The sequence below is a fragment of the Providencia sp. NPDC089933 genome, assembly GCF_049545585.1.
Classification (GTDB): Bacteria; Pseudomonadota; Gammaproteobacteria; order Enterobacterales; family Enterobacteriaceae; genus Providencia; species Providencia huashanensis.
In genome coordinates, this window is sequence record NZ_JBMWDT010000009.1 from 173,015 (window position 1) to 226,693 (window position 53,679).

The 53,679-nt window shown below is 37.0% G+C and carries 55 protein-coding genes (1 of these 55 running past the window's edge); 20 read left to right on the forward strand and 35 right to left on the reverse strand.

Translation table 11 applies throughout. From position 1 onward, the window contains the following. From rsxC to ACPEH5_RS14265, 4 genes are all read right to left on the reverse strand, one after another. Window positions 1–1,190: the 5' portion of an electron transport complex subunit RsxC gene (rsxC, locus tag ACPEH5_RS14250; protein ID WP_423727050.1), read on the reverse strand. It extends 1,156 nt beyond the left edge of the window; 1,190 of the gene's 2,346 nt are visible here — the first part of the coding sequence; its start codon is at window positions 1,188–1,190; its stop codon lies off the left edge, out of view. Further along, a complete protein-coding gene (gene rsxB / locus ACPEH5_RS14255) occupies window positions 1,183–1,797 on the reverse strand; it encodes an electron transport complex subunit RsxB (protein WP_071548120.1) in 615 nt (204 codons plus the stop codon). The genes rsxC and rsxB overlap by 8 nt, the downstream gene beginning before the upstream one ends. After that, entirely contained in the window at window positions 1,797–2,378 is a 582-nt protein-coding gene (rsxA, locus tag ACPEH5_RS14260; RefSeq protein WP_042843698.1) for an electron transport complex subunit RsxA, read from the reverse strand. The genes rsxB and rsxA overlap by 1 nt, the downstream gene beginning before the upstream one ends. Before the next feature lie 84 nt (window positions 2,379–2,462). Beyond that, window positions 2,463–2,903 (reverse strand): DUF2569 domain-containing protein, encoded by a 441-nt coding sequence (locus ACPEH5_RS14265; protein ID WP_042843700.1) that lies wholly within the window; start codon window positions 2,901–2,903, stop codon window positions 2,463–2,465. A gap of 139 nt (window positions 2,904–3,042) precedes the next feature. On the opposite strand from ACPEH5_RS14265, the gene ACPEH5_RS14270 reads away from it, so the two are divergent. Together ACPEH5_RS14270 and ACPEH5_RS14275 are read left to right on the forward strand one after the other, a co-directional pair. Next, on the forward strand, window positions 3,043–4,086 hold the full coding sequence (locus tag ACPEH5_RS14270) for an oxidoreductase (protein ID WP_198860647.1): 1,044 nt from the start codon (window positions 3,043–3,045) through the stop codon (window positions 4,084–4,086). Between the two features lie 57 nt (window positions 4,087–4,143). Then, entirely contained in the window at window positions 4,144–5,121 is a 978-nt protein-coding gene (locus ACPEH5_RS14275; RefSeq protein WP_042843702.1) for a bile acid:sodium symporter family protein, read from the forward strand. 205 nt (window positions 5,122–5,326) lie between these two features. Here the strand turns inward: ACPEH5_RS14275 and add are convergent, their stop codons facing one another. The 3 genes from add to manA all read right to left on the reverse strand — a co-directional run bounded on the left by add (window position 5,327) and on the right by manA (window position 9,447). Further along, the gene (gene add / locus ACPEH5_RS14280; protein WP_129465942.1) at window positions 5,327–6,328 is read right to left on the reverse strand and encodes an adenosine deaminase; all 1,002 of its coding nucleotides are present in this window, start codon (window positions 6,326–6,328) and stop codon (window positions 5,327–5,329) included. A 190-nt stretch (window positions 6,329–6,518) separates the two neighbouring features. Beyond that, complete coding sequence (locus ACPEH5_RS14285; RefSeq protein WP_042843704.1) at window positions 6,519–8,165, reverse strand: YdgA family protein; 1,647 nt, start codon at window positions 8,163–8,165, stop codon at window positions 6,519–6,521. 106 nt (window positions 8,166–8,271) lie between these two features. Continuing rightward, window positions 8,272–9,447 carry a mannose-6-phosphate isomerase gene (gene manA, locus ACPEH5_RS14290; protein WP_042843705.1) on the reverse strand — a complete coding sequence of 392 codons (1,176 nt, stop codon included), beginning with the start codon at window positions 9,445–9,447 and terminating at the stop codon, window positions 8,272–8,274. A gap of 179 nt (window positions 9,448–9,626) precedes the next feature. On the opposite strand from manA, the gene fumC reads away from it, so the two are divergent. After that, window positions 9,627–11,024, forward strand: coding sequence for a class II fumarate hydratase (gene fumC, locus ACPEH5_RS14295; protein ID WP_042843706.1), 1,398 nt, complete (start codon window positions 9,627–9,629; stop codon window positions 11,022–11,024). A 69-nt stretch (window positions 11,025–11,093) separates the two neighbouring features. On the opposite strand, the gene tus is transcribed toward fumC, so the two are convergent. Next, on the reverse strand, window positions 11,094–12,011 hold the full coding sequence (gene tus, locus ACPEH5_RS14300) for a DNA replication terminus site-binding protein (RefSeq protein WP_071548117.1): 918 nt from the start codon (window positions 12,009–12,011) through the stop codon (window positions 11,094–11,096). A gap of 332 nt (window positions 12,012–12,343) precedes the next feature. Here tus and ACPEH5_RS14305 point away from each other — a divergent pair, with 332 nt between their 5' ends. Next, window positions 12,344–13,132, forward strand: coding sequence for a hypothetical protein (locus ACPEH5_RS14305; protein ID WP_166685985.1), 789 nt, complete (start codon window positions 12,344–12,346; stop codon window positions 13,130–13,132). A gap of 68 nt (window positions 13,133–13,200) precedes the next feature. On the opposite strand, the gene ACPEH5_RS14310 is transcribed toward ACPEH5_RS14305, so the two are convergent. Further along, a complete protein-coding gene (locus ACPEH5_RS14310; RefSeq protein ID WP_048607228.1) occupies window positions 13,201–13,767 on the reverse strand; it encodes a lytic polysaccharide monooxygenase in 567 nt (188 codons plus the stop codon). An 86-nt stretch (window positions 13,768–13,853) separates the two neighbouring features. Further along, window positions 13,854–15,122, reverse strand: coding sequence for an MFS transporter (locus tag ACPEH5_RS14315; RefSeq protein WP_129465940.1), 1,269 nt, complete (start codon window positions 15,120–15,122; stop codon window positions 13,854–13,856). Between the two features lie 115 nt (window positions 15,123–15,237). Between ACPEH5_RS14315 and ACPEH5_RS14320 the strand changes: the two genes are divergently transcribed. The 3 genes from ACPEH5_RS14320 (at window position 15,238) to bioD (ending at window position 18,269) form a co-directional block, all read left to right on the forward strand. Further along, complete coding sequence (locus ACPEH5_RS14320; protein ID WP_042843713.1) at window positions 15,238–16,143, forward strand: LysR family transcriptional regulator; 906 nt, start codon at window positions 15,238–15,240, stop codon at window positions 16,141–16,143. Between the two features lie 97 nt (window positions 16,144–16,240). Further along, on the forward strand, window positions 16,241–17,452 hold the full coding sequence (locus ACPEH5_RS14325) for an ROK family protein (RefSeq protein WP_129465939.1): 1,212 nt from the start codon (window positions 16,241–16,243) through the stop codon (window positions 17,450–17,452). Between the two features lie 142 nt (window positions 17,453–17,594). Further along, on the forward strand, window positions 17,595–18,269 hold the full coding sequence (bioD, locus tag ACPEH5_RS14330) for a dethiobiotin synthase (RefSeq protein ID WP_048607224.1): 675 nt from the start codon (window positions 17,595–17,597) through the stop codon (window positions 18,267–18,269). Between the two features lie 64 nt (window positions 18,270–18,333). Here bioD and ACPEH5_RS14335 read toward each other — a convergent pair whose 3' ends face one another. From ACPEH5_RS14335 to ACPEH5_RS14350, 4 genes are all read right to left on the reverse strand, one after another. Next, complete coding sequence (locus tag ACPEH5_RS14335) at window positions 18,334–18,567, reverse strand: DUF1161 domain-containing protein (protein WP_042843716.1); 234 nt, start codon at window positions 18,565–18,567, stop codon at window positions 18,334–18,336. Window positions 18,568–18,610: 43 nt separating this feature from the next. Next, window positions 18,611–18,979, reverse strand: a complete 369-nt coding sequence (locus ACPEH5_RS14340; RefSeq protein ID WP_042843717.1) for a DUF1283 family protein — start codon at window positions 18,977–18,979, stop codon at window positions 18,611–18,613. An 85-nt stretch (window positions 18,980–19,064) separates the two neighbouring features. Then, the gene (gene ydfG / locus ACPEH5_RS14345; RefSeq protein WP_042843718.1) at window positions 19,065–19,814 is read right to left on the reverse strand and encodes a bifunctional NADP-dependent 3-hydroxy acid dehydrogenase/3-hydroxypropionate dehydrogenase YdfG; all 750 of its coding nucleotides are present in this window, start codon (window positions 19,812–19,814) and stop codon (window positions 19,065–19,067) included. Window positions 19,815–19,888: 74 nt separating this feature from the next. Continuing rightward, window positions 19,889–21,517 carry a DUF4139 domain-containing protein gene (locus ACPEH5_RS14350; RefSeq protein ID WP_206227131.1) on the reverse strand — a complete coding sequence of 543 codons (1,629 nt, stop codon included), beginning with the start codon at window positions 21,515–21,517 and terminating at the stop codon, window positions 19,889–19,891. A gap of 254 nt (window positions 21,518–21,771) precedes the next feature. Between ACPEH5_RS14350 and ACPEH5_RS14355 the strand changes: the two genes are divergently transcribed. From ACPEH5_RS14355 to ACPEH5_RS14385, 7 genes are all read left to right on the forward strand, one after another. Further along, the gene (locus tag ACPEH5_RS14355; RefSeq protein ID WP_129465936.1) at window positions 21,772–22,569 is read left to right on the forward strand and encodes a hypothetical protein; all 798 of its coding nucleotides are present in this window, start codon (window positions 21,772–21,774) and stop codon (window positions 22,567–22,569) included. 20 nt (window positions 22,570–22,589) lie between these two features. After that, window positions 22,590–23,522, forward strand: coding sequence for a ChuX/HutX family heme-like substrate-binding protein (locus ACPEH5_RS14360; RefSeq protein WP_166686545.1), 933 nt, complete (start codon window positions 22,590–22,592; stop codon window positions 23,520–23,522). A 53-nt stretch (window positions 23,523–23,575) separates the two neighbouring features. Beyond that, complete coding sequence (locus tag ACPEH5_RS14365) at window positions 23,576–23,926, forward strand: hypothetical protein (RefSeq protein ID WP_166686544.1); 351 nt, start codon at window positions 23,576–23,578, stop codon at window positions 23,924–23,926. A 113-nt stretch (window positions 23,927–24,039) separates the two neighbouring features. Further along, window positions 24,040–24,687 carry a glutathione S-transferase family protein gene (locus ACPEH5_RS14370; protein ID WP_042843723.1) on the forward strand — a complete coding sequence of 216 codons (648 nt, stop codon included), beginning with the start codon at window positions 24,040–24,042 and terminating at the stop codon, window positions 24,685–24,687. 243 nt (window positions 24,688–24,930) lie between these two features. Next, window positions 24,931–25,224 (forward strand): glutathione binding-like protein, encoded by a 294-nt coding sequence (locus ACPEH5_RS14375; protein ID WP_423727052.1) that lies wholly within the window; start codon window positions 24,931–24,933, stop codon window positions 25,222–25,224. Further along, a complete protein-coding gene (locus ACPEH5_RS14380; RefSeq protein WP_048607213.1) occupies window positions 25,190–25,534 on the forward strand; it encodes an ASCH domain-containing protein in 345 nt (114 codons plus the stop codon). The genes ACPEH5_RS14375 and ACPEH5_RS14380 overlap by 35 nt, the downstream gene beginning before the upstream one ends. A gap of 244 nt (window positions 25,535–25,778) precedes the next feature. Further along, a complete protein-coding gene (locus ACPEH5_RS14385) occupies window positions 25,779–26,057 on the forward strand; it encodes a VF530 family DNA-binding protein (protein ID WP_042843736.1) in 279 nt (92 codons plus the stop codon). A 31-nt stretch (window positions 26,058–26,088) separates the two neighbouring features. Here ACPEH5_RS14385 and ACPEH5_RS14390 read toward each other — a convergent pair whose 3' ends face one another. Further along, entirely contained in the window at window positions 26,089–26,496 is a 408-nt protein-coding gene (locus ACPEH5_RS14390) for a DUF1801 domain-containing protein (RefSeq protein WP_105881029.1), read from the reverse strand. A gap of 85 nt (window positions 26,497–26,581) precedes the next feature. Beyond that, the gene (locus ACPEH5_RS14395; protein ID WP_281111246.1) at window positions 26,582–27,184 is read right to left on the reverse strand and encodes a DJ-1/PfpI family protein; all 603 of its coding nucleotides are present in this window, start codon (window positions 27,182–27,184) and stop codon (window positions 26,582–26,584) included. 81 nt (window positions 27,185–27,265) lie between these two features. Between ACPEH5_RS14395 and ACPEH5_RS14400 the strand changes: the two genes are divergently transcribed. Then, window positions 27,266–27,805: a TetR/AcrR family transcriptional regulator gene (locus ACPEH5_RS14400; protein WP_071548109.1), complete on the forward strand. Its 540-nt coding sequence runs from the start codon at window positions 27,266–27,268 to the stop codon at window positions 27,803–27,805. Window positions 27,806–28,125: 320 nt separating this feature from the next. Next, window positions 28,126–29,001 (forward strand): DMT family transporter, encoded by an 876-nt coding sequence (locus tag ACPEH5_RS14405; RefSeq protein ID WP_131680021.1) that lies wholly within the window; start codon window positions 28,126–28,128, stop codon window positions 28,999–29,001. 70 nt (window positions 29,002–29,071) lie between these two features. Here ACPEH5_RS14405 and ACPEH5_RS14410 read toward each other — a convergent pair whose 3' ends face one another. Then, window positions 29,072–29,935 (reverse strand): LysR family transcriptional regulator, encoded by an 864-nt coding sequence (locus ACPEH5_RS14410; protein WP_042843741.1) that lies wholly within the window; start codon window positions 29,933–29,935, stop codon window positions 29,072–29,074. Window positions 29,936–30,046: 111 nt separating this feature from the next. On the opposite strand from ACPEH5_RS14410, the gene ACPEH5_RS14415 reads away from it, so the two are divergent. Together ACPEH5_RS14415 and ACPEH5_RS14420 are read left to right on the forward strand one after the other, a co-directional pair. Further along, window positions 30,047–30,658, forward strand: coding sequence for a GrpB family protein (locus ACPEH5_RS14415; RefSeq protein ID WP_042843742.1), 612 nt, complete (start codon window positions 30,047–30,049; stop codon window positions 30,656–30,658). Window positions 30,659–30,671: 13 nt separating this feature from the next. Beyond that, a complete protein-coding gene (locus tag ACPEH5_RS14420) occupies window positions 30,672–31,283 on the forward strand; it encodes an FMN-dependent NADH-azoreductase (protein ID WP_129465932.1) in 612 nt (203 codons plus the stop codon). A gap of 196 nt (window positions 31,284–31,479) precedes the next feature. Here the strand turns inward: ACPEH5_RS14420 and ACPEH5_RS14425 are convergent, their stop codons facing one another. The 5 genes from ACPEH5_RS14425 to ACPEH5_RS14445 form a co-directional block, all read right to left on the reverse strand. Next, window positions 31,480–31,959 carry a hypothetical protein gene (locus ACPEH5_RS14425; RefSeq protein ID WP_131680020.1) on the reverse strand — a complete coding sequence of 160 codons (480 nt, stop codon included), beginning with the start codon at window positions 31,957–31,959 and terminating at the stop codon, window positions 31,480–31,482. Further along, window positions 31,956–32,729, reverse strand: coding sequence for a winged helix-turn-helix domain-containing protein (locus tag ACPEH5_RS14430; RefSeq protein ID WP_131680019.1), 774 nt, complete (start codon window positions 32,727–32,729; stop codon window positions 31,956–31,958). Before ACPEH5_RS14430 ends, ACPEH5_RS14425 begins: the two co-directional genes overlap by 4 nt. Window positions 32,730–33,225: 496 nt before the next feature. Beyond that, window positions 33,226–33,549 carry a cupin domain-containing protein gene (locus ACPEH5_RS14435; RefSeq protein ID WP_071548106.1) on the reverse strand — a complete coding sequence of 108 codons (324 nt, stop codon included), beginning with the start codon at window positions 33,547–33,549 and terminating at the stop codon, window positions 33,226–33,228. Between the two features lie 35 nt (window positions 33,550–33,584). Then, window positions 33,585–34,883 carry an MFS transporter gene (locus ACPEH5_RS14440; protein ID WP_281111248.1) on the reverse strand — a complete coding sequence of 433 codons (1,299 nt, stop codon included), beginning with the start codon at window positions 34,881–34,883 and terminating at the stop codon, window positions 33,585–33,587. Between the two features lie 69 nt (window positions 34,884–34,952). Beyond that, on the reverse strand, window positions 34,953–36,113 hold the full coding sequence (locus tag ACPEH5_RS14445) for a mandelate racemase/muconate lactonizing enzyme family protein (RefSeq protein WP_042843745.1): 1,161 nt from the start codon (window positions 36,111–36,113) through the stop codon (window positions 34,953–34,955). 240 nt (window positions 36,114–36,353) lie between these two features. On the opposite strand from ACPEH5_RS14445, the gene ACPEH5_RS14450 reads away from it, so the two are divergent. Then, the gene (locus tag ACPEH5_RS14450; protein WP_052219276.1) at window positions 36,354–37,082 is read left to right on the forward strand and encodes a GntR family transcriptional regulator; all 729 of its coding nucleotides are present in this window, start codon (window positions 36,354–36,356) and stop codon (window positions 37,080–37,082) included. 167 nt (window positions 37,083–37,249) lie between these two features. Here ACPEH5_RS14450 and ACPEH5_RS14455 read toward each other — a convergent pair whose 3' ends face one another. The 11 genes from ACPEH5_RS14455 to ACPEH5_RS14505 all read right to left on the reverse strand — a co-directional run bounded on the left by ACPEH5_RS14455 (window position 37,250) and on the right by ACPEH5_RS14505 (window position 48,886). After that, window positions 37,250–37,987, reverse strand: coding sequence for an SDR family oxidoreductase (locus tag ACPEH5_RS14455; protein WP_042843747.1), 738 nt, complete (start codon window positions 37,985–37,987; stop codon window positions 37,250–37,252). A gap of 1 nt (window position 37,988) precedes the next feature. Then, window positions 37,989–38,237 (reverse strand): acyl carrier protein, encoded by a 249-nt coding sequence (locus ACPEH5_RS14460; protein ID WP_042843749.1) that lies wholly within the window; start codon window positions 38,235–38,237, stop codon window positions 37,989–37,991. After that, window positions 38,230–39,045: a protein dehydratase gene (locus ACPEH5_RS14465; RefSeq protein WP_166686541.1), complete on the reverse strand. Its 816-nt coding sequence runs from the start codon at window positions 39,043–39,045 to the stop codon at window positions 38,230–38,232. Before ACPEH5_RS14465 ends, ACPEH5_RS14460 begins: the two co-directional genes overlap by 8 nt. A gap of 1 nt (window position 39,046) precedes the next feature. Then, window positions 39,047–40,285 carry a beta-ketoacyl-[acyl-carrier-protein] synthase family protein gene (locus tag ACPEH5_RS14470; RefSeq protein ID WP_042843751.1) on the reverse strand — a complete coding sequence of 413 codons (1,239 nt, stop codon included), beginning with the start codon at window positions 40,283–40,285 and terminating at the stop codon, window positions 39,047–39,049. Between the two features lie 20 nt (window positions 40,286–40,305). After that, window positions 40,306–41,679 carry a TolC family protein gene (locus tag ACPEH5_RS14475; protein ID WP_042843752.1) on the reverse strand — a complete coding sequence of 458 codons (1,374 nt, stop codon included), beginning with the start codon at window positions 41,677–41,679 and terminating at the stop codon, window positions 40,306–40,308. Continuing rightward, window positions 41,676–43,619 carry an ATP-binding cassette domain-containing protein gene (locus ACPEH5_RS14480; RefSeq protein WP_281111249.1) on the reverse strand — a complete coding sequence of 648 codons (1,944 nt, stop codon included), beginning with the start codon at window positions 43,617–43,619 and terminating at the stop codon, window positions 41,676–41,678. Before ACPEH5_RS14480 ends, ACPEH5_RS14475 begins: the two co-directional genes overlap by 4 nt. Further along, a complete protein-coding gene (locus ACPEH5_RS14485; protein ID WP_129465927.1) occupies window positions 43,619–44,791 on the reverse strand; it encodes an efflux RND transporter periplasmic adaptor subunit in 1,173 nt (390 codons plus the stop codon). The genes ACPEH5_RS14480 and ACPEH5_RS14485 overlap by 1 nt, the downstream gene beginning before the upstream one ends. Beyond that, window positions 44,788–46,968 (reverse strand): peptidase domain-containing ABC transporter, encoded by a 2,181-nt coding sequence (locus ACPEH5_RS14490; RefSeq protein WP_281111250.1) that lies wholly within the window; start codon window positions 46,966–46,968, stop codon window positions 44,788–44,790. The genes ACPEH5_RS14485 and ACPEH5_RS14490 overlap by 4 nt, the downstream gene beginning before the upstream one ends. 6 nt (window positions 46,969–46,974) lie before the next feature. Further along, complete coding sequence (locus ACPEH5_RS14495; RefSeq protein ID WP_042843755.1) at window positions 46,975–47,931, reverse strand: ABC transporter; 957 nt, start codon at window positions 47,929–47,931, stop codon at window positions 46,975–46,977. Window positions 47,932–47,933: 2 nt separating this feature from the next. Continuing rightward, the gene (locus ACPEH5_RS14500) at window positions 47,934–48,614 is read right to left on the reverse strand and encodes a DsbA family protein (protein WP_042844330.1); all 681 of its coding nucleotides are present in this window, start codon (window positions 48,612–48,614) and stop codon (window positions 47,934–47,936) included. Between the two features lie 83 nt (window positions 48,615–48,697). Then, a complete protein-coding gene (locus ACPEH5_RS14505) occupies window positions 48,698–48,886 on the reverse strand; it encodes a DUF4762 family protein (protein ID WP_042843756.1) in 189 nt (62 codons plus the stop codon). A gap of 995 nt (window positions 48,887–49,881) precedes the next feature. On the opposite strand from ACPEH5_RS14505, the gene ACPEH5_RS14510 reads away from it, so the two are divergent. Then, the gene (locus tag ACPEH5_RS14510; protein ID WP_281111251.1) at window positions 49,882–52,266 is read left to right on the forward strand and encodes a M66 family metalloprotease; all 2,385 of its coding nucleotides are present in this window, start codon (window positions 49,882–49,884) and stop codon (window positions 52,264–52,266) included. A 45-nt stretch (window positions 52,267–52,311) separates the two neighbouring features. Here the strand turns inward: ACPEH5_RS14510 and ACPEH5_RS14515 are convergent, their stop codons facing one another. Both ACPEH5_RS14515 and ACPEH5_RS14520 read right to left on the reverse strand, forming a co-directional pair. Beyond that, window positions 52,312–53,145 carry a prepilin peptidase gene (locus tag ACPEH5_RS14515; protein ID WP_210788974.1) on the reverse strand — a complete coding sequence of 278 codons (834 nt, stop codon included), beginning with the start codon at window positions 53,143–53,145 and terminating at the stop codon, window positions 52,312–52,314. Between the two features lies 1 nt (window position 53,146). After that, the gene (locus ACPEH5_RS14520) at window positions 53,147–53,491 is read right to left on the reverse strand and encodes a hypothetical protein (protein ID WP_423727051.1); all 345 of its coding nucleotides are present in this window, start codon (window positions 53,489–53,491) and stop codon (window positions 53,147–53,149) included. Between the last annotated feature and the right edge of the window lie 188 nt (window positions 53,492–53,679).

Here is a 53,679-nt window from a genome sequence, read left to right on the forward strand (position 1 = left end):
AGCTGTTGGGGTAACAAAGCAGCTGGGCATGCTTCTACACACAGCCCACAGCGGATACAAGCTTCTTCGGGAGATTCAGCCCCCATTTCTTCAGATGTTGGAACCAACAGGCAATTACAAATTTTAACAACAGGTACATTTAGGTCCGGTAGGGTAAAGCCCATTAATGGCCCGCCCATGATTACCATTTGTTCCAGCTCTGGATTAAAACCTGCTTGTTGTAATAGGTGTTTAACAGGAGTGCCTAAACGAGTCCAAAAATTCCCCGGTTTGCTAATAGCATCACCAGTAACGGTCACTACACGTTCAATCAATGGTTGCCCATCAATAACCGCGCGTTTTATCGCCACTACGGTGCCTACATTTTGCATTAATACGCCAATTTGTGATGAACGGGCACCAGAAGGGACTTCCTTACCGGTTAATATTTTTGTGAGCTGCTTAGCACCACCTGATGGGTATTTGGTTGGTATAACCCGTATGAATATCTGTTGATCTTGTTTGCTCAGCGCGTGTTTTAAAGCGCGGATCGCTTCTGGTTTATTATCTTCAATCCCAATTAAGACTTGGTCTGGGTTTAATAAGTGCTGTAATACTCGGCAACCTTCGATAACTTCCTGAGCATGTTCTTGCATTAACCTATCATCTGCAGTGATATACGGTTCACACTCGGCAGCATTAATAATTAAGGTTTTAATTGCTTCTTTTCCACCTGCTAATTTTGAGGCAGTAGGGAAGCCAGCACCACCAAGACCCGCAATACCCGCTTGCTCTATTTTTTGCAGTAATTCAGCTTGAGACAATTGTGTGTAATCTGCTTCAGGACTCAATGTGCACCAGGTATCATTGCCATCCGATTGAATACGAACACATAGCTCTTTCAAACCTGATGGGTGCGCTGTTACCATCGGTTCAATGGCTGTTATTACGCCAGATGTAGAGGCATGAACAGGTACTGTACGACCCAATCCTTTAGTGAGGGGCTGGCCTTTTAGGACATATTCACCCACTTGCACAATTAATTCACCTTCAGGGCCTAGATGCTGCTGTAATGGTATAATTAACTCATTAGGCACTGAAGCAATACGCATGGGGGTTTGACTTGATTGCAATTTCATTTCAGGCGGATGAATACCGCCGTTAAAATCCCAAATATTCTCTTTTTTTAACCAACTAAACAGCTTAAGCATGAGTATTACCTCTCGCTTGCGTTAATGGCTGTTCATTGGGTTCAACATTAATATTTTTAACGGGAATGGCGTTTAAATCCCATTTCCAGTTAGCGGTAGTCGTTTTCACAGGAACAAGTTCAATACAATCAGTAGGGCACGGGGCAACACACAGGTCACAGCCCGTACATAAATCTTCAATCACAGTGTGCATAGCGCGGGTCGCGCCAACAATAGCATCAACAGGGCAAGCTTGAATGCACTTGGTACAACCAATACAGTTTTGTTCATCAATGATAGCCACTTTACGCACAGGGTTTTGTGCCGCTTCGTCACCATCAATAGGTTGTGGATCAACATTTAGTAGCTCAGCAATTTTTAACATAACTTGCTCACCACCAGGTGCACATTTGTTGATCATTTCCCCATTGTTAGCCACGGCTTCTGCATAGGGGCGGCAACCTGGGTAGCTACATTGACCACACTGGCTTTGGGGTAAAATCGCTTCGACTTGTTCAACGATAGGGTCAGCTTCAACTTTAAAACGCAAAGAGGCATAGCCCAAAATAAGGCCAAATATAAGACCAAAAACGGCTAATATACCGATAGCAATCCAGACTGACATCATTAGAATTTCACCAAACCACTAAAGCCCATAAATGCGAGTGACATCAAGCCGGCAGTAATTAAGCCAATTGATGAGCCACGAAACGGGGCAGGGACATTGGCAACAGCTAGCCGCTCTCTGATTGCGGCAAATAACACCATTACTAATGAGAACCCAACAGCTGCACCAAAGCCGTAGACGGCAGATTGCATAAAAGTATGGGACATGTTGATATTTAGTAATGCAACGCCAAGAACCGCGCAGTTAGTCGTAATTAGTGGTAAGAAAATACCTAATAAGCGATAAAGCGTAGGGCTAGTTTTTCTGACAACCATTTCAGTAAATTGAACTACTACAGCTATCGCCAAAATAAAGCTTAGCGTGCGTAAATAGATAAGATCGAGTGGAACAAGTATCAGGGTGTCAATCAACCATGAGCTTATCGAAGCTAATGTTAGAACAAAGGTTGTTGCTAACCCCATTCCTATAGCGGGTTCAAGCTTAGTTGACACCCCCATAAAGGGGCATAAACCAAGAAATTTTACAAGGACGAAGTTGTTAACCAACACCGTTCCAATAAAGAGTAGTAGATAATCAGTCATGCTATTGCCTGAAATGAAAAAAGAACAAAAACTGACCTAAGCCAGCTAAACTATCATTATGATATCAAGCAATTTATCTGGCGCTTATCGATCTTGTGTGAAAGTCATTTTTACACGCTGTGAACGTTTTAAGTAAGGGACGAAGAAACCGGCTCCAAGTAATGGCCAGGCAAGCACTTGTAAGGCGGTATTATCATCAATAGGTGAAAATGCAAATGTTTTTATACCTAATAACAATAAGATAAGTAACCAAATAATAAAACGACGTGGAAAATGTTTTGAATGAGCAAACATCAGTTGCAGTACATGAATACTAAATAATGTCATGGCAATTGCGATAGCAAATGATAGATACCATGCCAAGGGAATATAGCTTGCCCAATTATCAACTGTGCTCACAATTTCATAAAATTTAATGCAATACATGACTGTCATACTGCATACGGCTAAAAACGTTAGCAACAGATACATAGCTGGCAGCAGTAACCAGCCAGTGATACGGTTAGCATTATAAACTGAAGACATAAGTAAACATCCATTTTTGCAAAATAGCGGTAGAAGATCCTAGGGTATTTTATAATCCTATCATAGATATATTTGCCATTTAATTCATTCTGATGGTACTTTTTATATCTTTCTGAGTTTGTTTTTGTATGAGGTCAATATGTCTAAACCGATTAAAGTAGGGGTCATAGGTTATGGCTATGCAAGTAAAACCTTTCATGCGCCTTTCTTAGGTTTTCTAAAAGAGTATGATTTAACTGCAATTTCAACGAGTGACCCTAACAAAGTTAAGGCGGATTGGCCAAATGTCAATGTTGTTGCATCTCCAGAAGCTATTTTTGCTGATAATGACATTGAATTAGTGGTGATCCCAACGCCAAATGAAACTCACTTTCCTTTAGCTAAAGCGGCATTATCCGCGGGCAAACATGTGGTTGTTGATAAACCATTTACTCTAGACGTTGCACAAGCAGAACAACTTAAACAACAAGCAGAACAGTCAGGGAAATTGCTTTCTATCTATCATAATCGTCGGTGGGACTCTGGCTTTCTAACTGTCAAAAAAATACTTCAAGATGGTTGTCTTGGTGATATTAAATATTATGAGTCACACTTTGATCGCTACCGGCCAATGGTAAGGCAAAGATGGCGTGAAGCGAATATTCCGGGCTCAGGTATTTGGTATGATTTAGGACCCCACTTATTAGACCAAATACTGCAATATTTTGGTAAGCCGATGGGGATCACCGCTGATCTTGCTATGATCCGCCCGAATGCGGAAGCGGTAGACTACTTTCATGTCATATTACAATATGCAACTAAAAAGGTGGTTTTACATGCGACCACGTTAGCAGCCGCACCTATGCCAATTTATGTTATTCATGGTATGAATGGTAGCTATGTAAAGTATGGTTTAGACCCGCAAGAAGATTGTCTAAAAAGTGGAATGAAACCAGAAGGTGAAAAGTGGGGCGTAGATGACAACACTGGAATCGTGACCCTGTCACAAGGTGAGGCGCTTATCACACAACCTTGGCCTAACGAAAAAGGTAATTATGGTGGGTATTACCAAGCTATTTATGATGCGATACGCCATAATAAACCCAATCCGGTCACACCAAGTGAAGCTATTGATATCATGAAGCTTATCGAAGCAGGAATACGTTCAGCAACAGAAAAGCGTACTATTGAATCAATTTTTTGAGTCCACGACCTATCATAAAGCCAGTCTATGTAACTGGCTTTTATTATGGAAAACAGAATGAACCTGCTAGCTAAACTAAGAATAGACCCATTTTTACTTATCATGATAGGCGTTGTAATTATTGCTAGCCTTTTTCCTTGTGAAGGGGAAATAAAAACGGGCTTTCAATATCTAACAACTGCCGCAATCGCATTGTTGTTCTTTATGCATGGTGCAAAGTTATCAAGGGAATCAATAGTGGCAGGTATAGGCCATTGGCGTCTGCACCTGTTAGTTTTTGCGAGCACGTTTATTTTATTTCCTATTGTAGGATTAGGGCTCGCTGTCATCGTTCCTGAATGGATGTCACCCACTGTCTATATGGGGTTTTTGTACCTTTGTGCATTACCTGCGACGGTACAGTCCGCGATTGCCTTTACTTCAGTTGCAGGTGGTAATATAGCGGCGGCGATTTGTAGCGCTTCAGCATCCAGTATTCTTGGCGTATTCCTTTCTCCTATTTTAGTCGGTGCTTTAATGGATGCAGATGGTAGCCAGGCGGTCGATACGCTTAATGCAATTGGCTCTATATTATTACAGTTAATGTTACCATTTGTAGTAGGGCACTTAGCGCGACCTTTAATTGTTAATTGGATTAATCGCCACCGTAAATTAGTCAATATAACTGACCGTTCCTCTATACTATTAGTTGTTTATGTTGCATTTAGTGAAGCTGTCGTTGAGGGAATATGGCAGAAAATCGACGCATTTTCTTTACTGATGATAGTGGTTGTCACTTGTGTCATTTTATTTATTGTCATAGTGGTTAACACATTAGCCGCACGCTTGCTTGGTTTTAGTAAAGAAGATGAGATTACTATTGTATTTTGTGGGTCTAAAAAAAGTTTAGCTAATGGGGTTCCAATGGCTAATGTATTGTTTCCTGCGGCAACGGTAGGGGTGATCTTACTTCCTTTAATGATTTTCCACCAAATTCAGCTGATGGTTAGTGCTGTATTGGCTCAGCGTTACGCTAAACGGTTATTAACTAAATAATATATTATTGACTTGAGGATATGGCACCACCTTAAGTCAATGCTGTTTACTTTCATTCTATTTTAGTTACAACATACTGTGGGTGTTTTTTTATAAAGAACATACATTAACTCGGTTCTAATTAATGGCTTACTAGGGAAAAAGGGCGGGTCAAAATGCAGTGAATGGAATGGATGAGGGCACCCAGTGTGATGCCCTTTAGTTTTTATCGTTTAGCTGCTTTTTCTAACAGTGCATTTTTCTCATTTGTGGATAAAAATGCGATAGCAAGGCCATTACGTTGAGCTTGCTCGATTTCAGCAGCGGTCAAGCCTGCTTGTGGTGCAGCGACTTCATATTCATAACGTAACTCAATTCCTTGCACTGCTGGGTCATCAGTATTTATTGATGCTAATACCCCATGCTGTAAAAAGGCCTTTAACGGGTGTTTAGCTAATGATGAGACAGTGCTAGTTTGGATATTGGAAGTTAAGCAACTTTCCATACCGATTTGGTGCTTCACTAAATAATCAATTAGAGCGGGGTCTTCAATTGCTTTTACACCATGGCCAATTCGTTGCGCACCTAATACATTAATTGCATGCCAAATACTCTCTGCTCCCGCAGCCTCACCTGCATGAACGGTAATATTTAAACCTGCATCTCTGGCTTTTATGAAGTGAGACTCAAATAATTCCCCTGGAAAACCAAGTTCATCTCCAGCGAGGTCTAAAGCACACAAATGATGGCGATGAGCTAAAAGCCCTTGTAATTCAGTAGAGCAAGCATGCTGCCCAAACGTGCGACTTAAAATTCCGATCAAATTAATTTTGATTTCAAATTGTTTGCAACCTGCTTGTACACCATCAATAATCGCTTCCACGACACCTTCGACAGGTAAGTGGTGCTTCATCGCCATGTAGTAAGGTGAAAAACGAAGCTCTGCATAATCAATCCCCGCATTAAACGCATCTTCTACATTTTCAAATGCAACACGGCGGCAGGCATCTAAATCAGCGAGTACTGAAACCCCCCAATCTAATTTTGACAAAAAACCGACTAAATCAGCTTCCTGTCCTATAATTTGTACATGAGGGCGTAATGCCTCAAGTTCTATTGCGGGTAATTGAATATGGTGCTGTTCAGCTAGTGAAAGAATAGTTTCCGGTCGGATATTACCATCAAGGTGACGGTGTAAGTCGGTTAAAGGGAGACGGGTATTTATCACGGGATGATCCTTTATCTGTTTTCTTTCCTTATTTTGGCCGTTATTTAGCTAAAAGCAATTGTAAATCACGTAAAATGTGAAACATGATAAAAGATTACATTTAATTTGTGATGTGCATCACCGAAATGTTGGTGATAAAAAAAACGCCAGTCATAATTGACTAGCGTTTTTTCTATTAGCTTGAGTTTGATTAGTTAGCAGGTGTTTCAGCTTGTGGTGCTAACTCAGGCTCATTACCAATTTCTGGTGCGATTTCCGCACCTGGAGCTGGTTGAGCGTCATATTCTAACTCGTCTTCAGGTCCAGACATGATTTTCATCTTAGTCAAGAACTCAGCTAAGGTGTACTTATCATTGTTGAATGTCAGGTCGTTACCAGCGAATTTGATCGTCATTGTTAAATCATTTTCGCTATCAATCATCCAAGGTGATTTTTTCTGTTTAGCTTTTTCAGCGCGTTCTTCATCGGTCATAAACATTTCTTCAAACGGGGAAGAGAACATATCCGAAGTCAACATTTGCTGTACACCTGCAAATTCAGATGTCACCATACCTTTCATTTCTTTTTTAGTTTCAGCATCAACTGGAACGCCTTGGTCTAAAATCATGGCTTGTGTCATGGATTCAATTACCATTGGCTTATTCAGCTTCAGGTTAAAATCAAAAGAAGAAATCAATTGTTTGAATGCTTCATCAACTTTATTAGACATTGCCAACGCGGTGATTTCGTCTTGGTTCCATTTATTGAAAGTGACATTTAAGTCAACAGAGCTTTGGCCAGCTTCATTTTTCCAATATAGCGGGCTAACTGTGAATACAGGTTTGCTTTTCATTAGCTCAGGCAATGTGGTTGACATCATTTCCATGGCTAAACGTTCAGTAGCTTCTGATGGGTCACCAGTTGCTAAACCTTCTGCTAAGGCTTTGTTGTATTGTTCTACAAATTTACCTAATGCTTTAGCATCTAGTTTTTCAATTGCAACAGTGACTTGGCCTGAACCTAAATTTTGTTCTAATGCTTTAATGTCACCAATACTGTAAGAAATGTTGCCTTTAACATCTTCACCGTTGATAGAAGTATCACTGGCGATTTTAAAATCTTTAAATGAGAATTTTGTTTCTGGGATATTGAAGTCTGTATCTGCAATCACAAATTCTTGTGTTCCTGTGTAGAAACCATATTGTGATTTTTTGACATTAGAAACTAATTTTAACCCTTTAACGGTCATTGTTTCTGATTTATCTGCTTTACCCATCACAAAGTTATCAGTGATTATTGATGCATCGACAGACTCTAAGTCTGCTGTAGTTGAAACATCAAATTTAGAGCCGCTAAACGATAGCGAAATATCATCTTTGCTATATTCAACTGGGATAAGCTCTAAGTTAGTATCGATACTTTTGCTATAACCAATGACAGCAGAACCATTAACAAACGGCTTTCCTTTGGTTGCTTCAAAAAGCTCTTTAGTTGTTGCATTATTTGCTAATTCTATTTGAGTAGCAGCCAGTTTTGGCAACAAATTAAACTTAGCAACTTGTGATAATGGGAATGGGCCATGATCAATATTTGTCTTAAATATGATAGAATCATCAGGTGTTACTGAATCAGCTGAAGTAATTACGATGTCAGCTTTAGAAGAGAAAACGCCTTTTTCATAGTTTTCTACTTTGAAATTCAAACCTGCTTCAGGCACATTTACAGCAAAAAAATCGTTGGTTTTGAGGATCACTCTGTCAAGTTCATCTTTTACTTTTGAACCTGTATACCACGATGCACCCGTCCATACAGCGCCCAGAGCTACAATAACACCAACCGCGACTAATGACTTTTTCATTATAAACATCCATCCTTTCAGTACGTTATAAACGTACTTATAAAATTATATAAGTTTTAAATAACCGTTTTTTAACAAAATAAACGGTTAAATACAGAATATGACACTACTTATTAAAAACTCGGGCAAGCTTACCATTGCCGTTAATGGTAATACTTTTCTCATAAGCAGGTAGAAAAACAGACTCACCAGAATCTATGCATATTTCTTCATTACCTGAACGGAAAACTAACTGACCTTCAATACAAAATAAAATTGAGGCTGTATCGTTAGATAGAGTAACCTCCGAGTTGTTTATAGAATATATATTAAATGAAAAATCTTCTACTGGAATATTATATTTCCAGATATTTCCAGATTTTTCGGGGATACTTAATAAATCCTTTGCTGACGTAGGGTTAAAGTCAATATTCGCAATCAGTTCAGGGACATCTATGTGTTTATTTGTTAACCCTGCACGCAGAACATTATCTGAATTAGCCATGACCTCTAACCCAACCCCTTCTAAATAAGCATGCGGTGTTCTTGCATATAAAAACATCGCTTCACCGGGTTGCAGTTCAACAACATTAAGAAGAAGTGGGGTAAATAAACCATTATCTTCAGGGTATAAACTTGCCATTTGCTTTATTGAGTTCCACGGTTCACCTTGGCGACTATTTAAAGCTGCTTTTAGTACTCCAAGTGCGAGCTCTTTTTGTTCACCTGTTAAATTAAGAATTTGTGCAAATAGGCGTGATAGCTTTTCTTCTGTTGGGTCTTGAACAAATAGTTGGATGTCCGGATGAGCCGCTGAAACAAAATCAAGCAATTGTGCTATTTCATTCAATGGACGAAATGCATTCATTGCTTTAAAAGGTGTTAAGGCATAAATTAATTCTGGTTTATGGTTATCATCTTTATAGTTGCGAATAGGTGAGTCTACTGGAATACCCGCTGCATTCTCTTTAGCAAACCCGACCTCAGCATAGGTTTTGTTGGGATGTACTTGTACTGATAGCGGTTGAGCAGCGCACAGTACCTTAAACAAGTACGGTAATCGATGATAAGTTTGTGCGATATGCGAACCCAAATAATATTCAGGGGCGCTCTCAATCAAGGTGTTAAGGGGGACAGTTTGATTTTTTTGCGCATCGAGAACTTCTGAGCTCGCTTTGGGGTGAGCCCCCATCCAAAGCTCAGCCATTGGTAGGTGGTTAGGGTTAGGGAGCCCATATAGCTTAGTTAGGGCCGTTTTACTACCCCAATCATAATTTTGGACTTTGTTTATCATTTTAAGCATAGCAAAATTCTCTTTTTTATAAAAATCAACTCATTTCCTTTTCATTACAGTACAATAAGCTCGACTAAGTCTCATAAATGAAATTCAATTTGTGGCATTATACTGCTCGGTTATTTGCTTACCTGCAAGCAGATGATTCTAAAATCAATTATTCTGTATATGTACCTAAGGAGATAGTAATGGCAGCCACTCGCATTGAAAAAGACTCAATGGGACCTATTGAAGTACCTGCTGACCACTTGTGGGGCGCGCAAACGCAGCGTTCTTTAGAACATTTCCGTATATCTGTAGAAAAAATGCCTGTCGCGTTAATCCACGCACTCGCTATCACAAAAAAAGCCGCCGCTAGTGTAAATATGGATCTAGGATTATTAGCCAAAGAGCGTGGCGATGCAATCATTGCTGCTGCTGATGAAGTATTAGCTGGCAAACACCCTACAGAGTTCCCACTGGCTATATGGCAAACGGGTTCTGGTACGCAAAGTAACATGAACATGAATGAGGTATTAGCTAACCGTGGTAGCGAAATCCTCGGTGGCCAGCGTGGTAATGATCGCCTTATTCACCCAAATGACGATGTTAATAAAAGCCAAAGTTCAAATGATGTTTTCCCAACAGCCATGCATGTCGCTGCGGTGGTTGCTATTCGCGAACATCTACTACCAGAACTAAAAGTTTTACACAAAACTTTAGATGCAAAAGCAAAAGAATTCAAAGATATCGTCAAAATTGGTCGTACCCACTTACAAGATGCAACCCCATTGACGTTAGGCCAAGAAATTTCTGGCTGGGCTGCAATGTTAGCACACAATGAAAAACATATTGAGAATTCAATACCTCATGTTTGTGAACTTGCTCTGGGTGGTACTGCTGTCGGTACAGGGTTGAATACTCATCCTGAATACGCAGTTCGTGTTGCGAAAAAAATTGCCGAATTAACGGGTCAGCCATTTATCACTGCACCTAATAAATTTGAAGCTTTGGCAACGTGTGACAGCTTAGTTCATGCTCATGGTGCACTGAAAGGCTTAGCGGCTTCATTAATGAAAATTGCGAATGATGTTAGGTGGTTAGCATCAGGTCCTCGTTGTGGCATTGGTGAAATTGCGATACCAGAGAACGAACCAGGCAGTTCAATCATGCCAGGGAAAGTTAACCCTACACAGTGTGAAGCATTAACAATGCTATGTGCGCAAGTGATGGGAAATGATGTTGCAGTTAATATTGGTGGCGCATCAGGCAATTTCGAGCTTAACGTTTTTCGCCCAATGGTAATTGATAACTTCTTACAATCTGTCCGTTTATTAGCTGATGGTATGCGTAGTTTCAATGAACATTGTGCTATTGGTATTGAACCAAATCGTGAGCGCATTGAAAAATTACTGCATGAATCATTGATGTTAGTAACCGCTTTAAATACCCATATTGGTTATGATAAAGCCGCTGAAATTGCTAAGAAAGCTCATAAAGAAGGGTTAACACTAAAACAATCAGCATTGAAATTAAATTATCTGACAGAAGAACAGTTTGATGAATGGGTTCGCCCAGAAGACATGGTTGGAAGCATGAAGTCATAAACTTTATGGCTTGCTAATATCATGTAATAAACTGAGGAAACACCCATATTGGTAACAATTGGGTGTTTTTTAACGTTCTATATATAAATTTAAACGTGGGATTAATAATTCTACTGGCTTAGCTTTTGGCCGGTTACGTAGTGGGATATTATCTACATGGTAATCGTGTAATTCACCAACTTTTATTTCGGCAACTGTTTTCTCTAGGGCAAAAACAAATAAGGGGGTAGAGCAAGCAAATTGGGTTTGTTTTTGTTGAGAACTATCCCAGACTCGCGCTATCGGCTGAACTTTTACAGGGCGTTGAGTTTTTAAAATCGCATCATGGGGTAACGAGTAGATCAATTGAATATCGCTTTCTATTTGTAATTGCCAATGTTCTTTAGGGATATGTAAAGGGCAGCGACCACTTTCTAAACTTGCTTGTAAACGGCTTAATACGGTTTCTTTGGTCACTTTATTGATGATTTTTTTATTGGCCCATCCAAAATTAATGGTATCAATATCGACTAGTGAGGTGAGGGTGCGATAGGTATTTAATGTTAATAACCCATGAAGGCTTTCTCTTATAAATTCAAAACGTTGAGTTTCATTTATTTGTGTAACGATTGTTTTTATCTGTACTTTTAATTCATTAATCTTTGATATTAACGCATTAAATTCCCGATATGTTTTTAATTCAGTTTGGATACAGATAACACCAGGTAGACGGATAGCCGATTTATTGCTAATTTCTTCAGATTTATTATGGATAAACAGTAGGTTAATTAACTTAATTGTTGCTTCAATAGCGCTATGACTAGTTAATTTTTGAACTGGAATATGGCTAATCTCGTTATTTTCTTCACCTTTGATTATATTAGGTAAAATAAACGTACTTGCTACAAATGGGACGAGTTGAGCTTGTTCTAATAATAAATGACTAAGTTGTTTTATTTCAATCTCTAAGTTATTGAAAGTGTCGATAAGTTTTTGTCTAGGGTTCATTTTTAGTTACAACATTCTGTTTGTGATAAATAAAATGTAGCATTAACAATCATTATTAGCAATTTTTTAACCAGACAACGGGGGATTTTAGCGAAACTTAACGTTAACGGGCAGGGGAACTGGTAGCTTTTTCTCTTCATTGGTACTTCAGGATGAGTATTCACGATAGCAGTACCATCGATATCTTTTCGATATAAGGCTTTGGAATACGCCATTATCCTCGAATAAAATTCAGTAAATTATATATTAAATTGAAAGTATTAATGTCTTAATTATGGAAATATTAAACATTATAAATGATGTAATACTCACTCAATTTTAAAAGGTAAGGTATGCTGACTATCCCACCGCTGATCCAACCGTTTGTTGACCTTTTTCAAAAAAATACAACTACACAAGCTAATTACCAATACCTTGGTACCATTCAACATATTCAAGATGCTTTACCCGAAGGGGCAACACCAAGTCATCTTCGTTGTGCTTTACAAGGGGAAGGCGTTTTATCTAGTTACAGTACTAATAATGAGAATAATTATTTATGTTCTGTGAATGCGCAAACCTGTGTGGTCGCAACGCTATACAATAAAAATAATCAGACTGGAGCCGTTATTCATTTTGACCATAATATAATAAGTTTGATAGACCAAGCAGTTACTGCAACTTTATCACAAATAGCTCCTCAGAATAATAGCGATGTTGTATCAACGCTTACGGGAGGAATTTGGCTTATGGGTGGGGATAACATTGGTGAGCCGGTAAAAAAGGTATTAAACAATCATGGGGTAAATTCATCTTGGGAACAATGGGCGATTTCATCGTGTATACCACATAACTATGGGGTTGTATTGAACTTACAAGATGGAAGTATTAACGCTTTTGAACAACCAATTCACTCAGTTATGCAATTTATTAATCCGTTATTAGCAGAAGCTGAGCATGCTAATAATTTTAATAGTTATTTGAGACCAGAAGTACGTCGAGCCAAAGACTTTATGGAACGTTTTCGATTACCCGCAATAAGTGAAAGAGAAAGTGGATTAACATTTACTGAAGGTACAAGGAGTAGCAAGGTAACGGTGGATGATGTCAATAAATACCATTTCAATATACATAACATATAGTATTGAAATGGTTTTAGATATAAATATACAGTTTAGCCTATTACTCAATTTTTATTATATGAAAAACATTAATCCAATGATAAATCAATAACTTGATAGAATGCCTTTGACGTATCGTCTATCGTCCAAACAGCAAGAACAACCTGATATCCTGTTTGTTCTTGAGGCAACACACAGTTGTGTTTGACTGTGTTATCGGGGGTTTCTATACGGTGAAATTCGCAAAAAGGGGTTAATTCAAATTGAGCACGAGATAAGGGAATATTGGGCTCCCAATCGGGTTTAGTCATAAAATATTCCCATTTGGTCGTTTTATGTTTTGCAGTTAAATACCATTCAAATTCTACATTACGGGTCTTCAGGGGAACAGTCTTCCATCGCTCAGCTGTTTGTACATCGAGCGGTGAAAACTGAGAAAGGCCAGCGCTAGCAATTTCACCATCAGCAGGGCCTTGTTGTGGGAAACCTTTTGGACCTTCTAGTGACTGAGGTTCATATTGAATTTGACCACAATTGGTATTTACTTCTTTGCGGCACAAATACGAACGGCTTTCTGGAGACTTTACATATCCGTGGGGGTAGGCCAAAAAACTGCAGAAAAAAAGGATAGGTACAAGTAGTAATTGTTGTTTCATAGAATTTCCTCGTCATTAATAGAATAACTATCATCACTAACAACGAGGAGGATCGAAATTTCAACCTTTATTAAATACTAAGATAATTAATCATAACATCCTAATTTCAAACGATAGGCGATGATAATACCGATAAGTAATATTCCAGCAATAAATAAAGCAACACCGTTCCATCCAAAATAAGTCCAAAATACTCCACCTAAGGTGCCAGCAATACTTGAACCGGCATAATAACTAAAAAGATACATCGATGATGCTTGGCCGCGAGCCCGTTTCGCTCTTCGCCCAACCCAACTGCTTGCAACTGAATGTGCTGCAAAAAAGCCCGCCGTTAATACCGTCATACCAGATAGGATCACCCAAATATTTGGGTGTAATGTTAATAATATACCTACTAACATCATACAAATTGCAGAGATTAGTACACTACCTAAACCATATTTTTGTGTGAGACTACCAGTTTTAGTTGCGCTATATGTTCCCGTTAAATAAATGACAGAAAGAAGGCCTACAGTGGATTGTGAGAAATAGTAGGGGGCGTCAAGCAAGCGGTAACCAATATAGTTGTACATTGTCACAAAACCACCCATCAGTACAAAGCCTTCTACAAAGAGCCAAGGCAAACCCCGGTCCCTAAAGTGTAGGTGTAAGTTTACCCATAAATTTTTAGGTTTTAATGAGCTTGCACGGAAATGTTGAGATGGAGGTAATAGCCGCCAAAAGCCAATTGCAGCGATCAACGCTAATGCCCCTAAAAGAACAACAGCGACCCGCCATGAATAATAATCTGAAATTACCCCAGTCATTAACCGCCCACTCATACCGCCAATAGAGTTACCGCTAATGTATAACCCCATGGAGAGCGCAACATAACTCGGGTGAATTTCTTCACTTAAATAAGTCATTGCAACGGCTGCGACTCCGCTAAGTGATAGCCCAACCAATGCTCTAGCTATCAAAATACCATTCCAGCTTTGCATTACAGAGCTTAATAAGGTAAATAGCGCAGCACACATCAGTGCAATGACCATGACGTTTTTTCTACCAATGGCATCTGAAATTGGCCCTGTAATTAATAGACCTAGAGCCATTAAACCTGTACTGAGTGATAGCGACAAACTCGCGGTTGCAGGAGAAACATTAAAATCCTCAGACAACATTGGTAAGATAGGTTGAACAAAATATAACAGCGCGAATGTAGCGAACCCAACGGTAAAGAAAGATAAAGTGACACGTAAATATAGAGCATCATCTCTTTGAATATAATGCTTTTTAGGTTCGGTATGGGCAGGGGCGTCCGTTTTTTTCCCTTTGGCTGGTTGCTCAGAAGTCAGACTATTTGATGAATGTTCCATATGTATTCCTTGTCATACCAACTGGTTTGATTTCGATCAAAGAATAGAAATTTTTCAGTTTTTTGTCTAATATATTAATTATACACAATAATACTTTAAAGATATCAAATGAACTATGAGCATAGAACTTCGACACCTTAGATACTTTATTGCTGTCGCCGAGGAACTACACTTTGGCCGAGCAGCAGAGCGGTTGCATATGTCACAACCACCTTTAAGCCAACAAATACAAATACTTGAAGAAAAAATCCATGCAAAATTATTAGAAAGAAATAATCGTAACGTCGCATTAACACCTGCGGGAACGATGTTCTTGAAAGAAGCCTATCAAATTTTGGCTCAGGTTAATGCTGCGGCGACTAAAGCAGCGCGAATGGAAAAAGGCGAACTTGGCGAATTATCTATTGGGTTTACTTCCACCACACCCTTTATGCATAAGGTTACAATGAGTTTACGTCAGTATCGGGAGTCTTATCCTGAAGTTTCTATTCATATGCATCAGATGAATACTAAGCAGCAGATAGCTCCTTTAATTACTGGCCGTATCGATTTCGGTATTATGCGAAATACAGGGTTACCAGAGCAATTAGATTACAAATTATTATTCAAAGAACCTTTTATGGTGGCGGTTTATGAAGGACACCCATTGCTCGAATATGCTGATGTCGGCATTGATATAGAACAACTTGCTAATTACCCATTAGTTTTTTTCGAGCGCGATGTCGGGACTGCATTATACGATGAGATAAACCAGCTATTGACTTCTGCTGGTGTCGTACCAAAAATTTCTCAAGAAGCAGGTGAGGCAATGACTATTTTAGGCCTCGTCTCCGCAGGGATGGGGATTTCAATTATTACTGAGTCGTTTACACGTATGAAAGTTGATGGTGTGAAATATATAAAACTCGCTAATATTAATGCTTCATCTGAGGTTTGGTTAGTTTACAATACGCGTAGAACCTTACCTGCTGCGGCTAAAAAGTTAACCAACCTGTTAATGTCTAATATTGTTGGTGAATAATTGTGATTAACATCACACTTATGCTGTATGCGAAATCATTAATATGCAGATTAAGGCATAATAACTAATTGCTTTATAAAGGATTTCAATTATTGCCATGGTGAATCAAACAGGTCATATTGACCAGATAAAACAATTAAATACGGGGATCGTATATCGAATAATTGATCAACATGGTCCTATTTCGCGTATTGCATTATCCAAACAATCACAACTTGCCCCAGCCAGTATCACTAAAATCACGCGTGAACTCATGGATGCTCATATAATAAAAGAGTTAGAGTTTCCTGTTCTCGGGTTGCGTGGTCGCCCAGCAGTAGGCTTAGTCGTTGAAAGTGAAGGGTGGCAGTTTTTAGCAATCCGCATACAAGACAAGAAAATCACTATTTCATTAAAGGAAATTAACGCTACAACATTAGCTCAAACAGAATATCCTTTTAAACCTATTAATAATGAACAATTTATAAATAAATTATCTGAATTAATTAGTCATTTTTTTGCGAGCCACCAGAGTATATTAGAAAGAGTTACAGCAATAAGCATTCTATCTGATGGCGTCTTAGATCCTTATACCGGCGTTATCCATCACCATGCTCACTTTAATATTAACCAATTAGCTATTGGCGAATACTTAACTGAACATACAGGGCTACCTATTTATTTACATCCATCAGTGGATGCTTTGGCATTAAAAGATTATTTTTCCCATTTGGCAAAACGAAAAGCAAAAAACATTATTTATCTTCAACTACAAGATGTTGTCAATATTACAGTTCTAAACCATGGTATAACGTTAGATGCTAATACTCAGCGCCCCAATTTATTTGCTCATACCCAGTATAAAAAAACGCAAAACATCCCCTGTTATTGTGGAGGTGTTGGTTGCTTAGAAACACACACATCCCTACCTGCAATATTGCAACAAGCAAATAACTTACTCTGTAATTATTCTGACTCTTACTTACAACATAATATTATTTCTATTGATAGCATTTGTAGCGGCGTAAAATTAGGCGATACTCTTTGCATTCAACTTATCGACAATATTGCGCAGTTATTGGCAAAACCATTAGCTTTAATGGTCAATGTACTCGGAACCGAATTAATCTTAATCAATTCGCCTATTAATCAAATCTCAGAATTATTTTTTGATAAACTTCATCATTACATCGACCAACAGTCAATTCCTCTTTACTCATCAGAAATAACAATAGAAAAATCCACGTTAAGTGTTAGTGATAGTGAATCATCATTAATACAACGTGCTTTATATGATGGTTCGCTATTGATGCAGTTATTACAAGGTTAAATTAATTCGATAATCTTTACATTATCCCACACAAAATTGAGCTAACGCAAACTTATCACTTTCCCATTCCAATAAACTGAATCCATATCATTTTTGCAGCTTATTGCTGTGTAAGTCTGTCACTTCAGGATAGAAAAAGACCATGATCAATCTATTTATTACCGGGACAGATACAGATGTCGGGAAGACAGTATCGACGCTTGCCATATTGCAGGCACTAAATGGCCAGGGAATTAAAGCCGTCGGATATAAACCCATCGCGGATCAATGCATTGATACGCCAGAGGGGATAAGAAACAAAGATGCATTATTAATCCAAAGTGTATCTAAAGACCTTGTTTCCTATGATGAAGTCAATCCAGTGCGGATCAGCGATAATTATAGTCACGAAAACAGTATTGATTTCAATCAAATCAAACAAGGCTTAGAGCATTTACACAGCCAATGTGACATGGTTGTCATTGAAGGTAATGGAGGATGGCGATATCTTCTTGATGATAATACGTTTTATGCAGATTGGCTAAAAGGGCAACCAGTAGGTGTTATTCTTGTTGTAGGTATTCAACATGGCTGTGTTAACCATGCCTTGTTAACTGCGGAAGCGATTAGAGCTGACGGACTACCTTTGGTTGGTTGGATGGCAAATCGCATTAACCCTGGGCTCGCACATTACGCTCAAATCATTGAAAGATTACAACACCACATTAAGGCCCCACTAATTGGTGAGATACCCTATCTATTGCGCCCTGAAGAGAAAGAACTTGGGCATTATCTAGATGTGGAAAAACTTCAACAATTTATTGCTATACCCGCCTAACTCGCAAAATAAATAAAGGGCGCGTAAAAATATCGCGCCCTTTATTTTAGCCATTAGAAATCAATCAATGACGTGTATAAATAATTTTATACGAATCATTTTGGCAGTGCCCAACAACTTGCCCTTTAGATGAATCGACCTCATCATTAGGGACTGCGACTAAACTAAAATTGTCAGCAGGTACACCGTTATTGATGATTTTCTGCTTGATCTCTTCAATTACGCTTTCACATGAAGCTTGTGCAAAAACCGGTGCTAGCGTTAATACTAATAATGGAACTAATAATTTCTTTTGCATTATACCTCCTTGGTAATCAATCCATAAAACAGCAAGCTAGAAATTATGGATTGATTGGACGGCCTGTACTGACATCAAGACAGCGCTTGGTGCTAGGTTCCCAATAAGCATTCAGATTAAGGCTTTTTTCACATTTATCTTTTGCATCAAAAGCGGCATCTATCTTATCAAATTCTTTTTCAGTACGAGTATTGACTTTATTACGTAGCATACGGGTATTATCCCATTGCTCTTTTTCCTGACGCGCTTGCTCTTTGTTAAGGGAATCATCACCTTTACCAACAGAAACACATGTGCTTCCGGCGGTACAGGATGTGGTTGCTTGTGCTGCCAAAGAGGATGTTACCCAAAATAAAGGGAGACAAAAACAAAACGCAGTTAAGCCAGTTTTCAAAGTTTTATGTGGGCTCATGTAAAAATTCCTTACTTGAGTAGGGGCAATAACCAAAGTATAGCCAAAAGTATATGATTGCGTCAGTATAGAATAGTACTAAAAATCAAAGTTGTTTATGTACGGTTAAACCTGCAAAGGTTTGGCATACTGGCATCAATTCAAGTGTATTCACATTCATATGTGCAGGTAATGTTGCCACCCAATAAACCGTTTCAGCGATATCTTCAGGCGTCAAGGCTTCTGCACCTTGGTACGTATTAGCGGCTTTATCATCATCACCTTTAAAACGAATATTGGAAAACTCTGTTCCACCCACTAAGCCTGGTTCTATATCAGTAACCCGGATCTTTTTGCCTTGAAGGTCAGCACGTAGACCTAAAGAAAATTGTTTTACGAAGGCTTTAGTTGCGCCGTATACATTACCGCCCTTATAAGGCCAGCTCGCAGCCGTTGAACCGATGTTAATGATATGACCATGATTATTAGCGACCATACCTTGTAGTACCTCATAAGTCATATTAACTAAACCTTTAGTATTGGTATTAATCATAATTTCCCAATCATCAGGGTTAGCATCAAAAGCAGGTTCTAAACCGAGCGCTAAACCAGCATTGTTAACTAGTACATCAATATTTTTGAGATGAGCAGGCAAACTTGCAACAGCTGATTGAATTGCTTTTCTATCTTGGACATCCAAAGTTAATGGATAAAATTTTTCACCTAGTTCCTGATGTAGCGCTTCTAAACGTTCTGTTCTACGGCCCGTTCCAATAACGGTATAATTATGTTGAATAAATTTGCGAGCTATAGACTCACCAAAGCCCGATGAAGCACCTGTTACTAATATAATCATGAGAACCTCAAATTGTTATTGTTGTGTCAGCATGTAGCGATTTTAACGCTTTCTAATGTGAACTACAAAAGCTGTTATAATCCTAGGATATGTTTATCCTTAGGGTAACTTAATGTGTAACTAAATGGGATCTGAATCTCTTCATTCGGTTTTAGCCCAACATTCCAAGTTATTTTCCCTGTTTTTTTGTTGATCACAGCGTCTTTATTATCTACATCTGACACTTTTATATCACTGTCTTCACTAATAGGCAGTTGGTCATAAATAGTTAATTTAACAGGGGTTGGATGTATGTTTTTAGCTTTGATGAGATAACTCTCTTTTTGCTCTACCGTTGAACCAATGAAGCTTGGTTTTTTCTTCATTTTTTCATTGTTTTCACGTGAAATCTGAATATTTTTATCGATACCAAAAGGAACTTGTAAAGTATCAGTCAGTCGATTTGCATCGATTTTAACGTTTCCAATATACGTATTTCCATAGTAAATATTGGCATTTCCGTTCAATAAGTTTAGAGCTTGCCAATTTTCAATATCTGCTTGTAAGAAGACATCCTCTGCAAGTTTTGGTGTTGCAGTGTACTTATACTTAGCCGCAATATCTTCTTGTTTAATCGTCAATGAACTTGGCTTGGATGTACTTTTCAGTGTGAAAGGAAGGGTGATTTGATAGTTTAGGCTAATACCGTTATTTGCGGTGGTCACAAAATCAGCAATACCTGACCCAACCTTTTTTTTGCTAGCAGTCATACTTTCTTCATACATAGCAACAGGTGCAGCTGGCATTGGTTTCATACGGACTTGACGTTCCAACTGTTTATTTTCATCATAAATTGACAGACGCCAAGGCTGTAAATCAAAAGGGGTGATATTCTTTGATGGATTAATGGTCGATAAGGTTAGGTCAATATTTTCCCAATCAATACCTGTATTTTGAATGACATCCGCTTTATAAGTTAAAACTATAGGTGATTCTGTGTTCTGACTGCGTATATCATAGCTAGGTGACCAAGCGGCATCCTGTGTTAAATAAGAAAGCTGTAGTTTTGCTGTTGTGGCTTCAGGTGCGTCTATCGACATAACAACCTGTGTTTGTTTGCCAAGGGAAGCCGGCATATTTTGGTCAATTTGAGCTTGTAGCAGTGCTGATTTTTCTTCAAGCTCATCGATAGTGAGTTGATATTTTTGTTGTTCTTGTAAAATTTTCGTCATTTGCTGACGTATAAAGTCTAGCTTTTGGGATGATTGCTCTAAAGATTGAGCATTATTTTCCCCAAAAAAGCGTTGGTCTTTCAATAAGCTTAATTGTTCTTCTCCAACTTTAATCGCAATAATAGCATCTTCTATTTGCTGCATTAATTGCTTCTGTTGAGTTTGAAGTGCCTTGATATTTTCGGGATAAACAACTTCAGTAGGGACAGTTTGAATATTAACAGAACGAATTATTACATTTTTATCATTTAGGTTAACTGATAACGTACGTGGGTCAACGTTATGGGCTATATTCGTTAAAATTACCTTATTTTGCCCCTTATTAAGTGACAGCGTCACATCATTATCTAATTCAGCCCCGTGTAGAAATACAGTGGCATGATTTAATTTAACTGGTTGATTTAAATTGTTTTTAGCTTCAGCAAACGCATATTGAGACGTAAAAAGTGCCGTCAATATCAAACTACTTGCCAGTCGAGTAGATACGGTCATATGTGAACTCCAATAATGATAAAGTTATTACACACGAAATTATGTAACCATCCTATTTAACTGATCTTTTCAGCGATAGCAGATAAAACCGAAAAGTTGATTATAAAAATTAAGTTATTAAACCTAAAAATATCCATAAACAGAAAATAGCTAAAGGAAAATAAAAAAGATTAAGGTAAATATTGAAAGATGTTTTTTACTTTTGTGGAAAAATAATACATCAAATTTTTTTAAATTGAGAATAGGTGTATTTTATGAATATAGCCCCGACTAGCTCCACATTTTATTACAAAGCTGATCACAATGATGCCACTACAGTTATAAAGACGCTAAATAATGAATTATTAAAAATTGAAAAGGAGCTTTACAATCAATACGAGCCTAGCCCCGAAAGAAAAAATGAACTGAACAGTAAGGCATTTGAAAATATCAATATAATAGAAGATATCTTAAAGAATAAGGAAGAGATAAATATCAAATCAATCAAAAGGTTACAAGAATTAAACGTTATGTATGGTATGGCAGCAATGAAAAGTGGAGATACGGAGTGGGAGAGCTTTGGGTTATCCAAAGAGGTTTTTGAAAATAATGAGAAATTCTTTAACTCTACAGATTGTTTACTTAGTACCAGTGAACAATTAAAACAAAAGATAGATATAGAAAAAAGACTTACGTACTGGAATACCTGTCAATATAATTTTGCTTATAACATTGTTTATGAAGGAATGTCTGCACCAAGTGATCTAACACAGAATGATTTTCATCATCATTTTGAACAATGTAGCCGAAGTAATATTTCTAACGATATTGCAATCGCAGCAGCAAATGCAAAGTGTGCAGAAAATTTATGTAAATCCTCATTAACTGAGCAACAGAAATCATCTGATATATTAATGAATACAACATTAAGACTCAATAAGTTCTATCATGATTATATAAATACGCCTTCCGCTGATTTAAATGATGACATAAGGTCTGATGCATTTTTTTTAGTCAAAAATTTGTCAGTTTACTTACCTTTTGAAATAAAAGAAAAATTTGGTATTAATTAAATAATATTAAGGAAGAAGAAATGCTCAGTTCTAGGCTTTATTCAGTAAAGGATACCAGTAGTCAATATGGTATTAATCTTGAAGAAAATACCAAATATTCATCATTAAAACATATTCTAGAAAACATAAAAAACATATCAAATAACAATGTAGAAATGAGCACTAGTGGGCCATCAGGGCATTCAATAATCTATACAAATGGTAAGATAAAGCAACCTGCAGCAAATGGCCATTTAATACTTAATCCAAGTGGGATTGACCTACGAGTTATCCCTGGGAAAATTAAAAACGTTAATTACGAAAAAATTAGTGATAATAGATATAAAGCTAATTTAATGTCTCATGATGGAAATAAAGTATTGTCATTAAGTTTTTATTCAAAAGAAGATTTAAACATAAGCTCAAGTGAAATCTCCTCTCTAAAATCAACAATGAAAACAATAAATAAAAGTAATGATATTGAAAACTTATGGAGAAACATGGCTGATGTACACCATTTTTATCCAATGCTACAACAACTTGGAATAAGCAAACTTGAAGCATTCCAAAAAGTACCAAATGACTTGGCAAGAAAAGTAAGTACAGAAAGTTTATTGACAACTTTAAATAAGATACATAACGACAATAAAAAAATGATGATTTTTGTGGGTAATGATTCTGCAATCCAGATCTATACAGGCCTAATAGATAAAATTACTGAAATAATGAATGGCAAAAAAATAGTCATCCACGGTACAACTGAAGAAGGAGGGAAATCAGTAATAAGAATAGCAAAAGATGAGGTTGGTGAAGCTTGGGTTGTTAATAAAAACTCTCGTGATGGGTTTATTACAAGCCTAGAGTTATTTAATAAAAATGAAGAGCATATAGCCCAATTTTATGGAGTTAGGAGAGAAGGGCAAAAGCAAGATGAATACTGGGGGGATTTAATGAGGAAATTACCGAATCACTAGCTCATTGATCATTATTAATAGAATTATAAAATAGAAAAACGGTGGATAATCAAATGATAAATAACATTTTTGATATTAAAACATTTTCATCACATCAAGGTACAGATGCAGAATCTACGCTCTCGGAGCACGAACCAAACATACACCAAAAAATTAACCATATCAGCAATCTCCCACTTGAGCTAAAACAAAATATTGCATTTAGGCTTGATGCTTCAAGTTATGAAAACTTTCGCAATGCATCAAAGGAAATGACAGATGATTTACCGTCTTTTCGTTATATGCTTGCGAGTTTAAAAAATAACAACTGTACTGGCCAATTAAGAGAAGATTATAAATCAGTGCTCTATGGTAACCTTAATCAGCGCTATGACGACCAATTAGATGGTATATGGACCGGGTAGTGATAATATTAGCAATAGAAGGCTAAACGTCAAAACCTCAAACTAAGATTGAAATATCCTATTTTAAGCATGTAGTATTAGAAGAACATTAAGAAAGCCTTTATGGAGAATTCATGCTAACAGTTTGGGGTCGTAAAACTTCATCTAACGTCCAAGCACTAATGTGGTGTATTGGTGAGTTAGAATTACCTTATAAGAGGCTTGATTTTGGGCATCGCTATGGCGGTACTGATACTGACGAATTTTACCGCTTAAATCCTAATCGTACTGTTCCTGTTATTCAGGATGGTTGCAACCCTCCATTATGGGAAACTGGGGCAATACTTAGGTATCTTGCTAACCGATATGCAAAAGGGAATTTTTGGCCTGATGAAATATTAGCAAGAACCGAGGTTGATCGCTGGATGGAATGGTCAAAGTTAAATGTAGCATTGGCATTTACGGCGCCTATCTTTTGGCAAGTAGCACGCACTCCAAAGGAATCCCAAGATATTAATTCCATCAAACTTGCTATCGACAAATTTGAAAATAATTTAATGATTGCAGAAGAGATATTAGCATCCAGAAACTACTTGGCCAGTGATGATTTTTCACTGGCTGACATCCAATTCGGGCATGTGTTGTATCGTTATTATGATATTGATATAAAAAGAAAATCGCTTCCTTACATTGAGGCTTACTATAAGCGTCTTCTTGATAGGCCTGCATATCGCGAGCATGTTGCTATTTCGTATGATGAACTCCGGCCAGCAAAACCTTAATCTTAGATGTATAAATAGCACTTTATGTGACGCTGTCACTTATTCATCGATAAAATGATGGGTATATCTACAGCTTAAAAATTTAAATCAACACCATAGTGTTGATTTAGAGAACAATCAGTTATTTATTCTTATATAAGCTTTGCTTTAACAGATTTAGAATCTCCTATCTGGAATCTACTAAAGCAACTTGTTTTTATTCCTGAAGAGAAGCGTTCTTTATCGTTAGTTGATTACTTTAAAATAGAATCTGAAAATGTAACAAGGCAATTTAAGCTTGATAAAGATAACGAGTGGGTCGCTGGTGACAACTTCACTTTAGCTGATATTTTTCTATCTCATACGCTTTTGTGGGCTAGGTTATGCCATGTTAACCTTAGTCCTACAATTAATGATTACATTGATAGGGCTATTAGCCGGCGGTCATACATACAAGCCCAGGAAAAAATAATTTATAAAACAACAAACAATAACATTTTGATTAACAGGAAAAATCACACCAATGAAAGCCATATCTATAGTTTTTCCAGCAGGTAAAAATATTGCGTTAGGAATAAAAACGTTAGAAATAAGAAAATGGGCACCAAACATCGATTGTAATGAAGACTTACTAATTGTTGAAAATCACCATTATCTTTTAAAAGATGGCGATGAAGAAATGGGGAAAGCAGTCGCAATTGTTAAAGTGAAAAATGTGAGGCCATTCGTTGAAAGTGATATTGATGCAGCCTGTGCATCTTACTATGAAGCAGGTTGGCTAGCTTGGGAACTAACTGATATCCGAGCTATTGAAACCCCAGTAAAAATGATAGCAAAACGTAAGATTTATGAAGTTGAGTTGAGCTAAGATTCAATCCTTACGATTAACCAATTCAGCGATAAAAAAGCCAACATGATTAACCAGCCAGAACGCTGGATTTCTTCATTTCACACTTAGGTTCGCATAATACATATTATGTTAAATAAGGTATTGAATTAAGAATCGGTCTTGATAGATCAAGCATTGTTAGTTCCCTATTGACTTAGAGCCGTGTTCAGCTTATTTATATGCGCTCAATGATAACCTAACTTATAACTTCGGATATGCCGTAATGAGTGAATTTAAATCGAAATCCCCTTTACATGGAGTTACACTAGAAATGCAAGTTAATGCATTGGTTGACAGATACGGTTGGAACCAACTTGGGCGTACTATAAAAATAAACTGCTTTAACAAAGATCCAAGTATTAAATCCAGCTTAAAGTTTCTACGCCGAACACCTTGGGCAAGAACTCAAGTCGAATTACTCTATTTGGATATGATAGAAAATAATTCGATTGATAATACTGACTTAGGTTCTGATGACCCTTGGTGTAATTCACGACATTAAAAATAAACTGTAATTAACTGGCTACTGAAACTTAAGCTGTTTTATTTCTTAGCTTATAAGTAAGAGCCATCTCAATGCATATGGCCAATTCTTTTATTGGCAGCGCTTCATTGATATCTAAGATAATTGCTCGGTTCTTTGAGTAATTAAGTTCAGGAAAAAGCGTTCTAAATGAATCAATTAAGGTGGTTTGACAGTGAACAAAAAGAGCAACGGAGCTCTGATTGAACCGGCCTATTCGTATCGTTGTTCCTGAGCCCGTTTCAATTGTTTGATAACTTGGTTGCCCCCATTTCAGAGTCTCAGTGATTGTTCCTACTTTTTTATTTTCTGCTGCTGTTCTAAAAATCAGCTCTCTAATCATTAATAACACTTTTTGGTATTGAATAGGATAACTGCCAAATACCAAATTCACTCTATCATCCGAAATGGTTTTCATATAACTACCGCTAATTTATTTTAAGACATCCTTGTCATACCTATGTACTTTAACCTTCCTAGCTGATATTTACATAATATATTCGTTACATTCTGCCCTGTTGTATACTAAATTCAATCAAAGATTCGAGCACACTTTGTTGTCCAGTTGGTAAGACTGGTAATAATGTTTCCCTTCTTTTTTCTTTGTCGTATAGCGATTCTATTAGCCATCCAACTAGATAAAGGGCGGAAAGGCAACCACCTGCTGTAGCTACCCTTCCATGACATACAAGAGGTTGCCCTACTGGCTCAAGTTGTGATGCTAATAATGCATTCCTAGCATCTGGATGAGTGGTGGCTCTTCGTTCAGGTAATAGGTTTAATGCATTAAGAATTAAAGCGCCTGCACAAATAGAACCGATATACTGTTTTTCAGGGTTTAATTTAAATTCGGATAAAAAATCTGCATTTTCAATCGCCTTTGGTACGCCATTTTTACCACTACTAAATAATACCGCATCAGCTGAATTCGCTTCAGATAATGCCCCTTGAACATGTATGTTTAAGCCATGTGCTGATCGTAAGCTTGATTTGTTCCCTAATATTTTGACTTGCCAATCTATATGGTTACGGCCAAGAATATCCCACATAAAAAAAAGGTCTATATCCGTAAAATCATCAAATACAACAATCACAATTTTTTTCATAAATTTATTCCTTTTAGCGGAAATACAAATTAAGCTTTAACGTATCAGAACTTGAATCACCATACACAGACTGTATTGAAAATGAAAAAATTAACGAGAACATCTTGGATTAACGCAGGTTTTAATATTTTGGATAATGAAGGATATACACGTTGTTCTGTTGAGAGAGTTGCTAGGAAACTAGATGTTACCCGAGGCTCCTTTTATCATCATTTTAATGACCGTGAAGATTTTATCCGTTCAATGCTTTCTTGTTGGGTTGTTGAATATACTGATAAAATATTAAATGAACTAGAACAAGAAACGAGTATCAATAAGGTGCTTACAGAGTATATTAATTTCACATCAAGAAAAAAAACAGCAAGAGAAATTTCCATCAGAGCTTGGGCATTACATGACCCTATCGTTGCAGAGTATCAAACGATTGTTGATGAGAAACGTTTAAATTTTGTTATTAATAAATTAGGAAGCCTACCTATTCCGGCTCAACATGCTCAAACAATTGGTAAATTAGTACATCTTAGTTTAATTGGTGGCACCATATCTGGAGAGAGGTTAAATAATCTAAACTTCAATAAATTAATTTTAAATGGCGTAAAACTTAAAAAATTTTTATTTTAAATAACCCGTTGTTAATGGCATTTACTACCCCTCCTACTCCACCTATCTACATTTCAGGAAAGACTCATTTTTTAGCTTGGCTAAAGATAAATGTTGATTAAAACCATAGAACTCTATTGATATTATTGAATTATTCGATTTTCGAATGTCACCACACTGATTTATTTGATTTTATAATCAAGTTCAGTAAGTTAAGTTCAATAGCATGATATCACTCTGAATATTAAAAATATTGCTGACTATTTTTAAGATCTAAAAATACCGGCAAGTGAATGAATTTCAGTATATGAAAAAATATTATAAGCAATAAAGAGGAATATATGGGAGTAGACAAACTAAAATCATTAGTTATCACTGGTGCTTTTGTTTTACTTTGGGGCAGTGCTGCAATTTTTACTAAGCTAGGAATCGATAATGCTTCTTCTATGATTTTATTAGTATTTAGATTTAGTATCGCACTAATTGTCATTTTGATATTTTGCAGATATAAACAACAATATTTACCTGAAAAAGGAATGATATTACAAACGGCATTGGTAGGAATTATTTTAATCGGTGGCTACTCTATTTGTTATTTTTTATCAATGGAAAATGGTGTTACTCCTGGTCTTATCGCCACTATTATGGGAGTACAACCAATACTTTCACTCTGTATTACAGAACGAAAAATTTATGGCTACAGGTTAGTTGGGTTAATTATGGCGTTATCCGGCCTAATTGTGCTTGTATGGCATAGTTTAATAACTTCCCAGTTACCTATTATGGGCATTGTACTTTCGCTAATGGCACTGTTATTTATGACTATCGGAGCTATTTCACAGCAAAAAATTAAGCAATCTCCATATAGAGTGTTACCGATTCAATACGCTGTCAGTTTGGTACTATGTTTGTTATTCATTCCAATGCAAACTGTACATTTTAATTTTAACTTGAATTTTCTGATATCCATCCTATTTCTAGGTATATTTATTTCCGTTATCGCTCAAATATTACTTTATTATTTATTAAGTAAGGGGAATGTAGTGAATGTAACTAGCTTATTTTATTTTGTTCCGATTGTTACGTCATTGCTTGACTATTGTATTCTTGGGAATAAACCTTCATTATTTGGCATCTTTGGCATGGCTGCAATTATACTGGGGATTATATTGGTTTTCTATAAGCCTAAAAAGGGGGCACTTAGCCATGTTAGTTGAAAAAGTAGTAAAACATAAAAAATGGAGGCTCCCTTTAACTAACCAAGTATACGTGTTTTATCTTTCAAACTCATTTAGCTACTCTTAGAGTTTGGATTAGGAGATTATAGAGGCTATCAACAGCTTGATCTCCAAGAGACTGATTACTTCTATATGCTGCGACACCCATTGGTTCCAAAGGCCCTAACCCATGCAATGCGCCTAATATTTCCAGATTGGGGGGAACACTACATTGAGTCAGTACAGCAACGGCCAGCCCACTTTCAACAGCAGCAACCTGCCCTGGCAAGCTGGAACTATTATAAACAATTTTATATCTACGCCCCTGTAATGAGAGCGCATTGATGGCGCTTCGTTTTGCCAAGCTGGTGTGCTCATATACCGCGATCGGTAATGGGTCACGTCGCCAAATTTCAAATTGTGAAGAACCGACCCATACCATAGGCTCATAAAATAATAATGCTCCCTGAGTATTATTTTCTCTTGAGACTAAAGCTAAGTCTATTTCACCCTTTTCTACCTTTGGTATCAATGAGGTAGATTGCTCACAGTTAAGCTCTATTTCAACGGAGCTATGGTATGCGGCAAAACGTTTTAATACAGGGGTCAGATATTTTTCAGCATAATCATCTGGAACACCAAGTCTGATTCGCCCTTCTAGCTCACCACCATGAAATGCAATAATAGCTTCATTATGTATATCCAGTATCCGCCTTGCATAACCCAATAATTTTTGACCTTCGTAGGTTAATTGATGTTGCCGAGGATTACGTACTAACAATTGACAACCGAGTGATGACTCAAGCTTTTTTAGTTGCATACTGACTGCAGATTGTGAGCGATGAATCTCCAAAGCAGCAGCAGAGACAGACCCTGTATTTACTACAGCGACAAAACATTTTAACCAGTCAATTTGCAAGTCTGTATATTTCATAACCAATCCATTCGTAAATCGAATTTATAAATTTCGAATTATTCATTTTAATAAAAAAACCATAGACGATATTATTCTTATCGAAGATGAAATTACATTATAAGGTCATATATGGATAACTCAAAACGACAGTATTACAAAAAACACTTAGAACAAATTACTTCTTTTCAAACGAGTAATCCAAATGAAAACCCATGGGTACTAGGAAAACCCAAAACAGAAATAATTGATGTGGTTGATTATGACCCAAACTGGCAGGCGCAATTTAAACAGATTAAACAAAATATACAAAATAAGTTAGGTCATAAGGCGCTTGCTATCGAGCATGTGGGCTCTACCGCAGTTTCAGATCTATCAGCAAAGCCAGTAATTGACATTGATTTAATTGTCAAAAATCCGGAACAAGAACTTAATTATGCTCCTATATTAGAAGAGTTTGGTTTTTTACTAACTGTAAGAGAACCTTCGTGGTACCAACATCGCATGTTTCGCCTTGAACAACCAAGAGTTAATTTACATGTATTCGGGCCTGACTGCCCTGAGCACCTACGTCATATCTTATTTAGAGATTGGTTACGTACACATGCCGATGATAGAAGATTATACGAAGAGGCGAAAAAAATGGCCTCGGTTAAAGTAACCAATGTACAGGTATACAACCAAAACAAAGAAAACGTAATTAAAGAAATATACGACAAGATTATTAAAACAATAAGTGAATAAGCAGAACAATATAATGAAAAAAATTATACTCATTAAATCATCGGTTATGGGAATGCAATCCCATACTAAACGTATGCTTGATTCTTTTGAGCACTCATGGACTGAAAATCATAAGAATACCGCCATTATTCAACGAGATTTAATAGCATCTCCTCTACCAATTATGGATGAAGATATTTTTTCTGCGTACTATTCGGTACCAGAGCAGCAACAAAGTGAAAAACAAAAAGAAGCTCTAGCTATATCAGATAAGCTTATTGAAGAACTTAAAATTTCGGAACTAATCGTAATCGCAGCTCCGATGTATAATTTATCAATTCCTAGTCAACTAAAAAACTACTTTGACCTTATTATCAGAGCAGGTTTAACGTTTAATTATGTAAATAACGAACGCATTGGTTTACTTAAAAATAAGAAAGCTTTAATTTTAACAAGTCAAGGTGGATTAAAAAATGCTAATAAATCTGATTATTTTGTTGATTATCTAAGGGATATACTCAGTTTTGTTGGAATTGAGCACACCACTTTTATTGGTGTTGAAGGTATTGCTATGGACACAAGCCGTATTGAGTTAGAGCATATTAATGCTGAAACTCAAATGAAAAATTTCATTAACAATTACTAAATAGCTAGTCTTGAGTAAGAAGAACTGTGCTTAATGGTATAAAATGAGATATAAATAACACTAAAAAATCATAATTAACTTAATTAAATTAGAGCCTATTTTTCATAACGCATGAATAAACCTTACGTAAAAACTTTTATTTACCTTAAGTTTGTTAAAGAAAAATACTCTAATTTAAATTTAAGCCACTTTATATTTATATGTTTTTGCAAAAAAACTGAGGTATTGTTGGTGTATACATAATGTAACCATTCCCCCCATTTGGTTTTACATTTATATTAAACCAACCACCTTTTTCTCTTGTATAACTATACATATATTTATTAGCTAGGCTTTCAGGTAGATTATCTAAAGGTGAGATATTTATATCATAAACAGTTATTAAAAAAGAATTATTCTCAGTTACTTTATATGACACTTTCACATCTCTTTTTATATTGAAAACTTCTTTCCCTCTCTTTAATGCTGCTGAATAGAAAATAGTACCCTGCCCATTTTCTAAAGAAAAACCAATTCCTGAGTCCATCACATCGAAACCGTTATCGCTATAATAGTTATATCTAACCTGTGCATAGCAATTAAGCTCTGGGATATTATTATAATTTCCTCTGTAATAAAAAAAAACTGAGGTTAAGAAAAAAACAAGTGTTAGCGTGGGTAGTAAAATTTTTTTCATTTCACTTCGTTTTCCAAATAATAATAAGAAGAGCTACAAATACTTTGAGGTAAATAAATATCATTATCACATTTAATCATAGATATTCTAGGCAAATTAGCATACACTGAAATGTATATTTTTTCATCATTAAAGCAACTTGTTAGATCAATCGTTGTTAATATTTTCCCTAGAAATTCGTGTGAGTAACGCTCATTCCCATAAATATTACATCCATTATATTTTTCGATATATTTGTAATTATAAAATGGACTTGTAGTTTTTATATGGTAAGAATAAAAAAACCAAGCCACCATCACAAATAGCGTCAAAAAAAATGGTAATACTATAAAATAATGGGGCTTTTTTCTCGACTTTGTATTTACTACAGTTGTTACCGGTGAAACTAATTGTGACCTAGGCTCTCTCTCATTATCATAAAGAGACGTTATTTCATATTGAATTGCTTTTGATATTTCAATCCCACGGCGAGGTATAGTCACAAGGACATCTGGCTCATAATCTACTTGTTTGAAAGCCTTTCTGATTATTGAGATATTTTGATAAAATGTATTAGAGTTAATCGGAATACCATGACTTTCCCAAACATCGTTAAACAACTGTTTTTGAGTCGTAATTTCAGGTGAATTCTTGATTATAATTGCTAAACATTCATTGGCTGGTACTGTCAATGTTGCTGTTTTATCTGTATTTAATAAATTCGTAAGTTGTGCAGTATCTTTATCATATAAAACAATCCCATCAAATATGACTTGGTGTATATTGTGCATGTTTACTCCTAACTTTACCCCTGCCAAGTGTAGGTTAAGGTGATTATCATTTCAATACAATAATGATACGCTATAAAAGCTTAATTGACCTCTGTAGAAAAATAAAAATCAGTGTCAGCTTTAACGCGCCAAGAACCCACCTTTTTCTTCAAAAATTTAGAATAAAAAAGGCCGTGAACTTGGTATAGCCAGAGATAATGGTCAACTAGTTTTACCTTAGGTGAAGCCTTGAATGTGAAGCTAGGGTTGAAAAACAATGTTAAATTGAAATACCTCAAGATTAGCTTAAAAATTAGTAATGAAAATACTCAATTACCATACCTTATTCAAGCTTGGGGTGCTGATGAGTGTTCAAACAATCGGTTGGTAAAATTCACCTCAAACACCATATGCTTACTATAATACAAAAAATTTAATAATGTTTTTATAAAAAAACGGCCAGCATAATGCGGCCGCTTTATTTATCGGTGATATAATATAAAAGATATTTAGCTAATTAATTGATAAAATCTTCTCTCATAGGAACAAAGATATCTAATATTTCACCATCCAATAAACATTCACATTGGTGTTCTTCATTTGAAGGTACATATATAACATCACCACTGCTTACTACTTTAACTATTGCCCCTACGCGATAGTTAAATGAGCCAGATAAAATATAACTCATTTGTTCATGTTGATGTTGGTGTAACTCACCTAATGTTCCTGTAGCTAAGGATATTTTTGCTATCATCATATTTTTACTACCTAAAAATATTTTCCTTAACGTACCCGGAGCAATATTTTTCGCCATGATGTCTTTATCAAAAATAAACATGTTTTATATATCCAAATAATAATTATAATTAAGAGTTAATTAGTTTGTTCGATTTCATGATCTGCTGGCACAATTGGCTTAATATCTCTTAACATAACCAAATAGACTAAAGCACCGATAGCGCAAGCAATCCCTGATACAATTAATGCCCAAATAAATGACCCTGTAGCAGCAATAATATAACCCGTTACGATAGGCCCTAATATTCCACCACAATTTGATACCGCACTTTGCATTCCACCGAGTACCGAAGTCATATTACGAGGTGCAACATCTCCTGGTAGTGACCAAATCGCGGATGCAGCAAATGCAAGGGCTGCATAAGATAAACATAATAATGCCATCATCAGTGTTGTAGACTCTACGAGACCGGAGAATGCAATACTGGTTGCAATTAACATTCCGCCGACAATAGGTATTTTACGTGCAAGACTGACGTTATTATATTTAATAAATAAATAATCTGTTGTCCACCCACCTAACCATTGCCCAGCGATACCACAAAGAGGTGGCAACATCGCGGCAAAGCCCATTTCTTCTAAACTCATTCCCCTTTCCATCATTAAATAAGCAGGGAACCATGTAATAAAGAAATAAATGGCATAGTCCAACATAAAAAACCCAATACACATTGCTTGTACATTGCGATAGCGGATTAAGTGGTACCATTTCATAAGCTGAATATTATCAATGCCTTCTTTTTTTACCTGACCTTCGCGAATATAAGCAAGTTCTTCAGGGCTAATCTTAGGATGTTGTTCTGGGTCGTGATAAACTTTAAGCCAAGCAAATACCCAAAGTACACCAAGCGCACCACAAATAATAAATGCAGCTTCCCAGCCCCATTTTGCAATGATCCAAACAACTAACGGCATGGCAAAAGCTGTTCCGAATTTTGAACCACTATCGAATAATGCTGTAATGCGGCCACTTTCTCTGTCTGGAAACCATTTTGCCGCAATGCCGCTATTACATGGGTAAGCCCCTGCTTCCCCCATCCCCATTAAAATACGAGTAGAAATAAAACTCAGCGGTGTTTTTGCTAACGCAGTTGCAGCTGTAGCTAGAGACCACCACAATACTGACCCTGCTAACGTTTTTCTTTGGCCATATTTATCTGCAATAAACCCCGCAGGTATTTGGCAAAGTGCATAGCTAAGAAAGAATGCAGACATAATCCAGCCCATCATTTCAGGCGAAATCTGTAACTCTTCTGAAATAGTTGGCGCAGCTGCCGACATTACTGTTCTGTCGAGATAATTAATGACAATAGCAAGAGTCATTAATATCGCTATCGAAAATCTGACTTTAGTACCCTTATTCTTATATGCCATAATAACCAAACCTTTTTAAAAGAATGGAAAGCCAGGCAAATATTATGACTACCTGGCTTATAATATAAGTTACTTAAATAAACGTTCTGGATTTATTGTAAACTTAGCTAATTTATCTACATCAAGCTCAATACCAAGCCCTGGTTTATTCGGAATAGTGAGATACCCCTCCTCGTCAACTTTAAATGGAGTTTTAACAATGCCATCGATATATTGGCTACCGCCAATAAACTCAACAAAATCAACTTGAGGGAAAGCGGCCGCCATTTGCAGGTCGGCAGCCAGCCCCATCGCTGTATTCCATCCATGCCCAACATATTTAACGCCAAATTCATCGGCTAACCATGCAATCCGGCGCTGCTCAGAAATACCGCCAACTTTTGTCACATCGGGTTGTACAATGTCAAAAGCGCCTTGGGATAACCAAGGTAAAAATGCTTGGCGACGAGTTAGCACTTCACCACCGGCTATTGGTACTGGGCTTTCTTTACGTAACACTTTAAAATCTTCGATATCATCAGGTCGCAAGGCTTCCTCAAACCAACCCACTTGATATTCAGCCAACATATGAGCTGTTTGAATAGCCCATTTCAACCCATTTGGCCAGTAAGCATCACTTGCTCCTGCATCAATAAATAGCTGGGAATCTTGCCCTGCCGCATCCCTTGCAGACTCTACTATTGCACGGTCTAATTGATGATCATTACGACGACCAAATGGACCCCAACCAATTTTAAATGCCTTAAATCCAAGTGCTTTATACTCAGAAATAACCTGATGCATGGTCTCTGGCTCTTCCATAAGCAAAGAGCAGTATGGTTGTACCTTGGTACGGTAGTTCCCGCCTAACAATGTGCTTACAGGTAGCCCAGTTGCTTTCCCTAAAATATCCCATAGGGCAATATCAATCCCACTGATGGTGTGCGTTAATGTTCCCCCACGCCCCATCCAAAAAGTATTTTGTCTTAATTTTTCAGAGACACGCTCTGGTTGCAGTGCGCTTTCACCAATACATAATGATGCCAAAATGGGAATGGCTGCCTCTACAAGTCGTCCATCGGTAAACACGCTGCCGTACCCTGTAATACCTGCGTCCGTATGTATTGCCACAATGGCATGAATAGGATCTTCAGGTTTTATTTCATTCGACCACCCCCCTTTAGGGCTCTCGCCAAATAATGGCACAGCAACAATTTCGGTAATTTTTATATCTTCCAACAGATTTAACATGGTTTTTCCTTCTTTAAGCAGAACTGATTTTCAATGCATTAAACATGATTGTATAATTGTATACAATATTCAATAGAGTAAATTGTGATCTAAATCTGGTTTGTAAACCCACCAGCACATAGGTAATTTTTTGTTTTTTAGTGGTCTATTATTTGATGATGTGGTAATTTTGTTGGATAGGATTTAACATAAAGAAGATAATTAATCTTTTGATTAATAAAAATTTTATAGGCTTTCACTATGATTGACGAAAACAAAAATCGCCCTTTTGATACGCCTTCAAAAGACGATTATTGGCAACCGATTAAAGCAAGAACACTAACCGATGATGTTGTAGATAAAATTGTTGAGGCAGCAACTCGAGGTTATATTCTCCCCGGCGATCGAATTGTCGAAAAAGAAATCGCAGAAAAAATGAATGTTAGCCGGGTCCCTGTAAGGGAAGCTCTACGCATTCTCGAAAGCCAATGCATCGTTATCAATGAACCATTTAAAGGCATTCGCATGGCTCCAGTTTCTGAGGAACGCCTTGATGAACTTATTGAAGTTCGTGTTTTACTCGAATTACACGTCATAAGAAAATTCATTACTGGGAAAAAGCATCTCGATAATCAATGCATTGAAAAACTAAAAGAGTGCATTGATAAAATGACAATGGCGGCAAAATTAGAAGATAGTTATTTATTTTCCCTTAGTGATGTCAATTTTCACCGTACTCTTTGTGAATTGAGTGGCAATAAAACACTCACCTCGTTATGGGAAAACGTATCAAAACAATTAACGATTATCATTGGAATATCAACTTTTACTAAACCAATGGAAGAAATCATCCAGGAACATAAAGTCTTACTTGATAAAATATGTGCGGGTGATTTGCCTGTTTTAGAAAAAGAAATCAAAGAACATATTCGTAACCAAAACAAAAAGATTAACTTTAATTTGGCCGTTGATAAAAAAAGAGATAAATAATTTTAATAAAAATATATTAGAATGTTTTTTTCAATCCAAATATAGGGTTATAAATTACCATCTTTTTAAACAATGTAGGCAATAAGTTAACTTGCCTACATTGAATGCTGCCATATATACGATCCCAAAAGCGGTAAATTAATTATAAGTGAAATAAATTTCAAATTTTAAGCCGTAAAACCACCGTCCAATACAAGGGTTTGCCCTGTAAGGTATTGGCTATTATCACTGATTAAAAACTCAACCGCTTTAGCCACTTCGTCTGGTTGACCAAGGCGACGTAATGGAATATTTTTTAGGATTGCTTTCAGTTTTGCATCAGGGATCGCGTTAGTCATATCACTTTCAATCAAACCTGGTGCTACACAATTTACCCGGACCCCAAACCGGCCTACCTCATGTGCTAAAGAACGCGCAATACCAAACATTGCGGCCTTACTAGCCGCATAAGCCGTTTGCCCGATATTACCTTTTAGCCCAGTCACAGAAGACATCAACACAATAGAGCCATGCCCATCAAGTAACATGGCAGGAACAAGGTGCCGGTTCCAGTTAATGATTGAAATAAGGTTATTATCCATAACATCTTGCCAAATAGCGGCATCTTGATGAATATGAAGAGCATCCTTAGTAATACCAGCATTATGAATGATGGCGCTTGGAGGGCCTAGTGACTCAAGTAACATTAGCGCAAGTTCTTGAACTTGTTGTTCATTTTTCCCATCGCAGGCGTAACCTTTAACCCATAAATCTGAAGGGTTATTCTCTACGATGTTCAACGTCTCAGCCAAGCCTTCTTCACTTCGGCCTGTAAATACAATATTCCAATTTTTATGTAACTCTATTACGAGTGATTGGCCTATCCCACGGCTACCACCTGTAATTAAAATCCATTTAGTAGACATATTATGAGCTAGACTCCTTGCTAATATACTCAATTAATTCCTTGATGGTCATCGTTGAATTTTCGATGAAAAAATCGGCAGTGAGTGCAACGTTATATTCACGTTTAACTAAAACCATCAACTCAACATAATCTAAACTATCAAATTTAATTTGATCGAGTGTTTGGTTAGCGTCAATGTCTTCATCTAAATCTTTTGCATCACAGATCATTTCATTAATTTTAAGATAAATTGTTTGATAATCACTCATTAGTCATCCCTTCATTTAAGTTATTGGTTGAACTTATTTTCAATGTAATCGCACTCGTTATAAATTTACGTTGGTATTCAGCCACCAGCGATAGACAAACCAACAGACCAGAATCAATAGTCCCTGTTACAATCGCTGGCTGAATATCAATATTAAGAGCCACAGTCTTGTCTTCCAGCATTTGTGGTTGTAAAAGCGTAGGATCAAACCGCAGCTCTTGGTGTGTTTGCACAACGAAGTAATCAGAAAAAAGGGTTTTAAATGTGGTGTCTTTAGGTAACCAAACCGCAATATTCTCCTGTTGAAAAAGTGTTTGGTCCTCAATAAGGTATTGAAAAAGTACCGCATCTAAAAACATCCACAATGGCAGCTGTTGAAAATAGGTATCAAACAACTCCTGCTTTTTTACCAGTTCAATTGCATTGATTTTCTTTGCATTTTTAATTGAATAAACCTCAGTTTTTTCTGTGATTGATAAATTACAGGTTATGCATTTTTGGTCATCTGCCGTTAAAATCGCTGAAGTCCCCACTTTACTCCCTGCAACTAACGAGTATTCAATATTGTTCCATAATGGTTGGCGAATTCGGACCACACACTTAACATCACTATTCGCATCAATCTCACTGACAGAAACTTGTTGGCTTGAAAAATGCTTTATATCTAATAATGCACGCATGCCATGTACACTAAGACGCTCCGCTCCGTTAGCTTGAACCCAAGGTAAATCAAAGTGGACCGGGTTATAATCCCCTGAAAATTCTGCCCAACTGTGGGCGTCTTGTAGGCTATAACACAAGGTTTTCATTTTATTTTTCCAAAACAAGTGCGGCATTTGCGCCACCAAATCCAAAACTTAGATTCAACGTTGTTGATACTGTCCCTTCACGATGTTCATTCGGGATATAATCAAGGTCACAATGAGGATCTGGGTTATTTAAATTAATTGTTGCCGGCATCACCCCTGTTTGCATGCTTTTCAAGCAAACAATGGCTTCAAAACTGCCTGCCGCAGCAATCAAATGCCCTGAATAGGATTTGGTACTTGAAATAGGGATTTTATATGCTGCAGATCCTAGAGCCCTCTTCAATGATTCAGTTTCATTTAAATCATTAAGCTGAGTTGATGTACCATGGGCATTAATATAATCGAGCTGTTCTGGGGTAATATTGGCTTGTTTTAACGCTGTTTGAATCGTTTGAGTACGCGCAACACAGTCATCCGCGGGTGACGTAAAATCAAAAGCATCAGAAAAATTCGCATAGCCCGTAATTTCGCCGAGAATGGTTGCACCCCGAGCCAAAGCACTTTCCCGCTCTTCAAGGCATAGTACTGCCGCGCCTTCTGAAAGCACAAACCCACTACGGTCTGCACTAAATGGGCAACTAGCTCGTTCGATATTTTCTGATTCATGGGATAGTGCGCCTAAAATATCAATATTCCACACAGCACAATTACTGCGTAGTGACTCTCCTGCGCCTGCTAGCATCATAGAAGCCTTACCACTTCGAATAACTTCAAATGCATCACCAATGGCAATCGTTCCTGTAGCACAAGCGGCAATAGAGGTATTTTGATAGCCTCGTAAATTCCAATATTGGCTACAAGCTGCCGTCGTTACATTAGGCATTGAAAAAAAACAGTTAAATGGGGATGTCATGCCTGTCTTATTAAACTCATCAATGGACAGGTAACTTTCATCTAACCCAGCCCATCCCGTCCCCATAATGACACCGCAGGATAACGGGTCATAGTGCTCACTAGGTTCACTCTGACCAAAAGCCATTTGCATGGCTTCGCGTGCTGCTGCCATTGTTAAACGCGCATAGCGAGGCAGGCGCCGACGAATAGCAGCGGGTATACCTTTCATACTAGGCTCTTTATCAATTAAGCCTAAGAAATGACTAGAAATATTACTTTCTGTTTTATCAACATACTGATAACCTATTTTCTTATCCATTATGGCTTGCCAACATTCAGTTACCGTCTCACCTAATGGTGTAACAGCGCCATATCCTGTAACGACAACACGCTTAAATTGTGACATTGGCTTGATATCCTCTCATATTAATTCTCACCACCCTGGGCTAACCAAAGCTGTAACGTGGCATATAAATAATCGTATTGGTTTTGTGCTAATGAATTTTCGATGGACAACAAATCATCTTGAGCCGTTAACAAAGTTTGGTAATTAACAGCGCCTGCTTGATAGCGGTTTGTGGTCAGTGCTAAGCGCTGCTGGCCGAGTGATAATGCCTCGAAAAGCTGTGATTTTTGAGTCTCAGCCATTGTTCGAGCATTAATGGCATTATTAACCTCCATAATGGCGTTATAGGCGCTATTACGAAATTCGATTGCCGTTTGCTGCACTTGCAAATCTGATTGCTCGATTGTCAACCGCACGGTATTCCATTGAATAAAAGGTAATGAAACGGCACTACCAACTACCCGAGTTGGGTCGCTGAACCATTGACTAAACAATTGGCTCCCTGCATTCAGTGCAGCTTGCAGTGATAAGGTTGGATAAAAACTGAGCCTAGCCACATCTGAGTTGGCGAGCATAGAACGTAACCTTGATTCGATGGCACGCACATCCGGTCGGGTCGAGATCACACTTAACGGTGCTGAATACTCAACAAGCACATTTTGACGAAGATTAATCGGTTTAATATCAATAGATTCAGGCAATACCGTACTGTTAAGCAATAAGGTCAATGAATTCTTTGTATTCTGTTGTTGATTTATAAGTTGCTCTAACTCATTTTGCCGGTTAATTACAGTTTGTTTCGCATGCAATACATCCAACTGTCCGACTTTCCCAGCGTGGTACCAAGATTCTGTTTGTGCTAATATTTTTTCAGCAATCACCTTTCCCGCTATTTGGTTATCAATTTGCCGGTTGAGTAAGGCGATACGCCAATAAAGTTGAGAGGTGGTATTGATTAGCGTTAGTCTTGTCGCTTGGTAATCATATTCACTAGCAACGGCTTCCCATTCATCCTTTTCACGTATACGTGCAAGCTTTCCCCACAAATCTAATTCATAATTCAATGAAAGCCCTGAGCTATAATTTTCTTGTGGGCGGCTACCATGCTTAATAGATTTAGTATTTGAAGCACTGCCTGTAAATGAAAAATCAGGGGTAAGATTGGTATTTGTTAACCCTGCACTGGCACGCGCCAATTTCAATTTAATGCCTGCTAATGCCAAATCATTATTACTTTCCAATACTAACGTAATAAGTTTCATTAATGCTGGGTCATGAAAATTAAGTAATTGAGTCTGGCTATTAAGAGGCTTTTGCGAGCTAATTATCCGTACATTTTGTTGCCACTGGTCTGGCAGGTCCAATTGAGGACGCTGATATTCAGTCCGCATTAAGCTACCGCATCCTGTCAGTAGAAATATTACGCCATAGCCAATAGCCTTGATTATTTTCATTCTCTGGCCAATGCCTCAGTTGGGCTAAGCTTCGCGGCTCTGTATGCGGGAAAATATCCAAACATAAAACCGATTAAAACGGAAAAACCGCAAGCAAATAAGATTGGCGTGAGCGTAAAAACCATCCGAAATTCAACTGCTAAATAAGAAAAAACCGCACCACTCGCTAATGCTCCAGCAATACCAATTACTCCCCCTAACAAACAAATCATGACAGCTTCAATTAAGAATTGAGTCATAATGTCGGAAGGTCTCGCACCAACGGATAAACGGATGCCAATTTCATGTGTACGCTCGGTAACTGAAACCAGCATAATGTTCATCACACCGACGCCTCCAACTAAAAGAGATATCGCCGCAATCGAGGTGATCAACAATGACATTGAATCTGATGTTTTTTGCAAGGTCATCGCAATTTGGTCGTCCGACTCAATGAAAAAATCTTTTGTGCCGTGGGTTTTCATTAAATGGGATTCAACTAGAGAGGTCGCTTGTTTAAGATCTAGCGTATCCACAAAATTAACCGAAATGGCTTCGAAGGGCTTATCACCGGTTATTCGTTGTGAAACGGCGGTATAAGGTGCCCAGCCAATCATAAAATTATTGGTCATTTTTGGGCCTGCTTTTTTCGCTATACCGATGATACGCCAAGGTGTCCCATTAATTTGAACCAATTGGTTTAATGGTTCCTCATTTGGACCGAACAAAATATGACGGCTATTATCATCTAAAATAAAAACAGGTTCTTTATTGACGATGTCTAACTGATGGAAGCTATCCCCTTGTATAATGGTGATCCCTTGTCCGGTTATATAGGAATCGGATACTCCATTTAACATAATAGATGAATCTAGCCCTTTATAACTAATAGCAGGGACACTTGTAATAACGGGTGAGACCGTAGTAACCCATGGAAGTGTCGCAAGACTGTTGACATCATCTAAAGAAAGCGCCCTTTCTAAATCAGGGCGTTTACTCCCCCAGCCTAAGCCAGGGCGGATCTCTAATGTCGTTTTACCCAACTTACCAATTTCTTCTATAATGGTACGTTTAGCGCCTTCGCCAACAGCAACAGAAGAAACGACCGAGGATATGCCGATAATAATGCCTAACATAGACAAAAATGCCCGCATCCTATGCCCTAATAAGGCACGAAAAGCCATGCGTACTGACTCTAAACCTCTACGCCATAATGAAGCGCGCCCATTGCTGTTAACAACCGGTAAACACGGGGAAATTGCCTCATCTTTCAGCACATTATTCGCATTGTCGGAAATAATTTCCCCATCGCTAATTTCGATGATCCGCTGAGTCTGTTGGGCTATATTTCGGTCGTGTGTGACAATAATAACGGTATGTCCCGCTTGATGAAGCTGATGAAGTACACTCATCAACGCTTTACCACTAGTACTATCTAAAGCCCCTGTGGGTTCATCCGCCAAAATGACTTTTGCGCCATTGACCAGTGCTCGACAAACACTTACGCGTTGTTGTTGCCCCCCCGACAATTGAAACGGTTTATGCGCTAACCGCGTTTCTATTCCCAGTTGCTGGGCTAATAACTGTATGCGTGATTGGCGTTCTTGTTCTGGCATTGCAGTATATAATGCAGGAATAGCAATATTCTCTTCAGCCGTTAAATACGGCATCAAATGATAGCGCTGAAATATAAAGCCTAAATATTGACTACGCAGTTCAGCGAGCTTTTCGCTATCCGCCGAGTGCACTGCAATACCATTAATATAAATTTCCCCGCGTGTTGGTTTATCCAAACAGCCGAGAATATTCATTAGTGTGGACTTTCCGGAACCTGACGCACCAACAATCGCTAACATTTCGCCTTGGTTAATAGAAAACGATATATCCTTCAGTACCTGAATTCTCTGAGTGCCGGCAAGAAACTCACGATAAATATTTTTTACAGTGATCATAGGAGCCATTAGCTTACTCCTATATTATTTGAAACAATAACCTGCTCACCCTCTTCAAGACCCTGAATAATTTGAACAAAATGGCGATCGGTGATCCCAACAACAACCGTTTTAGTCTCGGGTTGATTACCATTAAGTACCGTGATTTCATATTCATTGGCGGCAATTGAACGACCTAAAGCATTAACCGGTATACGCACAACCCCTTTAACCTGAGCAACACGAATAAATACTTGTGCTGTCATAGACGTTTTTAATTCGCGATTTTTATTATCAACTTCAAAGGTCCCTGAGTAATATACGGCATTATTCTGTTGGTTATTTGCGCTCGCCATATTCCGTTCTTCTAAAGCTTCTTGAGGCACTGGTTGAACATACCCCATCGTTCCCTCATAACGTTTATCTGGGTCTGCAAGCACATAAAAATATAACGGTTGGCCTGAATGTACGGATTGAATATCCGCTTCTGAAATACGCGTTTGAATTTGCATTTTATCCAGGTTAGCTAATACCAAAATCGTTGGAGCCGTTTGGGAAGATACTATCGTTTGCCCTTCATTTGCGACAATCCCTAATACTTCCCCAGCAATTGGCGCTAAAATTTGTGTGTAACTTAAATTTGCATTTGCTGTTTCAACTTCCATTTCTGATTGAACAATTAATGCTTCATTCATTTTGACTTGATACTGCTGCGCTTCATATTGTGCTTGTGCTTGTTCATAATCACTGTCGATGCCAGAACCGTCTTTACGTAATTTTTTTTGTCGTTCAAAGGCTTTTCGATATTGAACTAATATAGCTTCTGAAGACGCTTTTTGGGCTCTAACACTCGATAACTTGGCTATTGCATTACGTAAATCAGATTTTTGAATGGCGGGGTCAATCTCAGCAAGTATTTGCCCTTTGAAGACTTTATCTCCCTGTTTAGCATACAAATACTTTATCTGCCCATTAACCTGAGCACCTACATTCACCTGTACAGAAGGCTTTAACGTCCCGGTTACCATAATGATTTTTTCGATATCACCACGGTCGGCTGTTATCACCGTCATTTCTTGAGCAATATTCGACTCAGTGCGTGTTGTAGCGAAATACACGATAGCAAATAGTGCAGCGGTAATACCGAGCACGATCAGTAGGTTGGAACCCCGTAATTTAAATCGCTGAGCCCACTGTTTCATGGCACTGACTCAGCGAATAAAAGTGGATTGTTCAACTGAGCTTCCTGCTGACCACGGTTGTTATCAATAGTCTTTGTTAGCTCACCATCAGTGATTTGATAAACCACATCAAACCTTGAAGTTATCTTATCACTGTGTGTCACGACAACTAACGTCTTGCCCATTTCATGGCAATGCTTTTGAATAGCTTGAATAACTTTAGCGGCGGTTTCTTCATCTAGATTAGCGGTTGGCTCATCAAGTAATAATATCGGCCTAGTGCTATACATAGAGCGAGCTAATAATAAACGCTGCCGTTGGCCTAAAGATAAAGCGCTATGGCTCTCGCGAATAAGGGCATTTATTCCCCCTGGGAGGTTATTAACCACTGAATCTAATACTAGGCTTTTTAACAGTTTATTAATGATTTTTTGTTCTTTTTCCTGAATATTCGGTGCAAACAGTGTGATGTTTTCCCAAACTGAGGTATTAAATAAAATATCTTCTTGGCTTTGTAAACACACTAACTGCGCCAATTGTTGATACACAATCGTATCCCCATCTGAATGACAAAGGCCATGTTGATATGGAATTAACCCTGCAATCACACGCAATAGTGTGCTTTTCCCGGCGCCAGACTCCCCGACGATAGCTATTTGAGCGCCTGTAGGTAAATCCAAAGAAACATTTTTTAAAATTTTCTTGGCCGGTTCATAACTAAAATCAATATGTTCAAATGTTAAATGCGGAGCGCCACCAAGGTGCGACTTAGCGTGGAAATCCGCTACCGCAGGTTCAATTCGCTCTGGAAATAAGCTATTCGCACGTGTATCAATAATATGTAATTGAGATTTATGAATAATCGAATAAAAAATTCGGGTAATATAGGAAGTAAAAATTTGGCGAATAAAGCTATAAGCAAAAAAATCACCAAGGGATATCATTTTACTGGCGACCATTGGGAGTATGACTAACATAAATACCACCATTTCTAGGCTACCGGTCAATTGGTAAAGAGTCCCTTTAACTTGCTCATAAACATTTCTTTTTTGAATACAAGTGAATAAATCCCGACTTAACCATGCAAATTGTATTTTACGCTGCTCTTCCAATCCCCCTGCTTTAATAGTCAGTATCCCTTGAAGGGTTTCCATGAAAAAATCATTCAATGAAGCTGTTTTTAATTGCAATTGTTGGGTATACCAGCGGTCACGAATAATAGCCCAAACACTGATTAACCCCATCACAGTTACACCAACAGATGAAATTGCAGCTAACACAGGCGCTATCCAAAACATAATTGCCAGCGCAATAATGCCAATAACCCAATCTGTACGTAATTGGTTATCAAGCTCTATTTTCTGTGCCATTGCCGATTGCCAAGCCATAAAACGACTAAAAACATCGCCTGGTGCACGCTTTTCAAAAAAGCGTAATGAATTACTCAGTAATTTAGAGAAACCCACTCCACTATTGACTAATACAAAGTGCTTAATAAACCGTTCAGTTACCGCTCTAACACCAAGAGCCAGTAAAGAGGCAAGTACAAAAGCAACAATAAATAACCCATAGGGGAAATCCGCATTTTCAATATCAGAAAATGCTTTATTAACAGCATTACTTACCATTATTGGCATAATAAATAATGTTAAACCAACTAAAAAAGTCAGTAGCATTAACCAATAAATTCCCAAAATAGCACTGGTTTCTTTTAAACTCATTATCCCCAAAGGGCGTTTTTGAATTGTTTGTTGCTCTTTGCCGCCTACCGTATTTGCCTCATCTGATTGGCTTTGGTTATTCGGGTCTAAAATAAGTGCATAACCACTAATTTCTAGCTTTAACGCTGAATACGGTAACCATTGCTGACCAATCGCTGGATTGATCACACAGACATTATTCCCTTTCCGATAAGCTAAAATAACAAAATGGTTAGCGCCATAATGCAAAATTGCGGGAAGCGGAATACTTTTTAGCTCATCATGTTCAAAAAGAACGGGAGCAGTTGCAATACCGAAGTCTTTAAGTATTGTCGAAAGTTCTAACAAAGAAGTGCCATGATCTGTCGCAGGATAGCGTTCACGCAGAGTATCAAGTGAAACAGTAACACCTTGCGTATGGGCTAACATAGAAATACATGCTAAACCACATTCATTCGTTTCTTCTTGATAAACAGTATTAGGGATAATCTTGTTCATAAGAGGTCAATGATTAATAAAATAAAGTGAATGGCTATGCCACAAAAGCCAATCATTAGGGTAATCTCGAATCGTTTTTTCAATAATGATTGGCAATTGCTTAGCAATATCTGTTGCGTGCACAGGAGGATAAATATTGATTTGTATTCCATTTTTGCAATATAAGTTATAGAAAACGACTTGCGCTGAAATCACTTTGGATAACCGAACAACACCACTATGTAATTTCGCTGGACGATTAAATAAACGGCAAGCTAATTTATTATTTATCCCTTCCCCCGTATGAATCGTATAATCTGGGGTAATATCAGGGAAAATAATCATATTTTTCTGTCCTGATGCCGTTTCAGTCATTAATGTCATTAAATTTTTTGCTAATGACTTATCCTCTTGATGTATTGAGCAATAAGATAAATTAATTCCCCCAAGAATACGGGCGGTATCATCAAATTTAGTTTGCTCAGCACTTGAAGACACAATAACCGTCGCATTTTTAGGTGATGTTCCTGCCCCTACGATAGTAGCTAATACATCAGAAACCATATGCAATGGCGCTAGAATAACGGGGACTTGTTGTTCATGCAGAGGCTCAACAATTTGATTAAGTTTGTGTGTACACGCTTCTATTTGTGACATGATTTGTCTGTTTTGCCCCCAAGTTGCGCCCTCTTCTAAAATATACCGACGTACCGCGATCCATGCGGTATCAATACGCCCTGGTTTATCCATTAAACACTGGTAATTTTGAGTAGCGACCTTAGTTCTATTACGATAATTCCTACCGATAACCCCAAGGCGGCATAATGTATAACTAACTATTAATAATAGTGGTGTAGATATATAACGCAGTAACCACCTAAATAGAGTCACCGCACAGGTATTTAATTTCACAATACCTACAAGTGCTGCGTCAACGACACTTCTAATACCAAAAATTAGCCATACAATAATAAAGCGGCCCACAATTACTCCTGCTTACTTTTTTCTAAAAGTTCTGCCATATACTTAGTAAATTCAGGAAAATCACGGTCTTGATAAACAACATAGCGCTTATTGATAATGAAAGCGGGTGTTGCCGTAATATTGTAGAATTCAGCAATGCTCTCCATATAATCAAGTTTTTCAGCTACAGCTGGGGTATTGCTAATTTCAAGGTACTTTTCAGTATCAACATTATGCTTTTTCAACCATGCCAATAGTTCGACTTGATTTTTAAAATCAACATTATCATTTAAAACAGAATTAAAAATGGCTGAGCGTAAACTAGGCTCAATATTCATTTCTTCTAAAGTCGCAAAAATAGGTGCATAGGCCGCTAGTGGAGTATACTTACTTGCTAAGTGTATTGCTTTGAAATTATCATCATCAGGCAGTTCTTCTGCAAACTTCATGATGGCATCATTATTTATACCGCAGTAATAACAACCATATGACATAACCTCAATAATACTGTTATTTTCTTTTATTGGGCTCGACAATACTTTTTCGGCAGAAATTTCAAAAAATGTTTGCTGACTTTGACTATTATCTTTAAAGGTCTCAAAAATAAAAACATGATAAAACATGACTGTTGTAAGCACAGAAATCATAATGACAAACAAGGTATATATGATAATCGTTAATTTAGATATTTTTCTATTATTCATTACAGTTTTACCATTGGATTGAAAGCAAAGCATGCAAAGAATCCCTCCTCAGCATGCTTTATAATTATTACATAACAACTAGATTATAAAGGGCATTTACCTGTTGCAGGTTGTGCTTTATAACTTACTTCACCGTGCTTATCAGTACATTTTGTGATCTGTTGGCAGGTTGTCAGGCCAGCGCCTACTTTTACAGTATCAAATGATGTTTCACACACTGGCGCTGTTCCACCAATAACTTTTGATGCATCTACTGTATTTAACAATTTCATATAATTTCCTTATTTATTTTTAGCTATTAACTATTAACTATTAGCTATTAGATAAAATCAATTTAAACATTTCGCCTTAATAATTTTGACTAAGTAGCCAATAAGGCGGTTTGGATTATATGCATAACAATAATATAAGTTCAATTTAATGGGTAGCTATTCAATCCTAAACCCTGCCTATATTCATGTTATAATTATCCTTATTAGGGATTAACCAGTTTTTTGGTTATTACTTAACTCCACCCTATCATTTATCACAGGTTAAATATTGGAATGATGACAGCATTGGAGTAAAATCAGATAATTGTATTTATTTTTATTTTTCACTAATTTCATGAGTGATATATATAAATATTAACAATTAGAAATATTGTTTTACTGATTTAACACATCTAAAAATTTAAATATTTAGGTCAATACAATCTATTACTCCTAATAAGAGTAATAATTTAAAATGGAGTATTCTAAGGGTTAATAAAAACACCAGTTAAAATTTCACTTACATACTATCAGATACTTTTCACCAAGTTGTCATATTGATAAACATAACCTTAATAATATTAATTTGCATTAATAACATTAATTATAAAGGTAATTGAGTTCATTATTTTCTAATGTGTATAAATAATAATACACTGAAAATTAACATGAGGGAGCCATAAAGACTAATGTCGAAATAGTAAAAAAATGGAGGCAATAAACTGCCTCCTAATTAGCGAATCATGAAAATGAAAGTTAAACTTTACTTACCTAATAAATATAGCTTAACAGAATAAACATAACAATAATTAATTTACCACATCTTCATTTAAAACAATGTCACTTGAATTTTATTTATTAACTAAAAAAATTAATTATATACTTAAATATATCATATCCATATACACAAAAAATCATAATAATATAGATTCAATTTTGGTTATATATCTATTATTAAAACGCCCCAAACAACCTCGCATGAAATAAAATCATGCTTTATAAATGAGAAAACTAAAATGGCACATGACAAAACTATAATATTACAAAATAATAAATCATTAGGTTACTTCAATAAACTTATTGTTTCTAAAGGAAATAACTCTCATTTTAATAATAACAAATATAAAAGTGATACAAGCGGTACATTGGCAGGTTCAGTTCATTATGTACAGAATTGTATAATCCCAGCGGGAAAGCATATTGCTGATGATATTCAACCAAGAATAATATCTAATCGAAAAACTATGTTTCTATTCCAACCTAGAGAATTCATAGCGCATAATGATGACGTCAAGTTATTTGTTTTTGATAAACAAAAACGTATTATATTTGAAGCTAAGATGAAAAATCCAAATGAGCTAACGTCAACTTGTGAACCAATCTATGCCAATATTAGTCCTCCCCAACCCCACCCTAATGAAGTTACTATCATTGTTAGTAATGATAAACAATTGCATCAGTTAGATGACCCCGATTATTTTAATGATATTATTCTTAATCATGATACGGTTAAAATAATCACCAGCGATGGTCACTACAATTCATCATTCAAAGTTGAGTCAGATGAAAAATATTCGCGAAAAAAAATCATATTTCAATGTAAATCAACTTATCGATTTTCAGTATTTTTCAATGGTAGAAATGTTGAGTTAGCTACAGGTGACGAACTTACACTCGTTAATGTAGATGGCACTTGGTTCGAAATAAATACAGAAAATAACTGTGACCAATTCCTATCAAAAATAGACTATATTGGTAATTGTTGGTCAATTATAGTGCCAAGCCAATTTATTAAGCCTAATATTACCTTACAATTTACACATCAAGATAAAAAAGGAGATATTGAATATATAGATATTGGTGCACCTAATGAGTTACTTCTCCATACTATTGCTATTGGTATGTTAACACCCTATAGGGACAAATTCGAATTTCAACAAATGCATGAATATCATCAGCAATATTTTCAACAAGTCCCCTTATCTCGCTTAACGGTAACAACCTACGATCCTATTTATTTAACCGAACTTATGTTGCATGATGGCCGGCTACTGGTAGGTATTGCTCCTGGTGATGGGGGTTGGCACACCGGCATTATGCGGGAATACATAGCAAAATCGTTAATTGCATCTGGAATTAATTTTGCCAACTACGGCTTTTTCAATGCAGGAAGAGACAAAGCGAGTAACATGGTAACACCACAAATAACCGTACACACCTCTATAGGAAAATATGAAAATGGGTTACAAGTGCACGGCGGTTCTGGTGGTGCAGGTATGGCGACATTAGATGACACTATTCGTAATGAATTTAGTCATGAAATTGGACATAATTATGGCTTAGGGCACTACCCCGGTGGATTTTATGGTTCTGTCAACGCCGTTCCTAGCCAGCGAAATTCAACATGGGGATGGGATAGCCACAATAATTTTTTTATTCCCAATTTTGAAAGCGCAACACGAAATAAACCCACGTATTTAGAAAATGAAGGTGAAGGGTTATTCGCACTCCCTTATAAGGAACACTCTCTCGGCCATGATGCAATGGCTGGGGGTTCACCTATGTATGAAAAATACAATGCATTTACCTTACATACTCCTCATTCACTTAACCAAATTCAACATTTTCTTGAAAGTAAAGCTGTTTTTAATGTTAACTCGGCCACAGGGTTTTCTCGCTGGGATGAAGAATTACAACAAATGAGAGAGTACCGTCATACCACATCAAAATATATTTATAGTGATGTCCCCATAGAAAATGGTAAAGATATCACCGAAGAGCAATTAATAAATATTTTCCAGTTTAATAAAGAAGCTATGATCCACTGTTATAATGGTAGACACGCACCTAATATTATTTTCCCTACCCCCAATAATTACCCGGATTATTTAATTACTATTGATACTTCAGCAAGTTATAGTATTACTCTTCATCTAAATGATACTCAGAAAATTATACATAATAATGAAGTACTACATTATATCTCTGATGGCCGCGAATGGATTATGCATGATGATGATGCACTTCTTAAGGATTTGGTCCCTTACAAGCAAGGTGTTAAGGTGATAACCTTATTAGGGTTACATGACCCCGAAAATAAATTGCCAAGTTATATTTACCCTGCCCTTAATGGTTCTTATGGGATGGTCTATCCAGATGATAGTAATATACTCGATACAGATTTAGATTACCTCGAAGTCAGCCTTATAACTGGAAGATGTTTACAATTTCAGTTAGCCCCCATTCAAATTAATAGAAATGAAATGAACCAATTTCACGTGAATATCGAAAGAAGTTTACACCCCGTAGAAGCTAGGGTCATTCATAATGGCTCAGTGATTACAAGCCGTAAGATTAATTTAGGTAATGATGACCTAACCTTTACTATCAATTCTAATTAGTTGATAAACTCCTCGTTTATATAAACGAGGAGTTTATGTGGAGAATCACATCATTATATGGAAATAAAAAACTAATACCATTATAGCTAAACAAATAGCAGGTCCAAATGGAATGTAACTTTTTTCATCAATATCATAGTACTCAGCAAACTCTCCTCGATCCGGTCTATAATTAACAGACCTAACAACTAAATAAGTTAATAAACCAAATAATACCGATAACAAAATAAGCCAAGGGATCGCAAATAACCCAATAAAAGTGGCGCCTGCAGCAAACAGTTTGGCATCACCATCACCGAGCCCATCTTTACCTGTCGACAATTTGAACCCCCAAATAACTATTTTAATCACTGACCATACGAGCATACAGCTTGTGACAGATTGCAAAGGAGTTATATTTGTCCAGCTCATTACAGAACTTAATAACCCGAGCCAAATTAACAAATAGTTCAGTTCATCTGGAATAATTAACCATTTAAGATCAATGAAAAATATAACATAGCAAACGGAACATAACCCTAAAAACATCACCAATGTAGCGAGTTCCCTATCAAAATAATAGTAGAAAATAACCAAACCAAAAAAAAAGCCAAAAATAAATTCTGAAAGAGGATAAAGTTTCGATATAGGGCAATGACAATGTCGACATTTCCCTTTTAAAATTAACCAGCTTAATATAGGAATATTGTCCCGTTTATATACTTTATTTTTGCAAGTTGGGCAGCGAGAGCCAGGAAAACTTAATGAAAAATTCCCCGCCGCTCCCCGTGTAAATATTATAATAGGCAAACGATATATTACTACATTGATAAAACTACCAACACAACAGCCTATAATAATGGCAATCACAGTATAATAATAATGAATAAACTCTAACATACTAGTCACAAATCTTCATTATTGAACCGTCTTTTTCATATTTTTTTTGATCAATATATACATTATTATAAGCGTTGATACTGCCTCTAAAATAGGTTATTTTATATTTTCCTCCATGCCCCCATCCCAGATCTCTATCTATTGCATCAATATTGGTATAAATAAAATCTGTTTTTTTAAGGTTAATATCATAAGCACTTAATTTTTTATTTTGACTTATCGCATTGACTAATTGAGCAAAATCCAGATCTCCCGCTTTAAATGCATCCCGTTCTAATTGGTATGCTCTAGAATAAAATGGGTTAGTCGCAAGGTCTCTAATAATAGGGCTTCGGTTCCAGTCCATTGCTAATGTGTATTTTTCCCCTAATGTTATGCTACTTAATACACTTGCATTACCGTATAGCGTCTTGTCAATATCATTATCTGATGCAGATTCTGTCCACTCCCCTTTAATTGAGACACGTTAAATTAGAGTTTTCTAACTGTTGACGATAGGCCTCCGGTGGGAGGTGATTTAAACTTTCATGGGTT

Coding starts and splice junctions, on each gene's coding strand:
- ACPEH5_RS14340 (WP_042843717.1), bottom strand. CDS start 18,979: ATGAGCCCACATAAAACTTTGAAAACTGGCTTAACTGCGTTTTGTTTT.
- ACPEH5_RS14500 (WP_042844330.1), bottom strand. CDS start 48,614: ATGAATAATAGAAAAATATCTAAATTAACGATTATCATATATACCTTG.
- ACPEH5_RS14520 (WP_423727051.1), bottom strand. CDS start 53,491: ATGGACTGGAACCGAAGCCCTATTATTAGAGACCTTGCGACTAACCCA.
- ACPEH5_RS14320 (WP_042843713.1), top strand. CDS start 15,238: ATGAGCATAGAACTTCGACACCTTAGATACTTTATTGCTGTCGCCGAG.
- ACPEH5_RS14460 (WP_042843749.1), bottom strand. CDS start 38,237: ATGAGTGATTATCAAACAATTTATCTTAAAATTAATGAAATGATCTGT.
- ACPEH5_RS14360 (WP_166686545.1), top strand. CDS start 22,590: ATGCTCAGTTCTAGGCTTTATTCAGTAAAGGATACCAGTAGTCAATAT.
- ACPEH5_RS14325 (WP_129465939.1), top strand. CDS start 16,241: ATGGTGAATCAAACAGGTCATATTGACCAGATAAAACAATTAAATACG.
- rsxB (WP_071548120.1), bottom strand. CDS start 1,797: ATGATGTCAGTCTGGATTGCTATCGGTATATTAGCCGTTTTTGGTCTT.
- ACPEH5_RS14380 (WP_048607213.1), top strand. CDS start 25,190: ATGAAAGCCATATCTATAGTTTTTCCAGCAGGTAAAAATATTGCGTTA.
- ACPEH5_RS14395 (WP_281111246.1), bottom strand. CDS start 27,184: ATGAAAAAAATTGTGATTGTTGTATTTGATGATTTTACGGATATAGAC.
- ACPEH5_RS14305 (WP_166685985.1), top strand. CDS start 12,344: ATGCTGACTATCCCACCGCTGATCCAACCGTTTGTTGACCTTTTTCAA.
- fumC (WP_042843706.1), top strand. CDS start 9,627: ATGGCAGCCACTCGCATTGAAAAAGACTCAATGGGACCTATTGAAGTA.
- ACPEH5_RS14455 (WP_042843747.1), bottom strand. CDS start 37,987: ATGTCTACTAAATGGATTTTAATTACAGGTGGTAGCCGTGGGATAGGC.
- ACPEH5_RS14505 (WP_042843756.1), bottom strand. CDS start 48,886: ATGAAATTGTTAAATACAGTAGATGCATCAAAAGTTATTGGTGGAACA.
- ACPEH5_RS14315 (WP_129465940.1), bottom strand. CDS start 15,122: ATGGAACATTCATCAAATAGTCTGACTTCTGAGCAACCAGCCAAAGGG.
- ydfG (WP_042843718.1), bottom strand. CDS start 19,814: ATGATTATATTAGTAACAGGTGCTTCATCGGGCTTTGGTGAGTCTATA.
- ACPEH5_RS14475 (WP_042843752.1), bottom strand. CDS start 41,679: ATGAAAATAATCAAGGCTATTGGCTATGGCGTAATATTTCTACTGACA.
- ACPEH5_RS14450 (WP_052219276.1), top strand. CDS start 36,354: ATGATTGACGAAAACAAAAATCGCCCTTTTGATACGCCTTCAAAAGAC.
- ACPEH5_RS14405 (WP_131680021.1), top strand. CDS start 28,126: ATGGGAGTAGACAAACTAAAATCATTAGTTATCACTGGTGCTTTTGTT.
- ACPEH5_RS14485 (WP_129465927.1), bottom strand. CDS start 44,791: ATGAAACAGTGGGCTCAGCGATTTAAATTACGGGGTTCCAACCTACTG.
- ACPEH5_RS14470 (WP_042843751.1), bottom strand. CDS start 40,285: ATGTCACAATTTAAGCGTGTTGTCGTTACAGGATATGGCGCTGTTACA.
- ACPEH5_RS14335 (WP_042843716.1), bottom strand. CDS start 18,567: ATGCAAAAGAAATTATTAGTTCCATTATTAGTATTAACGCTAGCACCG.
- bioD (WP_048607224.1), top strand. CDS start 17,595: ATGATCAATCTATTTATTACCGGGACAGATACAGATGTCGGGAAGACA.
- rsxA (WP_042843698.1), bottom strand. CDS start 2,378: ATGACTGATTATCTACTACTCTTTATTGGAACGGTGTTGGTTAACAAC.
- ACPEH5_RS14350 (WP_206227131.1), bottom strand. CDS start 21,517: ATGACCGTATCTACTCGACTGGCAAGTAGTTTGATATTGACGGCACTT.
- ACPEH5_RS14270 (WP_198860647.1), top strand. CDS start 3,043: ATGTCTAAACCGATTAAAGTAGGGGTCATAGGTTATGGCTATGCAAGT.
- tus (WP_071548117.1), bottom strand. CDS start 12,011: ATGAACCCTAGACAAAAACTTATCGACACTTTCAATAACTTAGAGATT.
- ACPEH5_RS14410 (WP_042843741.1), bottom strand. CDS start 29,935: ATGAAATATACAGACTTGCAAATTGACTGGTTAAAATGTTTTGTCGCT.
- ACPEH5_RS14480 (WP_281111249.1), bottom strand. CDS start 43,619: ATGGCTCCTATGATCACTGTAAAAAATATTTATCGTGAGTTTCTTGCC.
- ACPEH5_RS14425 (WP_131680020.1), bottom strand. CDS start 31,959: ATGAAAAAAATTTTACTACCCACGCTAACACTTGTTTTTTTCTTAACC.
- ACPEH5_RS14465 (WP_166686541.1), bottom strand. CDS start 39,045: ATGAAAACCTTGTGTTATAGCCTACAAGACGCCCACAGTTGGGCAGAA.
- ACPEH5_RS14510 (WP_281111251.1), top strand. CDS start 49,882: ATGGCACATGACAAAACTATAATATTACAAAATAATAAATCATTAGGT.
- ACPEH5_RS14435 (WP_071548106.1), bottom strand. CDS start 33,549: ATGTTTATTTTTGATAAAGACATCATGGCGAAAAATATTGCTCCGGGT.
- ACPEH5_RS14445 (WP_042843745.1), bottom strand. CDS start 36,113: ATGTTAAATCTGTTGGAAGATATAAAAATTACCGAAATTGTTGCTGTG.
- ACPEH5_RS14420 (WP_129465932.1), top strand. CDS start 30,672: ATGAAAAAAATTATACTCATTAAATCATCGGTTATGGGAATGCAATCC.
- ACPEH5_RS14310 (WP_048607228.1), bottom strand. CDS start 13,767: ATGAAACAACAATTACTACTTGTACCTATCCTTTTTTTCTGCAGTTTT.
- ACPEH5_RS14400 (WP_071548109.1), top strand. CDS start 27,266: ATGAAAAAATTAACGAGAACATCTTGGATTAACGCAGGTTTTAATATT.
- ACPEH5_RS14275 (WP_042843702.1), top strand. CDS start 4,144: ATGAACCTGCTAGCTAAACTAAGAATAGACCCATTTTTACTTATCATG.
- manA (WP_042843705.1), bottom strand. CDS start 9,447: ATGCTTAAAATGATAAACAAAGTCCAAAATTATGATTGGGGTAGTAAA.
- ACPEH5_RS14515 (WP_210788974.1), bottom strand. CDS start 53,145: ATGTTAGAGTTTATTCATTATTATTATACTGTGATTGCCATTATTATA.
- ACPEH5_RS14370 (WP_042843723.1), top strand. CDS start 24,040: ATGCTAACAGTTTGGGGTCGTAAAACTTCATCTAACGTCCAAGCACTA.
- ACPEH5_RS14490 (WP_281111250.1), bottom strand. CDS start 46,968: ATGAACAAGATTATCCCTAATACTGTTTATCAAGAAGAAACGAATGAA.
- ACPEH5_RS14355 (WP_129465936.1), top strand. CDS start 21,772: ATGAATATAGCCCCGACTAGCTCCACATTTTATTACAAAGCTGATCAC.
- ACPEH5_RS14285 (WP_042843704.1), bottom strand. CDS start 8,165: ATGAAAAAGTCATTAGTCGCGGTTGGTGTTATTGTAGCTCTGGGCGCT.
- ACPEH5_RS14390 (WP_105881029.1), bottom strand. CDS start 26,496: ATGAAAACCATTTCGGATGATAGAGTGAATTTGGTATTTGGCAGTTAT.
- ACPEH5_RS14430 (WP_131680019.1), bottom strand. CDS start 32,729: ATGCACAATATACACCAAGTCATATTTGATGGGATTGTTTTATATGAT.
- ACPEH5_RS14385 (WP_042843736.1), top strand. CDS start 25,779: ATGAGTGAATTTAAATCGAAATCCCCTTTACATGGAGTTACACTAGAA.
- ACPEH5_RS14265 (WP_042843700.1), bottom strand. CDS start 2,903: ATGTCTTCAGTTTATAATGCTAACCGTATCACTGGCTGGTTACTGCTG.
- ACPEH5_RS14415 (WP_042843742.1), top strand. CDS start 30,047: ATGGATAACTCAAAACGACAGTATTACAAAAAACACTTAGAACAAATT.
- ACPEH5_RS14440 (WP_281111248.1), bottom strand. CDS start 34,883: ATGGCATATAAGAATAAGGGTACTAAAGTCAGATTTTCGATAGCGATA.
- ACPEH5_RS14365 (WP_166686544.1), top strand. CDS start 23,576: ATGATAAATAACATTTTTGATATTAAAACATTTTCATCACATCAAGGT.